We start from the raw sequence: 57,671 nt of genomic DNA on the forward strand, positions 1-57,671 counted from the left end.
GATAAACTTGATGTTATTGAATGCTTTGAATTGCCTGGCCAGAAACTGCGGGTTGGCGAGATTCTTGAGAAGCAGAAGGAAATTTATAAACACTTAGGTATTACCCCTCCGGCCTCGTTATGAGTTTCCGGGAATCCAGGTGATAATATTCTTTTGGAGTTGAAACATCAGGATGAGAATCTATCCAAATGACGCCGAGTTCTTTGCCATATTTACCATGAAGATAATCAAAAGGTGCTTGAGATACTAAGCAATTTCCACCAAAAGTAATGATTTTATCGGGTAATTCTTTTTTTAATACTTCTGCTGCCATACGCACATTTCGTTTAACAATAGATTGAGCAACCACACCATTTTCTTTTTCTAATTCTTCATTATTCGGTTCCTCAATATCCAGCTTTATCTCTTTTTGGTTATCATTTTTTGGAGCCAACCATGACAGTAATTCTGCACCAAAATAATATTCTCGCTTATTTCCCCCTTGCCAATCAGGGGCTATTAATCTTATTGTTTTAGCCATATTATCTACTCCTTTCATGGTTAAATCATAAATCCTATAGTAACTAAAGGGTCAATCATTTTCTTTTACCCTAATTCTAAGTTCTGTTACAAAGTCATCTTCTTCATAAGAAAAGTATCTGTTAGGGAAAGAAACCCCATAAACAGGGTCTTCGGTGAGGATGTTATTTTTAATGATGTACTCATATAACGTTTTGTAGTGCTGAAGTATTGAGATTCAGAAAACTGCACCGGAAGCTAAAAAAACAGTAACCTACACTCCTGCTCCACAAGCGTTTCGGCAACTTGATTTTCAAACAATGGAGGATATTTATTTTCAAAATCAACAAGTATTTTCATTAGACGCTCATCGAGATATCTAAGAGCCTGCTTTCTAATATTAGCTGGAATGCCATAATAGGCCTCGGCAATGCCACCAGCGATGGCTGCAAGGGTGTCGCTGTCTCCGCCAATAGAGATAGCATTGCGAATTGCATCTTCAAAACATGTAGACTCAAGAAACGACATAATGGCTTGAGGCACAGTACCTTGGCAGGTTCCATTAAATTCATAGGAGTCACGAATGCCGTCTAAAGTAAAATTCATTGGATAGTAGTGATCATTGATATAATCACGAATTTCAAGAATGTTTTTTCCTGTTTTGGCAAGAAATATCGCAACCGTAGTTGCTTCTGCTCCTTTTATTCCTTCCGGGTGATTGTGGCTAACTTCAGTAACTTTTTTAGGCAGTCGTTTTGCTTCTTCTATCGTAGATGCAGCAAAACCACAGGCACTAACCCGCATCGCAGCTCCGTTACCAAAGCTGTTATACGGCTGCGGCTGATCGGCATACATCCATCTGATAAACATACCGCCATAGCCACAATCTGGATAAGGTCTACCAACCTCTTGCATACATTTCACGGCAAGGTCACCTAATTTATTGTAATCACCGTCGCTGGCAAGAATAGCCTTTGCAACTGCCAGCGACATGATGCTATCGTCTGTTATGGAACAGCGGCAGGTTAAAAAATCAAATTCTTTTGTCTTGATATTGTTCCGCTCGAAGCGCGAGCCGACGATATCACCTATGATTGCTCCTAACATAAATGCCACCTCATTAACTTGTCATGCAGTTTGTGCTTCGTGCAGCAGGCTCATCTTCAGTTCATAATAATACGGGCTCATATTCAAATCGTGTTTATGCGGGTTTTCAAACCGCTGCTCTTCTTGCCAAATTTCGCTTTCCAATTGTTGCTTTACATAACTGCGAATCTTATCTAGACTGCGCGCTTGATCTACCCGTTGCCCAGCTTTCACCACAAGCTGCTGTAATTCTTTCACGGTGCAGTTGGTGAAATAGCGGTTTTTCCAGGGTTTCTCTGGATCGACATAGCGGTAGGGTTTGTCCAGATCCACGGCTTCGTCCGCCCTCGTAATCAGGTCTGCTACCGCATTTCCTTCCTCGCAGTAGACGCGATAGACCTTTTTAAGCCCCGGATTGGTAATTTTCTCAACGGTTTCCGACATCTTGATCCTTGATACAAAGATGCTATTTTGTTCCACGGCAGCAAGCTTATATAACGCACCGAATACCGGGTCGCTTTTGGCCGTAATCAGACGCTCTCCCACGCCAAAGCCGTCGATGCAGCCGCCTTGGTTGATGATGGAAGTAATTGTATATTCCATCATCATGCTGAGATTCCGCTTATCAAACTGAGTCATCGTCTTTTCCTACGATCACTTCAATCTGACAGGCCTTCATTGCATCCAGTGCATTTTGATGGCTTTCCAAAGTCACACCTGCACAGCAGGATGCATCAACCACCAGGGGAACCTCTGGCATTTTTGCTTTTAAAATCAGTGCATTTGATATCACACAGATATCGGTACAAATCCCGATCAGCTCGATAGACTGTATTTCCTCCATCCCTGCAATCAATTCAGCAAGCTCTAGTGAACCGAAAGAGGGCTTTTCAATCACCGGACATCCGCTCACATACACCCTTGGCGAAATTTCCCAGCCAGGCGTTCCCTTTATGCAATGCTCAACAGGCAGCTTTTGTCCTTCTTGTGTTTTAAGATAGGCCTCGGTATGGGTATCTTGCGTATAAATGACGATGTCACCGGCTGCCAAATAACTGTCAATCTTTGCTTTCACAGAATCAACAATCTTTACAGCTTCCTTCGTGCCAAGGGCTCCATTAATAAAATCATTTTGCATATCAATGACTACCAGAACCTTCATTCTTTAATCCCCCTTGCTGTTAACATTCTTATTTTCTTTAGTTTCACACTTTTATCTGCACCAATTGCTGCAACACCTTACGATACTTCCCTACCTTGTGTTGATTCTCCATCTTCCAATGAATTCATTCCTTGCATATGCGAAACCCGATCTCTTAGTACTTGTGCAATATCTGCATTCATCGTGATTGCTTTATTTTTTATTATCTCAAGAGTTTTCCTCCCCTGCTTTATCCACCTTTCGGGGAAGGATCAGCAGGGCACTAATCAGCGTAAGCAAGAGAAGAGCGATGCCTGAAACATAAAACCACAAAGATACACCCTTGTTTTCGGCAATTGGGCCTGCTATGAGCAATCCCAAAGGCATAGTCGCTGAACTGAGGCTTCCGATAAGGGAAAAAGCACGCCCCATCTTATCCGGGGAGATGGTTTCCTGCATATAGGCCACATAGGGTATATTATACAGGTTGCTGCTGGCTCCAAGCAGCGCGCACAATGCCGCGAACACCCAGAACCAGCCCATCCCCGCAGGAAGCAATCCGCATAATAACGAGGATATTCCCATACCCATAAGCCCCACATGGATGACCGGAAACTTGTTTTTGATGGCACCATGCCTTCCCAGCAATATAGCACAGAGCATCATGCCCCCCGCATAACTGAAGTTGATCATGCTGGCATGCCAAGCGTCGGCGCGAAAATAGTCGCTGGTCATGAGCGGATAGTAGGTGGATAGGGGTGCGTAAAATACCATGCCGAGCAACGTAGCTGCCGTTACGATAAACAGCTTTTTGTCCTGCCAGATAGCCGCCGCGCCTTCCTTCATTTCATAGAAAAAGCGTGGCCTTTGTTGTGTCTGCCGTTTTGGATCGGGTATTTTAACCAGTGCTACAGTGACGCTGGCCACAAGCGCGCCTGCCAAATCGGACAATAATATGATCCAAAGGGGCAGGGCGGCATACATGGCCGCGCCCAGTACAGGCCCTAGCAGAAAAGCACCCGACTGCATAAACTGGCTCCAGCTGTTGGCGCGCACCAACTCCTGTTGTGGCACCAGCATGGGCATCGCAGCTTGAATGGCTGGACTGTGAAACACATTGCCCACTGCCCTAATGCCCAGTACCACACAAACTGACCAATAGGGTGGCTGATCATATAAAAAGAACAGGGCAAAAACAAGGGCTGCCAGGCCAATGAAAAGGTCTGCCGCTATGATGACGGTTTTACGGCTGAGGCGGTCGATCCATACACCTACAAAAGGGCCGAGAATAAGCTGGGGTAAAAAGGCAAACACGCCGGCGATGGACATCATGATCGGTGACGCCGTTTCACTGGCCAGCCACCAGATCAGGGAAAACTGCACAGCGGCGCTGCCTATCAACGACACCGTCTGCCCGCCGGCGATGGTGAAGAAGTCCCGCTGCCAATTATTTTGTTGGTACTGATTCATAAGTATTTGCTCCTTGTTTTCAAGCACTTCTCCCGCTGATGTTGAGAAAGGCGCATCCGTCTGCGCTGCCAGCAAGCATATATGCTGTTTCAAACCCTAATCTATTAATTTTTTCAGCGTAGCAGCATCATTAGCCGAGACCAATTGCTCAAGGTTGTCAAATATCTTTTTCTCATCCCAGTTCCACCATTGCAACTGCAAAAGCAATTGAATCACTTCATCATTAAACCGCATTCTGATAAGCTTAGCAGGATTACCACCAACAATCGCATAGGACTCAACATTTTGTGTTACTGTTGAATTGGCGGCAATCATAGCACCATCACCAATCTTAACTCCCGGCATAATCGTAACATTCTGCCCGAGCCATACATCATTGCCAATTACAGTATCACCCTTAAAAGGCAACTGTTCGATTGTAGGCGTTACCTTTTCCCAGCCCCCACCGAAAATATTAAATGGATATGTTGTAAAGCCAGTCATACGGTGGTTCGCCCCATTCATCATAAAGGTTACTCCCTCGGCAATAGCACAAAATTTCCCGATAATCAGTTTGTCCCCTAAGAATTCATAATGATGCTGGATATGGTCATAGAAATTCTCCGGGTTGTTATGATGATCACTGTAATAAGTATATTCCCCAATCTCAACATTGGGTCTTTGGGGTAAATTGCTTATATAGCAAACCGTCGTTATACTTTCATTTGGATAAAGTTTTTTCTTATCTGGTCCAGCCATAATGACCCTTCTCCCTTTTTGTTAATAAATAAATTATAGCCCGGCTTGGAATGATTATATAACAAAAGCCGTCCCTTGGTATTTGTCTTTGTAGTAAGCAATGATCCGGTTTTCCTAAAAACTGAGGTGTAAAAAGAAATAATGATTAATAACTCAGAAATAAAAAGTAAAAGATTACATCTAAACGGTATTTATGTTAATTGCTATACAGCAGGGGAGTCTGGGACACCGGTTATTCTGCTGCATGGGGCAGGTGTTGATTCTGCCGATATATCCTGGGGTGAAATTATTGTGCCGTTATCAAAACAGCATCGTGTGTTTGCCCCTGACCTGCCTGGGTATGGTAAAAGCGACAAACCTGCTGATGTCGAATATTCAATGGCTTTTTATGTAGAGATATTGGAAAGTTTAATTGAATCTCTCAATCTTACTCAAATATGCCTAATCGGCCTTTCCCTTGGTGGTGGGATTTCCATTGCCTATACACTAAAGCATCCAGCACAAGTTGAGAAACTTGTCTTGGTCGGGGCATACGGACTATTTAAGAAGCTTCCTTATCATCTGTTGTCATATTGGTATACAAAAACATCACTGAATGAATTATCTTACCGGCTCACAGCTAAGAGCAGAAAACTTGTCAAACGGACGCTGTTATATGGTTTGTTTGGTAATCCAAAGAATCTTTCAGATGAACTGGTGGAAGAAATATATCAAGCACTAAAAGATCCTGGTGCAGGCAAAGCCTTTGCATCTTTCCAAAGAAGTGATATTTCCAGCCAGGGTTTGCGTTCAAATTTAGCGGCAAGGTTGGCAGAAATTAAAGTGCCTACATTAATTGTCCATGGGACTAAGGATTATAGTGTTCCTGTGCTATATGCACAACAAGCACATCAAATGATCAAAGGCTCCCAACTTTATCTAATGGAAGGGTGTAAACACTGGGCCCAAAAGGAGAGGCCGGAAGAGTTTAGCCAGGTAGTCTCTACTTTCTTATCATCGTAGACCAGCTCTTTTGGTAGTCTTTCTTTATTCCAATACTTCTGTTGTCCCAGTTCTTCATTGATTCTCTAAGAGGGAAAAACATGGTTCGCACTAATAACCAACACCAGAGATACCACTTTGGGCAGTATCTCTGGTGTGGTAACAGTAATATCCCAGTCACACACTAAGCCTTCTGAATAATCTTTTCATCCTTGATTTCATAAACTATATCGGCTGCGTTCTCCAACAAACGGACATCGTGCGATATGAAAATGATTGTACCGGCGTAGTTTTTTATCAAATTTTCTAGTGCTTCCATAGCAGGAAGATCGAGAAAATTGCTGGGTTCATCCATGAGCAAGATGTTATATCGCCCCAGCAGCATTTTAGCAAGCTGTAATTTAATGATTTCGCCACCGCTTAAAACAGCTAACTCTTTGTGTACATCAGGAGGAGAAAACCCCATAGATGCCAGTACAGCGCGAATTTCAGACATCTGGTAATCACAGTTTTCCACCATAAACTCCATAACAGCTTGATTATGGTCAAACTTGTATCCGTTTTGGGCAAAGTAGCCGATTTCTGCCTTAGGCGATATGGAGATGCCATCTGCACGATCTAGTATCATTTTGAAAAGCGTGGTTTTACCTGTTCCATTGGCACCTGTTACCGCAATCTTGGCCCCCAACGGAAATTCGAAAGATGCTTTATCAAAAATGACCTTATCCCTAAACTGTTTGCAGATATCTTTTCCCGTGATTGGGAATGGGTTGTGAAGTTCTAAGGATTTACTCTGCCGGAATTGAACAGAACGAATGGCTTCGGGAGGCTTCACCTCACCAAGGGATTCTATTCGATGCTCCATATTTTTAGCAGCATGATGGAGCTTCTTTTGCTTGCTGCCCATCGTTTTTTGATGACCAAGTCGTCCGCCACTTTCAGAGCTGTTTTTTCTTGAAGCTCCCTTCGCCTTTTGGACAATATTCCGAGCCTGACTCTTTTTTTCGGTGATTGCTTTCTCCAGCCGGTCTCTTTCAGCGGTAAACTGTTTATATTGTACAGCCCGGTTTTGCCGTTCTTCCTCCTTTTGGGCCAAGTATTCGGAATAGCCGCCCCAATACTCGGTAATCTTTCCCTCTTTCAACTCCCAAATCTTATCGACAACGTGATCAAGGAAATAGCGGTCATGACTTATGATGAACAAAGCACCAGAGTAATATTTAAGCTGGTTGATCAAAAAGTCTATACCATCCCGATCCAGGTGACAGGTTGGTTCATCGGCAAAGATACCATGTACCTCGCCTGACAGAGCCTGTGCAATTTTAAGCCGGGTTTCTTCACCACCACTCCTATATTCCCCTTTTAAACTGTCAATGCCCAGCTTGCCCATTAAAGCGTAATCCTGCACCTGTTGGATAGCTACTTCATCCAGTTGTGGGATGTAGGTAAAATTACCCTTCCGAACAATTTTGCCCTGTGCTATAGGGCGTTCACCTAGCAGCACTTTTAGCAAGGTGCTCTTTCCTGCTCCGTTCGCACCTACCAGACCGATCCGATCATAACTATAAAGCGCCAAATCATCAATATCTAAGACAGCGCGGCCCATATATTCCATGTAAATATCTTTTGCTTTTATCAATAATTCCATCATGGTTGCCTCCTTCAAAAATCGCAGTTTTCTCTTCGCAGGCTAGCCTGCGATTTAAGAAGCGAGGACTATATAAAAAAGAAGTACCAATGCATATAGCGCATAGTTTAGCTCCTTTCTTCATTTATTTAGCTAAATCTCGGCAGCTACACAGAGAAGTGCAATTCCTCTGCTGCAAACCCTAATTGTATTTGGCCATAAAAAAATACAGATCAAAAGCCCCTCATGCGGGCTTCGATCTGCATTTATCACGAGGAAGAACACGGCTATAAGGCACAGCAAAAAAAGCTAGCCTAATCGCCATCTATGTCTACATACGTAATAATAAGCAACCCAAAAAAGCCCACAGTTGTGGATAAAAATCAGCTTTTTTATTGCCAGCTTATCGAATACGCATGGCGTGCAACATAGATAACGAGCCTCCTAATAATGAATATATTGAATCATAACATTGACGATCCCACCTGTCAATTCAGTATGACAACCGCTCCCGTATTGAATTTCCATTTTCTGTTCCTTTCTATAACCACAGGATTAGTGATCCGTGAATTAATAGACTAGTCAAGTCGAGAAAGCATTAAATTTATTTTTATTTATCTTTTTTTCCTGCTTTGTTCCTGAATAAATTTCCTGGCGTTTTTCATACCACCCATGCCGGAAAACATCCTGTTGATTTTCTCTGTTTCAATCTGCTTGGAGGTTAAACCCTCATATCCTGCTTCTTTTTTTAGTTTAAGATAGCTGTCCAACCGTTCCCTGGTGATTGTACCCTGTTGGATAGCCCTTTGGATTGCACAGCCTGGTTCGCTTCGATGGGAGCAGTCACGAAATTTACACTGTTCAGCCAGCCGATCAATGTCTGAAAAGGCTCTGGCTAAATCAGCATTTTCCAACCCCAGCTCTCTCATGCCAGGTGTATCAATAACGATTCCCCCATCTTGCAGAACAAGTAATTCTCGCCGAGTGGTGGTATGCCTGCCCTTATCATCTTTGCGGATATCATTGGTTTGCAGCAATTCCTCCCCTGCCAGACGATTGATCAGGGTAGACTTACCTACCCCTGATGAGCCAATCAAGGCAACGGTTTTCCCCGGCTGCACATAGGAGCGAATACTACCGTAGCCGTCCCCAGACATTGCTGAGGTAACCAATACATCCACACCAATGGCCACAGATGAAACCTCTGCCATTTTTTCCTCCAGGTTAGGGCAAAGGTCTGCTTTGGTTAGCACCACCACGGGAAGGGCTCTGCTGTCCCAGGCAATCGATAGGTAACGCTCTAACCGTCGCAGATTATAGTCCTGATTCAGGGCCATGCAGAGAAAGACGGTGTCAATATTGGCAGCAACAACTTGCGTCTCTTGCTCCATGCCTACTGCTTTACGTTCAAAGGAGCTTTTTCTTGTCAGCACCTGGTGAATGATGGCATTGCCACCTTCATCCATACTACGGTCCAGCATAACAAAATCGCCTACCGCTGGATAATCAGACAAGCGGCTAGCCCCATAGCGAAACCGACCGGATACTTCAGCAAAGACCTCACCATGGGGTGTCACTGCTTTATATAAATCCTTATATTGGGAACAAATACGCCCCAGCACTAAATCTGGATACAGAGTTGCCTCTTGCAAAAAACGTTCGCTAATGCCGTAACTTTTTAAATTGTCTTTATGAAACACGTTATACCCTCCTCAAAATGATGAAATCACCCTTTGGGAGGTTTAGGCAGCTATTTTATCTTCCACAAACCTCCCCATTAACCACAATTGTCACAATATCCATCATTTTGTTCAAAATAACATCTCCTTTCATAAGAGCTACCTCTAGTATATTGGTTTTTCTATTATTACGCCAGTGAGGAAATAACATGACCACCGTCATTAAAAGGGGGATTGATAATGGGTGGCACCGGATATGGTGGTGGAATGAACTTCTCCTTTATTATATTGTTAATTCTTATCCTGCTGTTCTTGGGGCAGGGTTTTGGCACAAATTGTGCTAAAGCTTACTTCAGCTTTTTTAAGATTAACCAATAAAGCCGATATAACCCCGGCACAACGGAACAACGTTTAACTAACTTTTTTACAATGTTATACTTACCCGCTTGATTAATCTGTTTATACCACAACACCCAGTCATTACCCGTTGTTAAACATCCTTTGGGTTGAGTCTTTTGAATCCACTGTTGCAACGCTTTACTCCCTTCTCTAATCCAAAACCCCTGACTGGTAAGAACCATAAGGCTAAAGATTTCTTCCAAGGGTTTTCCCATGACTTCCCAGGTCGGTCCATGAAACACAGACATACCGTTACCTAACTTAATTTCTCCCCTTGTGTCCATAATATCCAGGGCATGCAGTAATTCGCTGGCAGGAGCCATGCCGTTTAATTCAATTATTATCCGGTCTACGCCTGGCATATGGATAAGTTTCCTGACTTCTAACAGGTTAAAGCCCTTTTCCCAGTCCCGTATTGCTACCCTGTTTCCATAATCACCCAGTTCAGCCTCTCCCCATTCGGTCTGGATAACAAGAATTCGTTCCTGAGTAAAAACTTCTTGTATTAAGTTATTTATTAATGTCGTTTTACCCGAGCCTAAAAAACCTTGTACAACATCAACAACCCTCATAAAACTATTCCTCAAATGATAGGCGCAGCTGTTCTACCTTCAGGTTGACGCCGATAACCACAGCTCGTCCGGTTAGCTGAGGCGTGCCACCTGCTATATCCCAGTCACCGCTTACATACTCAAAGTGAAGCCATTCGCCATTCCCCGGAACAATTCCCTTTGCCCTCAGAACCTGTCCGTATTTTTTGTTTTCTTGAAAGCTTGATAAAATTCTTTGCAATGAAGACGCATTGAACTCCTTTGGGCTTTCCCAGGACCAACTGTGAAACACTTCTGCAGCGTTATGTCCGTGCTGCTCGGAATGATCACAGCTACAAGAATGGCTATGCTGCTGGCAGCCGCAGCCCGGAACGTGGTGATGGTGCATTTCCTCATGACAATTACAGACACGCTTAATACCCGGTAGTTTAATCAAAGGCGATAGGCCCTTGGTCAAAAAAGTTTCTATCGGTATGTTAGCCCTTAGAATTTGACTGCCCGCTAACTCTTCCCAGGGAGTTGTTACCCACCGGGCGTTTGGATTTAAGGGTTTCAGCACCTGCACAAGCTCCTGAATTTTTTGCCAGTCCAGGCCCTTTGTCTTACTAAGGATTAGGGTCTGAGCATGCCTTAACTGGTCCTTAAAGAATTCACCAAAATTCTTTAAATAGATAAGACCCTTCCGGGCGTCCACCACTGTGAGGATATGATCAACTATTAATTTGTCTTTGAAGACCTTCTGCTCCAGAATACTGAGAATCTCAGAGAGTTTCCCAACGCCTGTAGGCTCAATGATGATGCGCTGGGGCTTCACTTGATCTAAGGACTCCAGCAATACCCGGGTAAAATCACCCTTTAACGAGCAGCAGATGCAGCCGGAATAGATCTCTTTCATTTCTACGTCCTGTTTGGCCAAAAGCGCCCCGTCGATCCCCACCTGACCGTATTCGTTCTCCAGCAGGAAAATCTTTTGGTTTTGATACGAATCGCTCAAGAGTTTTCGGATTAGAGTTGTTTTCCCTGCACCTAAGAAACCAGAGATAATGTCTACAGGTATCTGAGTCATTCGTGCCCCCCTCCTTAAGCAACTTTTAATAATCCTGATAAATATACGGCTCAGACAGTGCTTGTATTTTTTTAATAGCCTTCATTTTTAACTCACCGAATAGACGGTACATTCCTTCCTGGGCGTAAATATTCACGTCCGTGCTTGGTTCGTTTAGTAGCAATCGCTCTGGGTCAGATGCCTGAGATGAGCAATCTCTAAACGGACCTGCTTGTTCATTTATACAGCTCCCAGGGCAATTTTTAAATTTTTAAGATTTTCCCGCATGATAGAAAGATAATCTTTACCTGCGGCGATATCCTGATCGGATAAACTTTCAATTGGGTCCAGCACCAGGGTTTGGCCCTGCAGTTCAGAAGCAATCGTCTCGGATACTTTGGAACTTACCAGTGTCTCAAAGAAAATATATTTGATATTTTTTTCTCGGGCCAGTTTTATTACAGCAGCCATATCCGCAGGGCTGGGTTCACTTTCAGCAGTAAGTCCCCTTACCGGAACCTGGATTAGATTGTATCTTTTGGCCAGATAACCAAAGGCGGCGTGGGATGTAACAAATTCTTTTAACTTAGCAGTGGCCAGGCCAGTTTGGTATTCTTCATGGAGCAGATCAAGTTCTTTTTTGTAAGTCTCCGCATTAGCCTCGTAAGTGCCTTTGTTCTGCTCATCTACCTTTACTAAACCAGCCAAGATGTTATCTACCATTACCTTAGCATGAATAGGGTCAAGCCAAATGTGTGGGTCCTTGCCGCTATGATCATGGTCATGCTCCTCGTGCTTATCGGTTTCCTCTTGCTGGCGATCCTCTTTGTTAGCTTCTTGATCATGAGCATGTTCTTCTCGGGGTGTGTCATGATCGTGTGGGATTCCTGCAATTAATTCAATGTTTTGACCGGCAAGAATAACGGTAACCTTATTCTTGTCAATAACGTCCAGCACCTTGTCAGCCCAAGGTTCAACGCCTGAACTACTAAGTATTAAGACATCCGCCTTCGTCATTTCTGCCATGTCCTGGGGACTGGGCTCCCAGTCGTGTGGTTCGGCCCCGGCAGGTATAATATTTTTTACTATTATTTTTTCACCGCCAACATGCTTGGCAAAGTCAAAAAGCGGGTAGATACTGGTATATACTTTTAGCTGCTCCTTAGAACCGGAACTTTACTCAATGGAATTAGTACCGCAACCTCCGATTAAGATAGCGCTAAAGAATAAAAAAACAACCAATAGAACGGATTTCTTCAAAATTTGTCTCCTCCTTTAATCCATAATTTTTTCGCACTTGTCCCGTAACGGATTAATTAAACAACCCGTCGTTCAAAACACCACCCCTCAATAAGAATAATTCCTATTTAGTATTTATTATTATTAACATCAACACCAATATATGTCAAGTTCTTAACGGTAATTTAAGGAAATTTTAAAAAAGATCCATGGAATAAAACAACCACCCTGTTTAAGTGGTGGCTGTACAACTATTCGGTCGTTATATTTACAAGAGAAGAACCCTTTTGAAAACGGTAGTTCCCTCTCTAAGTAATGATTAGCTGCTGTTTGATAACTACTGGGCCTGGGTATAGACGGTTAGCTAATGATCTCATCAAAATTATATTTCATCATGCTTCTCCCCCAATCAATCAACATTGGCTTCCAAAATCACTCAGCCTTGAAGTTGTAATCACATTTTTGACATTGCGAAAGGATATGCTGGCTATCCTCTTTGTGGTATGCGCCCGACCATCTGCAAATGCTTTGCAGGATGGGTACAACGGATTTTCCCTTATCCGACAGGCAATATTCCACTCTTGGCGGGATTTCATTAAATTGTTGTCTTTGAACGATTCCGTCTGCCATCAACTCTTTCAAAGTCGATGCCAAAACAGCGTCTGTGATATTTGTCATTTCCTTGCGCAGAGAGCTATAACGTAAAACCTCTTTCTCTGCCAGAACACAGATAATCCGCGACTTCCATTTCCCGCCGAAAACTTCCAAGCCATATTCCAGTGGGCAACGAATATCTTTTGCTAACTTAGGCTTATACATTTTGTACAACCTCCTGTAGCGTAATTATAAAAGGCATGCTGTACTAGCAGCAAGTAACTATGAAATTTATGAGTTACTCATGAATTTGCTAATATATTCTTCTTCCGAAGTCCTTTGACTATAATCAAAGTAAGCTCGGCCACAGGAGCCTTACAAAATCCATTTAGGAGGTTATAATGAAAGTCAATGCATATCTGGAAATCACGATGAAAATCGAAGCCGTTAATCGTCCCGCAGCAGCAAAGGTCTACGCCGATTACCGCGAGCCTTTCCTCAAGACGATTGAAGGTGCTCTAACGAAGGACTTGTTGATCCGTGACGAGGATGTTCAGGTGTTACACGGTTTTGACAGCGTGGCACAGGCACAGGCATACTTGACCAGCGAGATGTTCCAAAATGATGTGTTTGTTGGCCTCAAGCCGCTATGGAGTGCCGATCCCGATGTGAAAATATACGGCGTGGCCTAACCTCTGCTCTCACAAAGTTGTGTCCGATAAAACACGTAAGAAAAGGAGTCTGTTTCGATAAACGATGACAGCTCCTTTTCTTTTATTGCTTTGGGTTGTAAAAAATATGTCTTTTTCAGTGGCCTTGGTCCGTTCCTGATGTACTATATAGATAATCGTTATAGAAATAAATACTTTTATTAAGGGGTGATTTATTTTGGGTCAAGGGGTGCAATTTTTTCCGATTGGGTTATTTGCCAGCGTGATGGGGCTATGCGGATTGTCTATTGCCTATCAGCGGTTTGAGCAGGTCTTTGGGCTGCATTTAGGAATTGGTCTGCTGCTGCTGGTGATAGCCTATGTCGTGTTCGCGGTGGTCAGCGCTGCCTATTTAGCAAAACTGGTTAAACACACGAAGGAAGTGGTGAATGAATTTAATCACCCGGTCAAAGCCAGTTTTTTCCCGGCTCTATCTATCAGCCTGCTATTATTGAGTATCGGCACGCTGGAGGTATCCCGTGAAGTGGCTAGGTACTTATGGATCGTTGGCGCGGGCCTGCATTTTGTCTTTACTATTATCATTATGTCCCGCTGGATTAACCGCAGCTATGAGATTGCTCACGCTAACCCAGCCTGGTTTATTCCCGTGGTCGGTAATATTCTGGTGCCGATCGCCGGCGTAGAATTTGCCCATAAAGAATTGATGTGGTTCTTTTTTAGTGTGGGTCTGTTTTTCTGGCTGGTGTTGTTTACGGTAATATTTTACCGTATCATCTTCCATAGCCCCCTGCCACCCAAGTTAATGCCTACGCTGTTTATTTTGGCTGCCCCCCCGGCGGTGGGATTTGTTGCCTATACAAAAATGACAGGTGAGATGGACGGTTTTGCCCGCGGTCTCTTATATGTGGCGATTTTCTTTGTCTTTTTGCTATTCTCAATGGTGCGGAATTTCATGGGACTGAATTTCTTTGTATCCTGGTGGGCTTACACTTTCCCCATGTGCGCTGCGACCATTGCCACTACTCAGGCCTTTAAATTTACCGGCCTAGCCCTGCTCGGGTGGCTGGCAGCTATTTTTATAGCCGTAACCACTCTAATTACCGCGATCGTAGCGGTTCAAACGATAAACGCTTTTCGTCAAAACACTGTCTGTGTTCCGGATTAATCAAGGGCTTACCTAGAAACAAAAAGCAAAGAGTCCCAGCAAAAATTGCCGAACCCTTGTCATTAAAGTCTTTTGAGAGAATGGTGAAAAAAAGATTTTTTGCGGTTAGGCAGAAAGTATGATCCTCTGCTTTTCAAATTGAAATTTATACGTTAATAAAATATTATCCTAAATTACAATCAAGTATCATCTGACTATGAGGGATTCCATCTTCCAGGAATTCTTCTGAAACTTGTCTAAAGCCTTGCTTTTCATAAAGCTCTTTTGCATATGTCTGTGCTTCTATTTTTATAGCAGCTGCCCCCAACCTATTCTTTGCAACCTTTATCCCTTCTGAGAGGATTCTGCTGCCTATCCCACATCGTCTTTTTACGGCAATCACTCTGCCGATTGATACTTCGTCAAAGGAGCAGCCTAAATTCCTATTTATCGTATGCTGTAATAAACTTTGAATCCATCATAGCACGCTTTACGACACGAAAAAAGATATAGCCCTCCTTGGCGGAAAGGCTATGTCTTTTGTGTTTTGTTCGATATATCTATATCATCTATCCAATTAGGAGGGATTCGAACTGGCACAAGCCATTTTTTGAATTTAGTGTATTATTTTATATGATATAATATTCTAAATGTTTATGAATTGGGTGACGTTGCCATGTTCATTCGAACCAAGGTCTTTAAAAATAAAGACGGTTCCATCAGAACATATCGCCAACTGGCAGGGTCTTATCGTGACGGTAAGAAAAATCGTCAACGGATTCTTCTGAATCGAGGTCGCCTAGAGGAATTGCAGGAAGGTCAAATTGACCGTCTTATTGAGCAGTTGGCACGTTTTTCTCAAGAACAGTGGAATAAGGTTACTATGACTGAAAATGCGGATGTCCGTTGGATGAAACAATGGGGTTCGGAAATTATCTTTCGCCATCGATGGCAGCAACTTGGCCTTGGTAATATGTTAGATGATGGAACTATAAACAGTAAGGGTACCATTTTATCCCGGAAGGGATGTAGTGGTATGTTTTGCTGTTTTCTTTAATTTCAAGGGTTCGCACCTATCTCATTTCAAACGTGAGTTTTAGCCCCTTTCGGCAGAAGGATACTCGATGAAAGGGTTTCCAGAAGTCTTATTAATGAATTTGAAAATGCATACAGGCTGATGATAAGATTGTTAAAATCATATCAGGTTGCACCTGCGGCTGGTAACAATTGTTCCATTTAAAATACACAAAAAATGTCGATGAGGAAAGCAGAGGAGCAAACAAGCTGTCCGCGTGTCTTTGGTTCGCCAGCAGCTAACAAAAAGACCAAATCATGAAAGATGGAGAGATGTTTTATGAATCAAGTACCTTTGCTTTTTTCGTTGCTATTCTTCTCTGCATTTGCTATTTATTTACTCTTTGGCTTATATATCATCTATATGAATCCGAGGAGAAGTCTTAATCGAATGTTCTCGGCAGTATGCATTTCCTTATGTTTTTGGTCCATCGGTTTTTCCGTTGCAAATTCTGCACCGGATTTGGAAACATGCTTATTGTGGAGACGGATCTCCGCCCTCGGCTGGGGAACCGCCTATAGTTTAATGCTGCACTTTTTGTTATTACTTACCGGCGCAGAATGTTCCCGCAAACGTTGGAGACTTTGTGCGCTTCTGCATCTGCCCGCGGTTGTCTGCATCTATGCCTTTGCTGCTTCGGGAAAGATTACGGCAGTTCAGTATAATTTGGTAAAGCTGGATAGCGGCTGGATTAATATAGCGATCCAGAATGGATGGACCACATTTTTTCAGATTTATTATGTTGGCTATGTCCTGGCCTGTTTGGGGGTCATTTGGCGATGGAGGCAAAAAGCCTCTAACCAAACTATCCGCAAACAGGCAAATATTCTCTTACTCTCAATGGCCGCGGCTCTATTGCTGGGAAGCCTAACGGATGTGATTTTAAGTGCTGCCTTAAAGGGTTCGCTGCCACAGATGGCCCCAGTGTTTACCCTGCTGCCAATTGCGTCAATATACTATTGCATGAAACGTTATGGTTTAATGGGGGATGTTTCCCAAAATGAGGACGATTTGATACTAAGCGGCGAGACCCGTTCGAAACTGCATTTTTACTTATCTTTTGCGTTTTTGGCAGGAGGCTTTACCGGCGCCTTAGCTTATTTTTTACCCCACATGGTGCAAGGAGAAAAAAGCCTGAGGACAATGCTTAATGCCAGCGTATGGCTATTTTTCTTAGGTGCAATTACCCTATTGTGCCAACTAATTAAAAATAAGAAAGTAAAAGAAACCATTGTCTTAATCGCAATGCTTTGCAGCATTCCGATCATAACTTTGCAATTTATTGATTTTGCCGGGATAACGGTCTGGGCTTTCCCCTTGGTTTTAATGATCATTTCCTTGGTCTTCGGTACAAGAATTCCTTTAATTGCGCTTATGGCTGTATCCGTTGCAACTCAACTTTTGGTTTGGATTAACAGCCCCGAAGGGGTTATCCAATTGGATAGATTTGATCACATTGTAAGAATCAGCATCTTTCTGATTGCCTTTTGGGTTGGTTCTTTTGTAAACAAGACGTACATTAAAAGAATAAAAGAAAACATCTATCAGATTGAGTTTCAAAAACTTATCTCCGATATCTCTTTTAACTTTATTAGTGTTAATCAGATAAACATTGATGAGAAAGTTAATGATATGCTGTACAAGATAGGCCATTTCTTCCAGGTTGATCGTGCCTATATTTTTTTGATTAATCGGAAAAGCACCACAATGACCTATGCCTATGGATGGTGCAGCGAGGGGATCAGCCCCGAAACCGAAGCCATTCAAAATGTGCCGACAGATGTATTCCTCAGGTGGCTGGAGCAGTTAAGCACGGAGAAACTGGTCTACATAGAAGATGTAAGGAAGCTTCCCGATGAGGCTTCTGCCGAAAGGGAACTGCTTATTGCGCAGGGGGTCAAATCTGTAGTGGTTATACCGATTGAGGAAAATGGGGAGCTTCTGGGGTTTATGGGCCTTGATTCCGTGCGGTTATTTAAAAGCTGGTCACGTTATCATATCGAATTGCTAAGGATTTTATCCAATTTATTGGCGGATGGACTTATCAAGATTAACTCAGAAAAAGAGATAGAATATATGGCATATTATGACCAGTTGACGGGGCTCCCTAACCGCACGCTGTTTTCTGACCACCTTGCTCGGGCCATTCAGCTTGCTAAGCGAAATGAGAAGTTTATCGGCGTTATATTCATGGATCTGGATAGCTTTAAAATGGTGAACGACACCATGGGGCACAATGCTGGGGATACTTTGCTCAGAGCAGTGGCACAGGGGTTGGCGCAGCGCCTGCGAAAAACCGATACCGTTGCCCGTTTTGGCGGAGATGAATTTCTAATTTTAGTCAATCACTTTGCGGATAATGAAGATGTTATTAAGGTTGCCGATACTATCATGAAAATGTTTGAGCATCCCTTTGAAGTGCAAGGGCAGGAATTTTTCATTACCGGGAGTGCGGGGGTGGCAGTATATCCCTTTGATGGTGATGATGCCGAAACCTTGATAAAAAATGCCGACATCGCCATGTATATAGCAAAATCTAAAGGAAAAAATCAGTATGAACTGTGCACGGCGGAAATGAAAGACGAGGTAAAGCAAAATATCAAGATATCTAACAGTCTGTACAGGGTACAGGAGCGAGGCGAGCTAACCGTTTATTATCAGCCCCAGGTCAAGCTGCAAACGGGGCAGATTACCGGCCTGGAAGCTCTGTTACGCTGGAATCACCCGGAGATGGGTATGATACCGCCTAATGTTTTTATCCCGCTTGCGGAAATGAACGGCACCATTAACAGTATTGGTGATTGGGTGTTAAAAACGGCCATAAGCCAAAATAAGCGATGGCAGGAAAAAGGATTCCCCCATCTGCGCCTGGCTATAAACCTGTCCATTATTCAGTTCAGAAATCCTTATTTTGCCGAAAATTTAGATAAGCTTATAAAAGAAATCGGATTGAATCCCAAATGTATTGAGCTGGAGATTACAGAGAGTGTCGCCACGAAAGAAGCTGGACACATCGTAGATACATTAACTAAACTCAAGCAGCTGGGGGTATCCATTTCTATCGATGATTTCGGGACGGAGTATTCTTCCCTCAACCGGTTAAAGGTGCTCCCCATCGACCGAATCAAGATTGACATGCAGTTTGTTCAAGGTATTGAAAACAGCGAAAAAGACCGTGCTATCACTAAAGTTGTTATCAATCTGGCCAAGAGCTTGGGATTGGAGGTGCTGGCAGAAGGCGTAGAAACAGCACGGCAACTCGACTTCCTCAATCAAAAATTATGTGATGAAGTACAAGGATATTATTATTACAAACCCATGCCCGCCGAAGAGATTGAAAAGCTTTTTCTGCAGCTTTAAAAGACTTTTTTATGATGAAGGGCCTCCAATATGGCTGCCCTTCATCATACTTATTCGTTTTTCGTATCTCCACCATCGATAGTTATCGGTGTTTCTTCGCTGGATTTTTCTATTGGGTTGTCTTCCTTTTTTTGTTTCCGTGACTGACGCCATAGGGACCAGCGATCCCTAAATCGTGGGTACCAAATCATCGTTACACTCCCCAGACCCATAATGCCAAGAACCAGTAATACCAGCCAACCCAGCAGAGGAATCCACACCAGGTGAGCTACCAGCAGGATACCCAACAGCATTTCCTTTACTTGGGAGAATTGTTTTAGATCAAAGGCGGAGCTAACCTTACGTCCAATCTTAAGGCAGACACCAGACATGCCTACCAGGGATGCCAGGACGAGGGTAATCCCCAGTGCAATGGATATTGGAATACCAATGATCGTGATAAACAGAAGAAATACCAAAGGGATACCCAAAGCAGTTGAGACAAATCCAAACCATAAGGTCTTCAGGGGTCTTAATGTGATATTCTCCATGCTGGCTGCCGCATCATTCGTAAAGAAACCATAGGTTATGAACAAGGCGGCCAGGATGCCCAGTAAGATCGGCAGCCAAAGCAGGAATAGGAATGCTTTATTCTCGTCTTGAACCACAACCCTTTCCATTCCATCGTAACGGTTGGCAGAATTGTAATGGGAAAGATTAGCTCCTGGGGTTTCGGCCTTAACAATCCTGATGGCTTTATTTTCCGTGTTCATAATCTTGCCTAGTACATTGGCACCTGGTTCCATGACCACCGATTCAGTGCTTGTTAGCACATCGCCATGAATGATGGCCGTGGAGCGTAGAATAATTTGCTTACCAGTGACCTTACCTTGTATGCTCCCAGCCAAGTCCAAGCGGCTTTCCTCTGAACCGGCATTACCCATAATCGTTGTCCCAACAAAGGTTTGAATATCCTCGCCGGTAACATTGCCATATACAATTCCTTGGTTTCTGTTTTCTATTTGCGGATCGAAACTATAGTTTGGGTTTCTTTCGTGTTCAGCACGCATGTCGGGTGCCAGAATTACTTGGGAGCCTTGCACATCTTGGGTAACTGTGCCACCATAGATGGCCACCATTTCTTTGGCCACAATGGAGCCAACCCGTGCATCCTGGTAGATGCGAACTTCCTTCGCTTCAAGGGTACCCATCACCTGACCATTTCTTAATTTAACCCGTTTAGAAGGTTCTTTTAGTTCATGGATAATTTCATTTGGGTTGCCGAGGTATTCCCATTGATTTACGCTTTCTTGTATGTCCGGTGGGGCGGCTGTTTCCTCTTGCCACATTTCTTTACTGGGTAGATTTAGGCTAAAGGATATTTCCTTGGCCAGTTCGCCTTTCTCTAAAAAACTAAAGGCTACAGCCAGGGAGATCATAGCCAGGAGCAACGTAAACCATTTGAAAAATAACTTCAAATATCTTTTAATCACTAAGTCCTCTCCTCTCCGTGGTCGAAAAATATTCTTGAGCTTATAAAAGCAGTTATCATAGCAATAATTGTCCAGGCAATCACTGCCAGTATCGTAAATTCAATTACTTTTTGGTATGTTGTGGCCTTCGTCAAGAATAAAAGTAATTTGCTAAGAAATTGGCCGGTGGATTGATCCGGTAGGGTAAATACGGAACCCCAGGTTGAATAAAAAGTTTGACTGCACTTATTGCCAGCCAGATTGATCGTTGCGTAGAAACCATGCCACATCTTTGCCACACTCTGCCACACTAACAAGGGGGTTTCCTGCCAGGTATATTTTTGACCCAGGTAAATGACCCAGGTGATGACGCCAAGTATAGAAAAGGAAACCAGAAGAGGAATTCCCTTAAGCATAAAATCCCACCAGGAAAGTTCATGGTTTGTTTCTTCTATCGAAACTTTCTGGGAGTTTGCCAGGGGTTGGATTGCCGCCATGATATTTTTTGTTAAATCTTCCGGAACGGGTTCTCTGGGTAGTTGAACCAACAGACGATCTAGTTCATCGTACCCTTCCCATAACGGTTGGCACTGGCTGCATGTTTCTAAATGCTGTTTAAAGAGTTTTTCTTTTGGTTCGGATAACGGATGATCTAAATATTTCGTTGCATCACGGTGCGTCCATTTACAGTTTTTCAACGCTAATTCCTCCCCTCCTTGGACAAATTTAACTTTTTGTGTAGTACAGCTTTGCCACGATGCAGCAAGGTACCGACAGTCTGTACCGGGAGTTGCATAATTTCTGCAATTTCCTGATAGCTAAAGCCTTCCATATGCCTCAACACAATCACAGTCCGATACTTTACGGGTAATTCATCAATGGCTTTTTGCAGCCCTAAAAGCTTTTGTTTAGCCTGGTAGATTTGTTCCGGGTTGCTCTGTCCATTAGTGGAAAGGGGTGACAGATGTTCTGTGTATTCAGGTACTGTGTTCTCGCGTATTCTTTTATTACGCCGATAGCGATCCAGACAAACATTGATGGCAATTCGATAGAACCAACTGGTAAAGCGAGCTTCCCCGCGATAGCTTGGCAGTGCTTGATATAACTTAATAAAGGCTTCCTGGGTGGCATCCTGGGCCTCTTCCCGGTTGTTAAGGATGCGGAAGGCCAAATTATAGATGCCACTCTGTGTGAGTTTGACAATGGTTTCATAGGATGCTGCATTTCCTTGGATTGCCTGGTCAATCAGGCCTTGGGCTATATCTGGTGTTGCAATGGCCTTCCGCCCCCCTTTCCTTCTTTTTGCTGATCCGTATAATTTGACGGAAGCATCGTTTAGATTATTTCACCTAAAAAGAAAAATTCAAGAAAAATGGGGTGGCAAATTAATCCAGGGAAAATCTTAATCCATTCTATTGTTGAAGAAGGAATCTGGATTGCAAAATTGAATACAGAATCACATCGGAATATTCGTAAAATTATAGGGGGGTAAAAATATGACCATGATAGAGGAAGGTTATAAGAAAAGATATAAAGCAGGTAATACTCCTTGGGATCTTGGCCGACCTGATTTTAACCTTATTCAGACTGTAACCGCTAGGGCCATAAAGCCATGCCAAGTACTGGACATTGGCTGCGGAACAGGAAGTAACTCCATCTGGCTTGCCCAAAATAACTTTGCTGTAATAGGTATTGATACCTCAGAGATTGCCATCCAGAAGGCTGTTGAGGAGGCTTCGAACAATAATGTCACTTGTACCTTTCTGGTGAATGACATCCTTTTAAACAAAATTGAGGGGTCTCCATTTGGCCTTGCCTTTGACAGGGGCTGTTTTCATTCATATAATTCGGATGAAGAACGGAGGATTTTTGCAGAAAAAGTGGCTGCTCATTTAGAAAAGGATGGTCTGTGGCTTAGTCTGGTTGGCAACGCGGACGAACGGCGTGATGTCCCAGGGCCACCGCAGCGTTCTGCCCGGGATATTGTTAACTCAGTGGAACCCTACTTCGAGATCCTTTCCCTGGTTTCGAGCCATTTCGAATCAAACCATCCAAGTCCCCCTAGGGCCTGGGTTTGTCTAATGCGTAAAAGACCTATTGCATAAATGTTTGGCTATTATCATTGGCAGCTAGCTAACCTAATCCCCTTACTATACTAAAACTAAGGGAGTGGGTACGAATGGAGGAAACGTTAAAACAGATTTTCGAACAATTAGCCCAGATAAATGGTAAAGTGGAAAGCTTAGAAAATAACATCAATAGTAAAATGGAAAGCTTGGAAAACCGTATAGATGATAAAATGGAATGCCTAGAAAACCGTATAAACGGGAGAATGGATAACTTAGAAAGTCGTATAAACGATCGAATGGACGGTTTAGAAGACCGTATGGATGAGAGAATGAACGGTTTAGAAAACCGTATGGATGGGAAAATGGAATGCCTGGAAAATCGTATAAATGTAAGAATGGACAGTGTAGAAAACCATATTGAAAAGGGATTTGTGCAGGTAGACCAAAGGTTCCAAAAAGTGGAAGTGCGCCTCGACCGGATAGACGAATCAATAAAGCAGGTGCAAACAGCTTCCTTGGAACTTCTATCTGACGTTAAGGAAATCAAAGAGTATAACGCCAATTTGGTAATGGTTCCAGCCTCAAGGATAAAAACGGTATAAAATATTTAAAGGGGACTGACTAAAAGGTCAATCCCCTTTTTGCACGATCGGAGGTTTCTAAATTGTACCGATAGCGTACTTAATAATAATCCAGGGTTATCGACTACCCCTTATAATTTTTTAACGTTTAATGCCCTGAAGGAATTTAATACTGCGATGATCGTAACGCCCACATCTGCAAATATTGCTGCCCACAGGGTCGTTATTCCTAAAGCACTCAAAACGAGAATCCCTACTTTTATACCTATAGCAATCACGATATTTTGCCGGGCAATTCCTAGTGTCTTTTTTGAAATTCTTATGGCTGTGGCAATTTTAGAAGGTTCATCGGTCATGATTACAAGATCTGCAGCCTCAATGGCAGCATCGGAACCCAAACCACCCATTGCAATACCAATGTCTGCACGGGCTAAAACAGGGGCATCGTTAATACCGTCACCCACAAAGGCAAGTTTACCCTTTTCTGATTTCTGTAACAATAATTCTTCTACCTTTTCCACTTTATCCCCTGGTAACAATTCGGAATATACTTTATCTATACCAAGTTCCTTAGCAACCTTTGCAGCAACCGCTTGTGTGTCACCTGTTAGCATCACAGTTTTCTTAATGTTAGCGTGCTTAAGTTCCTTAATGGCCTGTGCTGAGTCGGCCTTTACTTCATCGGCAATAACGATATAACCAGCATAAATATGGTCTATTGCAACGTGCACAACAGTACCGATAAACTCACCTTCATAGTAAGGCATATTCATCTTTTTCATGAGCTTACTATTTCCTACCAGGACCTTTTTTCCGTCGATCGTTGCAATAACACCATGACCTGAAATCTCTTCTACATTTGCAATGCGTCCACTGTCAATTTCTTTAGCATAGGCCTGTTTGATAGAATTGGAAATTGGGTGGTTAGAGTAGCTTTCTGCATAGGCAGTGAGCTCCAGTAGTTCCTCCTGAGATACTCCCTTTGCATGAATCTCCTGTACAAGAAATACACCCTTGGTAAGGGTTCCGGTTTTATCAAATACAATAATCTCAGTTTCTGCTAATGCTTCTAAATAGTTACTTCCTTTTACTAATACTCCTTTTCTTGATGCCCCACCAATTCCGCCAAAGAAACTTAAGGGGATGGATAAAACCAGGGCGCAGGGGCAAGAAACCACAAGAAATGACAATGCCCTATATATCCAATCCCCAAAGGTGGCACCCTCTAGAACCAGTGGTGGAATAATGGCAAGGAAAACGGCTATTATAACAACGATCGGAGTATAATACCTGGCAAACTTCGTAATAAATTGCTCCGAATGTGATTTTTTATTGCTTGCATTTTCAACTAAATCCAGGATCTTACTTACGGTAGATTCCTCATACTCCTTTGTAACCTTAGCTGTAATAACTCCATTCAGGTTAATGCAGCCACTTAAAATATCACTTCCCACTTCTACTTCACGGGGAACAGACTCGCCGGTAAGGGCGGATGTATCAATCATTGACTTTCCCTTAAGTACGATACCGTCAAGGGGGACTTTTTCTCCTGCCTTTATAACAATAATGTCGTCAGTTTGTACCTCATCCGGGTCAACTTTTACCAGTTCCTCTCCTCTTTTTACATTGGCGTAATCCGGTCGAATATCCATCAGGCTGGCAATGGATTTTCTTGACTTATCAACCGCATAGCTTTGAAAGAGCTCACCTACTTGGTAAAATAGCATCACAGCAACACCTTCTGGATACTCCGCAATGAGCATTGCACCAATGGTGGCCACAGTCATTAAAAAGTTTTCATCAAAGGCCCGACCCTTAATAATGTTTTTACAGGCTTTTATTACAACATCCAAACCTACCACGATATAACTGAGTCCATACAAAGCAATCTTAAACCATTGGTCACTTGGATTCATTACCGCTGCTGCAATAAATAACACGGCCCCAAAAAGAATTCGCCAAAGACGTTTTTTCATTACGACACGACCTTTATGCACAAATTTTCCCTGTATTGGACGGAGATCTTTAAATAATTACATGAATAATTGAGCATTCATTCATATATAAGGCTAAAAAAGATTACCTATCTTTCGTTGAACACCTTTATTATGCCTTTTTCAGTATGGTATCTGGTTCAAGGTCTTTAATGATTTTTTCCGCCGCCTGTATAATGGCGACCATCTTTTCAGCTTCACCCTCAATCACAAGTTTGCGGGTCATAAAGTTAACAGTAGCTTCTTTAACACCATCCAGTTGACAAATGGATTTCTCCATTTTGGCTGCACAATTTGCACAATCTAAACCTTCCAGAATAAATTTCTTTTTCATAATATTTATCAGCCTCCTATGTTTTTGCATCGTTTGAATACTTGCTTATATGTTCATGTTTAAACCTAAAAAATATTACCTCCTGTTAGCCTATCGGTATGAAACACGGGATCAGAAGGGAGATTCGTGCACTAATTGGTTATTCAACGAAAGATGTCAGACATAAAAAGCCGATGCTCCTTGGAGGGGGATATGTTAGATTCATTTTACGGTTAATCGTCCTCATTGATGTGAACTAAACCTTGATTAAATATATGTTTGACGTGCTCATCATCCAATGAATAATATACCACTTTACCCTCCTTTCTGTTCTTTACCAAACTAGCTTGCTTTAGGACTCTAAGTTGATGTGAAATCGCTGATTGTGTCATGTTCAGTAAGGCAGCAATGTCACAAACACACATTTCCGCTTCATCTAAGGCCCATAGTATCTTGATTCGTGTTGAATCTCCAAATACCTTAAAGAGTTCTGCCAAGTCATAGAGGGTTTCTTCTGGAGGCATTTTACCCTTCACTTGCTTTATGACTTCCTCATGGATTACATCGCAAGAGCATTTTTCAATTGGGTTCGGCTTTTTTGCCATATTCAGACCTCCCCGATAACAACTTGCACATACATATGAGCGACTGCTCATGTGTTATAACTCTATTATATTCCGATTTTACGATGTGTCAATAGTTATATGAACAGATACTCAAGTGTTTGGTCCTACTTACGAATCATCTATTTATTAAAGTACCTTAACCGATACCCATTGATAGCGGTCTCTCCCAGGGTATCTAGCAACCGATAATTTCCATAGGCCCCTACCACAGCCCCAATGCCGGGCAGCAATTGTAGTAACTTCACCAAATCAATATAATCTCGATATTCTTGCTGTAGTTGTCGCCAATCGATGCTCTGCAGGGGTAGGTCCGGGGGGAATTTTTGTACGGTGCTCTGCCAGTGGTAGATTTTCTGGTAGATTTCCCGGCGCCCCTTGTCACTGGCAAAGGCCAATTGAAAAAGATGCAGGATATACAACCGCTCCCGGTAATCCCGTACATTATAGCCATAAAGAGCGGACACCTCAAAGAGAAATTTCATCTTCAAAGAAAGCAATAACGGAAAATCGGCCAAACCCAACAGAAGCCCACCGGCCCCAGTGCCAGCCCCCTCCCAGGCAGCGGCCTTGCGATAGAATATCAACCGACTCTGTACCTGTTTTTCTCTTTCCTCCAAGGTTAAGTTTAAGGAAACGGGCTTTTGGGTTGTATACTCCGAACCGATTAAAGTGGCTCGGAGCAGATTTTTAATGGCCGTGGTCATGGCCTGATGAACCCGTTCAGGGATCAATTGATTCACTCTGTTTTGCATCCCCTTGGTCAAGTTATTGAAAAGCGAGGGTCGTTTTATCATTTTAGCCTGCCAATTACTTAACTCTAGGCGAGCTCTCTTTTCATAGTTTTCCATGGCGAATATTCTTCACCCTTCTACGCATAACAATACCGTCTTGATGCTCTAAACTAAGGGGTTGAAAAAAGTTTGGAATAATTGCTGCTTCCCTAAAGCCATTCCTTTGATAAATCCTTTGTGCCGTCAACCAATTCCTAGAAACCATTAATACAATGCTTTTAATCTGGGGATATGTCTTTAATAATCGATTGATGAGGGACTCAAACATCAACTTCCCTACCCCTTCACCCCTAAATTCCGGCAATAGACCCATCGATGAAATATATAATTCCTCGCCTGCGGGATCATGGATACCCTTAATCCTATGGCCTAGTTTTAGATTTACTGTATCTATATTTTCTTGATACTTCCATAACTCCGAACATATATAGCCAATTACTCTGTCCTCATGTTCCAGCAGCAGAAAACCGGTGGGGAATGTAAATATTCGTTCAAGAAAGACATCCTTTTCTTCTTTAATACCCTGATGAAAGGAATTATCCTCAATAAACATAATGTTATTAATATCTTCCTGTGTGGCTTCCCTAAATTTAAGATCCGCTCGATTCATATAAACTCCACCTAAAACGTATTTTCTCTTTATTTTTATACATAGTTATCAACGGGTCAACACCTTTGACCATTTATGTGGACTAACACGGAAGTTGGCAACAGAAAACAGGCCAATATCTAACTGATCTGTTTACTTGGCATTTTGGCGTCCTTCCAAAAGAAGACCACCATAGGGATAATAACGATAAAGGCACAGATAAGATACATATAAGATAGCCCAAGTGTATTTGAAACAAACCCTAGTAAGATAGAGCCAATGCCAATTCCTAAATCAAGGGCAGTAAAGATTGTGCCGTTGACAGCCCCCCTGCGAAATGGCTCAACTCGATTGATAGCCATTGCCTGAAGGGTTGGTTGTATAATGCCAAAGCCAATGCCCAGTATTATTGCTGATATGACAAACATCAGATAGCCCTTTGCCATAAATAGAACAAAAAACGAAGTGGACAAAGCCACGAAACCGATGGACATTATCTGATTCGGACCGCGTTTATCAAAGATTTTTCCTGCATAGGGTCTCACAAACAATAAGGACACACCGTAAACCATGAAAAAGATACCTGCATTCGCAACGTTTAATTCCATTGCGTAAAGAGTTATAAAAGAAACAATTCCTCCATAGGTCAAGTTAACAAAGAATATTACAACTGAAAGGGAATAGACCCTTGGTTCTAAAAAGCTGTTAAGGCCAATCTTTGTTTTCGGCTTGTCCATATTACTTTCAAAGCTCTTTATACCAAGTACACATAAAAGGGCTAGGGCTGAAATGAATGCACCAGTGGTAAATAGGGTATTAAAATCATACCTATCAAGAATATAAAGACTTAATACGGGTCCCACTGCCATAGCGAAGGTACCGGCTAAGCCGTAGTAACCCATTCCTTCCCCTCTTCTTGCAGCAGGCACAATATCACTGGCTATGGTTCCTGCACCTGTTGAGGTAAAACCCCAGGCAAACCCGTGAACAGCCCTTAACAGAAAAAGTATAAGCATACTTGTTGCTAAGTTATAGGCAAAGGTTACTGCCACAAAAGCAACTAACGCTAACACCACAACACCTTTTCTACCCATCGTATCCAACATGTAACCAGAGATTGGACGAACTAAAACTGCTGTTATGGTCAGAATCCCCACAATATATCCAACATTACGTTCACTACCTTTTAAGACCCCGGTAACATACATCGGTAAAGTAGAAATCAAGAAATAAAAGCTTGTAAACATAAACAAACTGGTTAGACAGATAAGGATGAAATCCTTGGTCCACAGAGATTGTCTTTCGTTCATAATCGTTTCTCCTTCTATTATTTTGTAGTCTGGCTGTTAGTGTGTTTAGGAGTAAGAAAATACCTGGAACGAACTTCCAATATTTATCTCACTTTATATTTGAATAGGATTACTGAACAATCTGACTGGCTTCTAAACCTTGATTTATTGCACCAAAAATAAGTTGAAATATGCAGCCCCAGTTCAACGACTTAAGCGTTTCTTTTGACAAATGTTTGTTTGCTGCCAATTGGGTAGTACCTGTAACCGTCTACAAACTTCTTAAGTTATATCCACTTCTTCGAAGACATTCAGGGTCAAAAAAGGCAGCTAGATGGGCATCATAAGAGAATTTAAAAAAGAGAATTTAAAAACCAAAGCTTTTCCCATAGTACCCCCCTTACTGCTTAATATATTCTCCTTGAAAAGAGGTAAGCCATGCAACCAATTAGTAAGAACAATATAATTGCGAATTCAGTTTTAAGCATTTTTTACCTCCTGGAAAATGCTAGTTAAATCATTATTCGTATGAAAATATTAGTTGTCAAAACAAGTATTAATATACAAAAACCTTATCCACCTAAATTTTCGAAGATTTTATTAAGAATTACTTTAACCTGCTCTATTTGCTTTCGATCGATACCTTTTAGGGATTTATCGAGAGCCTGAAATGCTATCGGAAATAATTTATCCTTTAATGCACGCCCTTCGCTAGTAAGAAAAATTTGATAAGCCCTACCATCTTCTGGGTTAACTTTTCTTGTAATATAACCCTTCTTTTCAAGCTTTGCTAGCATTCTTACCGTTGTGGGTTGATCTTTGGAAGTCAATTCTGCCAGTTCTGTAGAAGAAATTCCTTCCCTCTCCCATAAACGATTTAAAACTGCCCATTGTTCGGGCGTTACATCATAATCTTTAAAATGATGCAACAAGTTATTTTTCATGCGTGTATTTGTACGATTCAAAATAAACCCCAGACTATTATCAAGTTTAAAAGTCACTGGTCTCTGTATCTCCTCCATAACGAATGAACCTTGTCTAGACAAATTATATCCTTTTAAAAGCTGAATTTCAATAAATGGTCCTTATTGTTTTTTAGTCAATGACATATGGTTTCTACAGCAATAAAAAATAAAGCTCCTTGGACTATAGAGTCGAAAGAGCTTTATTTTTATGATTGTTTATCTCCTTTTGTTAAAAGTATAATTCAAGCCGTTTTGAATCGAAGCATCCAAGCCCACCTAGAGCCTGGGTTTGTCTAATGCGAAAAAGGCGTGGGATATTAGAAAAATAATGATTTGCTCATTACAAGTACGTTATGTTGATGATGCTTTAATATTGTGCTTTTTATTGATTTTCCCCCTTTTACCCCAAGGCTTAAAGACAGATAGAAAGGCTGCTACAATTAGAGTAAAGGCCTGGAAAGATCCAAAGTAAAGGTTCAGTTTGGCATACTGTAAATAGGTACTATTTTGCAGTGCGGCAAGACGCTCTACTTTTGAGATAGCCTCCATACCATTCACCCAGGTGCCAAGGTAGAAGGTTCCAAACAAAATAGCACCAACGGTGATAACATACTTGACAATAATCCAGGGGAATTTAAAGAACCCCCAGTTTGTTAACCATGAAAAAAGAATACCGGTTATTAAACAACCCATTGCTGAAGGTATAATGATAAAGTCATCGATCATTTTTATAGAGGCATTCACTGCCCAAAGTTCATCTCCATTAGCAAGTTGGCCTCTAAAAAAGGAAAGAAGAATCATGGATAGCGCCGCTCCAATCCATAAACAGGCAAAGAAGATATGGAAACCCTTTAACCATGCCTTTCCCGTCAACCCAATTTGTTTCATCTAGCTACCGTCCTTTCAAAATGATTTTGAGATGGCAATATTTTTCCCGCACCCCCCTCATGATTGCCACAATTTGATAAATTAAATGACACCTTTAATATGTACTACTTCACCTTTTTAAAGGGTATTACCAGACAATTAAACTGGTTGCGGGATTTCCTGTGGCCAGACCAATAATAGGTTGAAACATGCTGACCCACTTCTATGACCTGCGGATTTCTTATCACATAGGTGTGTTTGCTGCCTATAGGGTAGTATCGATAGCCATCGATATACTTTTTTAGCTTGTAGCCACTTTTTTGAAGACATCCTAAGTCAAAACAGGCAGCTAGATGGGCATCATAGGAAAACCGAAACACTACGTCCTTTCCCATAGAAAATTCCCCCTTACTGCTAACTTAAAAATGGGAAATCATGACTACCCATAAAGTAGTTGTCAGAAGAAGTAATCTGCTAGAAATGTTACCGATCTAAGTTTTCAAATATTTTATTTAAGACCACTTTTACCTGTTCAATTTGCTCCTGATTGATACCTTTTATTGCCTTATGAAGGGCTTCAAAGGCAAGAGGAAAAAGTTTATCTTGCAAAGCTTGCCCCTCATTGGTTAAATAAATCAGATAAGCCCTACCATCCTCAGGATTTCCCTTTCTTTTAACAAAGCCCTTTTTTTCAAGCTTTGAGATAATCCTTACGGTTGTGGGTTGATCTTTGGAAGTGAGTTCTGACAACTCCTTTGGTGAGATTCCTTCCCTTTCCCACAAGCGGTTTAAAACAGCCCATTGTTCAGGTGTAACATCATAATCCTTAAAGTGGTGTAACAGAGTATTTTTCATGCGTAGATTCGTACGATTTAAGATAAAGCCCAGACTATCATCAAGTTGAAAGGTCACTGTAATCCCTCTATCCTTACATTATTGTCAAGACAATTATATACTGGCCTCAAAAATCAAACAAAACGTGTAATTGGTCTTTAAAGAGCTTTTCCAGATTTATTCTGTTTTTTCCTTTTTATTGCTGTATAAGTCATAGGTTTTGCAAATAATAACGGCATACCTTCTTCATAATTTAAAGGGGTAATGCCAGCTAAGCCAGCATTACCCCCCATAGGAACAGTATTAAAACCACATGTTTACAAATTGGCGAGCAGTTCCTTAGCGCAGGCGAAATAGTAGTGACGGCCATTCGCACTTGTATCCAGACGGCCGAGTATGAGAAGACCTTGGGCTTTGTATTGTTTTGCCTGTCTATGGGAACAATCCGCAGCGATAAGGATATCTGCAAGCTCAATAGCCCATTGCGCTTCTTTGTTGTCCAGGGCTTGGCCGATAGCGGAAAGCACGGACTCCGCGCCACCCATGAGAGCGATGGTTTTTTCTGCACGGATTCGACTTGGCAAGGGATTAAGATGGGTTGGGTTGCCGTCAAACCAACCTACATAGCCGGCATATATGCCACGAACAGACCAGGCAACCGTACCATAAAATTCGCCAAGGTAAGGAAGCTTGGCCCACTTTTCAGGTAACTTTACTGCTTCTGCCACCTCCTCCATCGTCATGCCCTGATTCATGCCTTTAAGGGTTTCTGAAAGTATGTAATCAATAGCATTACGGAAATTAGTCAGTGTTTCTACAATAGCAGTTTCTCCCAGGATGGGGTGGGTATGGCCGGGGAGGAGACATTCAGCGCGATAAGCGATCAGCTTATCTAAGGTCTCAATCCAGGTGCTGATATCACGATATTGACTGCCCCGGATAGCATACAGATTGGGCCAGCAACCGTAATAATTATCACCACAAAAAAGCACCTTATGAGCTGGCAACCAGACCAGCAGCTGATCATCCGTTTCACCTGGAGCGGCAGCAAGTTCTAGGTGAATGCCATCGATCGTGCGGTTGATTTTTTCCTCATTATAAATCGTAGTAGGCGGTACAAAAGCCCTTTTGCCTTCACTTTGAACCATACCTTCACGGATTCCTATGCCTTGACAAAGGGCTTCTTCGTCGCTGATTTCGTAGCCATGTTGTCTGATACCGCGCTGATTGAGAACATCATTGAGGGCATTCATCCGCCCAAGGACCGGCTTGCGGGGGGCAAAGGCAATAATTTCTGGATTAGTTTCCATGAAAACCCCGGCACCACCACGGTGATCGGGGTGGCCGTGGGTATAGATAATGGTCTTAACTGGTTTGTTAGCATACCTAGCGATAATGCCTTTAAGGTCTTCTGCACGCTTGTCGGTATCAAGGGTATCAATTAAGATCACGGAAGTTTCTCCAATGATAAAGCTGGCATTGCTATGGCCATAACCCATAACGTGATAAATGACACCTGGAATGATTTCTGTGATTTGGCGTGGGTATGCCTTGGCTGAAAAGTCCTTTAATAATTGTTCTCCATCTGGTCTTAACATGGATTCACCTCTTTATAAAATTTGTTTGCATAAAGGTTTGATATCAAACCTTTTAATGAAAAATAAATGAATCCATCGTAGATTCATATTGTTATATCAAACTTAGAGTTAACCCGATTTAATAAGCTTTCCAGGCTAACTGATTCTTCATCTGTTAAGTCTCCGTAAAGAATACCATTAAGTTTTCCGGAAATATCATCAAAAATCGGCTTCAATTCAAATCCTTTCTTTGTTAATTTTATATAGGTTACCCGATTGTCCGTCTGGCTTTTTTCCCTCTCCACAAAACCGTATTGTATTAGCTTTTCGACTAATACCGTGACGGTCGGTTTTGTTCGATGGATTTTTTCAGCTAACTCCCTCATCGTGAATTTTTCACCATAAAAAAGAACAACTAAAATATCTCCATGCGAAGGAACGATCCCTTTAACTCCTTGAACTTCCAGTTCCCTAACGATAAATTTTGTTGCCTTTTCTCTTATTCTACTTATAAGTGATAGTGCATTTCCCTGTTTCATAATGACATTATAATTAGATATCAAACCATTGTCAACCGGGATAAAAAATTATCACGCAATCCATTCATGAGGCTCCCCTTCCGTTGAGTATTATTTTGGTGTAAAATGGAGATAAATTTGGTTTACAGGGGTAGAAAAAGTTAGTCAAAGAAAAATACACATAAGGATAAGAGGGTTCTAATGATGAGAGAAAAGGCAATGTCCGTGTTAAAACAGTACAATAAAAGTGAAGCATTGGTTCGGCATGGTATCGCAGTGGAAGCAGTAATGCGTTATTTTGCTGCGGAGGCTGGAGAAGATGTAGACTATTGGGGTGCAGTTGGTCTTCTGCACGATGTAGATTATGAAATGTATCCGGATGAACACTGCAAAAAAGCGCCTGAATTATTAAAAGAGGCAGGCTATGATGATGCATTCATACATGCAGTTATTAGTCATGGACATGGTATAGTAGTGGATGCAGAACCAACACGGTACATGGAAAAGGTACTTTTTGCGGTAGATGAGTTGACGGGGTTAATAGGGGCCGCCGCTTTAATGCGTCCGTCAAAGTCAGTAATGGATATAGAAGTCAAAAGCGTAAAAAAGAAATTCAAGGACAAAAGTTTTGCAGCTGGTGTAAATCGTGACGTAATTCTAGATGGCTGTAAAAACCTTGGTATGGAACTGGACGATGTTATTAACAAATGCATACTTGGTATGCGTACACAGGCAGCTGAAATAGGATTATAAATACAAATTTCTCAATTCAGGAACTCGGCGCAACTGCGCCGGGTTTTTGTTTTTGTACAGTTATACGTTGCAGTGTATTTGCGGAGTAAAGTTATCTTTTTAGGGATAAGATAGTTATGTTATAAGGGGGAGTTGGACGCATGGTTCTTATCAATCTTTTTCTAGTAGCGATGCTCATAGCCGCCACTGCTTATTTTGTGGCCACAGAGTTTGCTATTGTCAAGGTGAGAGAATCCCGTATTGAGCAAATTATACAAGAAGGCAATCAAAAGGCAGTGGCAGTAAAAAAAGTGTTACATAATCTGGATGGTTACTTGTCAGCTTGCCAGTTGGGTATTACCTTAACCGCCCTGGGTTTGGGTTGGTTAGGAGAACCTGCCGTGGCAAAACTAATCGAACCAGTTTTTCACTACTTTGGCTTACCCCAGGCCCTGATTGAAGGCTTGGCCTTTCTAATTGGCTTTTCGACCATCTCTTTTCTACACGTAGTAGTGGGTGAACTGGCCCCCAAGACCTTGGCCATTCAACGGGCTGAAGCAGTCACGCTAGCCCTTGCTCCTTCTCTCATCTGGTTTTATAAAATTATGTACCCAGCCATTTGGGTTTTAAATGGTTCGGCCAGAAACTTGGTTCGGCTGTTTGGCTTGCACGCCGTTTCCGAACATCAGCAAATTCATTCAGAAGAAGAAATTAGCATGATTTTACTACAGAGCCATCAAGGGGGAGAAATCAATCAAACAGAACTTCAGTTAGCCCGCAATTCCCTGCATTTTGCCGATCGGGTTGCCGGAGAAATTATGGTCCCCCGCACGGACATGGTCTGTTTATACACGAATCTAAGCTGGGAAGAAAATTTACGTTTTATTACCGAGGAAAAGTTTGCCCGTTATCCAGTATGCGAGGAGAACAAAGATCGCATTGTGGGTTATATCAATACCAAAGATCTCTGCTTTAATAGTTCTCTGACATTGAACGCCATTAACATGGAGGACTTTCTTAAGCAAGCCCTGCGACCAATTATAGTGGTAACAGAACATACCGGCATTGATGAAATATTAAAGCAGATGCAGAAGAGTCATAAACAATTGGCGTTGGTGGTGGATGAATTTGGAGGAACTGCTGGGCTCCTGACGATAGAGGATATACTTGAGGAAATTGTCGGGGAGATTCAGGATGAACATGATGAAGAACGAAGTTCTGTAGAACCTCTGGGAGATAATAGATACTCGTTAGATGCTCGTTATGCTGTTGTAGATCTCAAACTGGATTTTGGCCTTGATTTGGAGGCCAAAGGAGTTTTTACCCTAGCTGGTTGGTTTTTGGAAGAGACCCAGCATCGCCCCGCTGAGGGGCAAGTTGTTTGCTACAAAAATGTACAGTTTAAACTGACGGAACTCGAAAAAAACACCATCCGACGGATCGAGATGGAATTTTTACCTGCTTCAAAAGAATAATAAAAAGGAGAGTCTTTATAAGCCTATATAGCATTGTAGTAAACTTCTTGAAACTCAGTATCCGCCGCAAGGGTAATTGTAAATTATCTTAAAGGAGTAGAAGATCAAACCTTAAATATTTTTCTTTTTAAGCATTCCTGCATAATTAATCCTGCTAAAAAGCCAATCCCCATGTTCCAAATGGAGAACCCAGCGGTAATAAGCAGCGTATAGTAGTCATTCTTTTCTTTGCCCACATCCCTGGCAGAAACAGCAAGCTCCAGACCAGCAAAAAACAGGATTACTCCCAAAACACTGGTAGGAAAAATCTTGAAAATCAATAGAATTGAACTGCTGAAGCAAAGAGCAATTACTAACAAGATACCCCCCAAAATAACTGTTGAACCACCGGTACGGGCACCAAAGCGGACATGACCTGCCATGCCACCTGCACCGTGACACATAGGAATCCCACCAAAGATAGGGGAAATTAAGTTCATAATACCTTGAGACATGGCCATTTTCTTTTCTGTAACAGGATGTTCCGGAAACAGGCGGTTATTCTCAGCAGTAACTGCCATAACTGCATTACCAAAGGTTAAAGGAATCTGGGGTATAGCTAGAATAAGTGACCCTTTGACAAAGTCAGACCAGGTAAATCCCCCTAAAGCAAATTGGGGCAGACGGAAATCAAACTTAATACCGGCAAGTTCATGAACCAAACCCGGGTTTTTGACCAGAGCAGCAATGACCCCAAAGACAATTAAGGCAAACATAGCTGGCATTCGTTTACTGGTTAGTAAAATAAAAGTGATAAATATGGCAATAACAGCCACCGCAAAATCTGTCTTCATCAGCCTGGTTCCTTCCATAATAAAGGAAAGACCCAGACCAAGTACAATCCCCCGAAGAACTGGTTTTGTCGTAACCTTAGAAATAAAATTCAGGGCACCGGTTGCACCGATGATCAGCCAAAAAAGTCCTGTGAAAATACCAGAACCCCACACCATACCAGGGGTTATTACTGCTGCCTGCGTAATCGCTGCACCACCAATTGCCTTCATTGGTTGGATAGGAATGGGTGTTTTGTAATAAGATCCTGCCAGGATAAGCAGCATACCAAACATAAATAGTACACCCAATGGATCCATTTTCATTACAGTAATATAACCTACAATAAAGGGGATTAGGGTTCCAAGGTCCCCGAAGGCCCCCGCCCATTCCGTTTTGTCATAGCGATTTTTTCGAGACATAAAATCACTCCATAGGTTTTTTTAGCAAGGAATCATACCGCATTCCTCTAATATGGCATGACCCTCATGACCGGTGAGAAGGTCTACAAATTGCTTTGCCAGGTCATCGTGCTGGGTAGTTTTGCTAATCCCTACAGCAAATTCTATCGGTTTACCGTGGATAATAATATTTTTACCGGGTATTTTGCTTTCAACAGATACCGCTGCCTGATCATAATAATCTGCATAGGCTGGATTAGAGAGATTAATCTTGGAAGGTAGAGTAATGTAGGGAAGTCCCAATTGCTTTGCTTCTGAGGAATATAAAAAAGCATAGTCGACCTTGCCTGCAAGCAAAGCCCCGGCTAGATCCAATGATTTGGGGTAAGTAGAGTAGTGGAGGCAGGCACTGTCTAATTCATGAGTAAGTCCGGGCCTATTGTAAAGCTTTTCTGCAAGTTGCCATACCATCAATGTTCTATAACCGCAGGGATCAAGGTTATGATCGGAACGGGCAAAGATCACCTCTGGTTGAAGTAATATATCAGCCCAGTTTTCTGAATTAATTTCTTTGCTTCCCCTGGAGAAGTGATCATAGGCAATGACAATTTGATCCGTGGCAAAAACAAAATAATCTTCCACCAGATCAGGTACTAACAACTCTGCAAATAGTGCCTGGTCTGCAAGGGCAATGATGTCGCATTTCTCCCCAGAAAGCAACCGCTTTGCACCTTCTCTTGAACCAACCCCTTTCATTTCTAGTGTTACTTCAAGATTTTTTTGCATAAAAACCTCTATGCAATTACCTATTATCCTGTGTAAAGCCCCGGCATTCATTATCTTAAGATAATAGTTATTATTAGCCATGCTAATACCCCCATTAACTACGAGTTATGGTATTGTTCATAAGTTTTAAGGAAGTTAGCGAGTTTTTCCTTTTGCTGTTTAATATTGATGGTCCATTGACTGAGCAATTCCTCTCCACTTTTTGTAACTGTATAAAGACGTCTTCCTGGTCCCGACGGACCTGTCTCCCAATGAGATTTTACGAGTTCTTCCTTATCCATACGTCGTAAATGGCGGTAGATCGTAGCTGGGTCCACTTCCTCGATGGTAAAATCCGCATCATTTAGCCTTTGAATAAGTTCATATCCATGTGAGGATTTTATCTGTAAAAGCAAAAGCAACTGAGCTTCGATAAGTCGGTCACTGGAAAAAGTAATTTTTTGTAGGTGACTCATATCCTTACACCTCAACTATTTTCACATTGCAAATAGGTTTTGGAATCACTATAGCACAGCAATTTAACATTATCAATAATATCTGTAATTTTTTATATCGACAGCATTTGCTTAAAGATGTATTGTAAAATCGGGTATTCGCTAGGGTGATTTACTCTCTGTTTTCCGTTTTTTACCTTATTATAGAACTACCCCCTCTTTTTAGAGGGGGTAGAGAAGGCATACCCTTAACAAATGAATAATTACCTTGAAAAAACCTTTTAGTGTATTACTCAATCAGTACCTTAGTGCCCACAGGCACCATGCTGTATAATTCTAGGATGTCATTATTATTTAACCGAATGCACCCACCCGAAGCCTGGGTACCGATGGAGTCAGGCTCATTCGTACCGTGGATGCCATACTTATGACCAAGGGGAGCCCGTTCATCATCATTTGCCCTTTTGTCCTTGGCATCGGATACAGCTAGGCCCAGCCAACGGGGACCATAAATATCATCCGGATGCTCCCCTTCCTTTATATGTATTTTGTTTACTATTTTAAAGGAACCTTTCGGTGTATAATACTCTTTTTTCCCTGTGGCAACAGGATACTTCTTTACCAGGGATCCTTGCTCATAATAATAGAGTATATTTATTTGTTTGTTAATGATAATTAATTTTTCTTTAGTATGGGGATTTGGATAAGAAGCTAATAATTTTATTTCCGGTGTTAGACTTACTAAATAGCTGTTATTCTGACCCTTTATCAGTAAGCCATCTTTGATATAGGTTCCTTTTAGTGGAAGGTTTTCTTTTTGTTTGTTTTTAATCCTAGAAGCTCCCGAAAAAGAGTTGTCTTTCGACGCAAAGACTTTTCTGGATAAACCACCGGTTACGATTAATTGATGACCCTCTACAATAACCAGATATTGACCATGGCGATAAATGACTTGATTTTCTTGTAAAGGTTTTTTAAAGGGGGCATTTTGGCATCCTGAAATTAAATATAGAAAAATTAGCAAAACCAGCAATATGACTTTTTTCATTCCCTTTCCTCCTCGATAATTCTATTGTTTACCGCAAAGGAAGGAAATATCGTAGTGGCATGAAGGAATGTGCAATAGTTCTTCACATTCGCTTAATTATGTGTAAAAATGGGAGTGTTGAGTTTTTTCAAAGGAGATAAGTTTAAAAATGCATAAGGAAGAATTGAAACAAGGAATCCATGATTCAATCCCCATTGTTTTAGGTTATTTACCCCTGGGGGTTGCCTTCGGGGTGTTGGCAAATCAGGTTGGTATGTCAATCATACAGGCTACGATGATGTCGGTCCTGTGTTTTACAGGGGCCGGGCAATATATCGCCCTTGGGGTCATGCAAGTGGGAGGGGCGGTGTTCACCATCATCGTAGCCAATGCTTTAGTAAATTTAAGGTATTTATTATTTGCTACATCTCTGGTGCCCTATTTTAAGGGACAAGTTCCTACTGCCATTGGGACCCTGCTCTCCTATGGCTTGACGGATGAAACCTATGCAGTAGCAATGAACCGCTATCAGGATCACCCGCCCACTGCCTCCTATATGGCTGGTCTCAATATAACCTCACATCTTGGTTGGATCAGCAGTACCTTATTGGGAGCCATACTGGGGAGTTTTATTGGAGATACAGATCGTTTAGGTCTAAATTTTACCTTGCCGGCGATGTATATTTGTTTATTGGTTTTTATTATCAACCGTAAATCCGACACCATTGTGGCCCTGGCTTCGGCATTATTATGTTTGCTAATTGGCTACCTGCTTCCGGCTACGATGGGGAATATGTTTAATATCATTATTGCGACGGTTATTGCAGCCAGTTTGGGGGTGTTTATTAGTGAGCGAGAGTAGCATTTGGATGATGATTATCGGTGTTTCGTTGGTATCCATTTTGCCGCGTATTTTGCCGATCGCTCTGTTTTCCCGCTATGAATTTCCCAAACCACTAAAACTCTGGTTATCCTATGTTGCCCCGGCTGTTTTAGGCGGCTTAACGGCTATAAGTATATTGGCACCAGAGGGAGACATTGATATCCGTATTAATAACTTGTATATTTGGGCCTTTATACCTACACTCGTAATTGCTATGAAAACTAAAAGCCTCTTCTATAGTTTGCTGGTTGGCATAGTAGCCATGGCTTTGTTATATAACTTTACTTCCTAATATTTTAAACTTGACAAGGAATGTTGTTCCATCTTGCCCTGTTTGAATTTCAATTTCCGCGTTGTGTCTAGCCGCAATGCTATAACATATGCCCAAGCCCAACCCTGTGCCATTTGCCTTGGTAGAAAAGAATGGGGTGCCTATTATCTTTAGTAGTTCTGGCTTAATGCCAGTTCCTTGATCCTTTACCGCAACTACTACATAGTTATCTTCCTTGTAGGTACTTATTGTTAAATATTTACCACCAGGCATTGCTTCTAGTCCGTTACGACAAAGGTTTAAAACTAACTGACGAATCTCTTTGCTATCTAACAGTAAATTTGGAACATCATTAAGTTGTGTTTCTACATATTTATATTGACCAACCGCATCTGCTTGAATTAAGGGTATCATGGCATTGATTATTTGGTTTATACTTTCTACCCTTAATTCTTCCGGCTTAATCTTAGTGATAGACAGAAATTCTGTAAGCATAGAGTTTGTACGATCCAACTCTTCAATCATCAGCTTAAAGAAGTCCTGATATCTGGAGCATTCCTCTTTACTCTGTAGCATTTGCAGAAATCCTCGAACAGTGGTCATTGGATTCCTTACCTCATGGCTTATGCCAGCTGCCATTTGACCAATAAGATTAAGGCGATCTAGCCTTTTTAATTCTAATTCAGTTTTTATTTTTTCCTCTTCATTCTTTTTTTGTTGAATAAATGACCAATATCCATTAACTAAAAGAGATAATTGGTTGGCATCTGTTAGGTTATAATCATCCTTTTTATTTGCAACGATTGCATTCATTACTATACGATTTCCCGAGAAAATAGGTGCGTTTAATACACGGGTTAAGGGTATATGACCAACAGGCAGACCCTTCTTACCTGGTAACTCAGCGTCATAGTCATTGATAATTGTAACTTTCCGTTGACGAATGGCTTCTGCCCAAATACCACCATCCTTTATTGAAAAAAAGATAGGGCTTTGTTCTTTTATTTTGCAGGCAGACATGACATTCTCTGATCTAAAAGAAACCTCCGTCATGGTTTCATCTTCATTAACTAAAGCAAAATACCCTATTTCACTGCCTGTTAATTTTATCATTTGATTCAATACAAATTTGCCAACTTCATTAATTGAAGCATCCTTCATTTGGTTCATTTCCAGAAGTGCTTCAAGTCTCATTTGGTTAAGTTTTATATTGTTTTCCATTGCTTTTCTCTCTGAAATGTCCTTCATAAACACAGATATCCCATCATCATAAGGATAGGCCTGCACTTCGTAATAAATATTGTTGTAAATAGATTTTGTTTCAAAATTTACTGGTATCCGTTCGGACATTGCTCGATGTAATTCTTTATAAAATGTTGAATGAATAACCTCATGTAAAATGTCCCATATATTCTTACCTAATAACTCTGCACGGTTTTTGTTTAATGGATAGTCTTGGTATTTATTTACATAGGTAAAATTCCACTCTTTGTCCAATGCAAAAAAGCCATCAGAAATACTTTCTAGAATTTCGTTTAGCTTTTTATTTGCTTTTTCTATTTCCCCTGTTCGCTCTTTTACGATTATTTTAAGTTGTTTTAGCAGCATGTTAAATAAATGACTTAATTTTTTATTCTCATCTTGTATCTTAATTAGTTCGGCAATTAATTGTTCCTTGGTCTTATCTTGATACCTCATAAGAGTACCTCCGAAACTTTGACATTTTCTACTATTTTCGGAATGCATTTAGATATTCCTTCTCCTGCATCATGTTATTAGTTTAATTATTTAATATAGTAAAATAAAAAATCCCCCATTAATAGGGGGATTTTTTTGAATAGATGTTTTGCACTACTTCTTATCTGTATCCGACACTCCGGTGGTCCAGTATGCTACGTCCTCTTTCACTGTCAGTTGGGGTTTTAGACTGGAATATCCCAATAACCGATAAAGTGGACTGAACCCTGTGGCCGCTACCACTAAAACACCGATTCCTAATATAAGAAAAATTATTGACCACAGGGCACCAAAGGTACCGAGGGAGCCAAGGGCAAGAAATAAAACGCCAAAGGTTGCTCTTAAAATACGATCGGCTGTACCTACATTCTTTTCTATCAAAAAAACCCCCTTTCTTAACTGAAATATTCGATCTAAGTTCCACAAAAAGTTCGGTAAGGACGAACGGATGGCTTAGGCGGTGCGGCGTAGTCAGCTTGTTCAGGTGAGTATGAGTAAGGGTTTGAAAGAACATCAAGAAGCCGCTTCATCACACTGTAGTCCCCGTGATCCACCGCTGCTGATAGTGCTTCTTCTACCCTGTGATTGCGAGGTATTAGTGCAGGATTACTACGCTTCATCAACGGATGCGAAGAGGTTTTTGCTTCCTGCTGCCTACCTAGTCTAGCCTGCCACTGTTCATGCCACTGAGCAAATTCCGTTGTGCCATACAAGACCATCTCTTCTGGCTTATCAAGAGTTAAGGCGCGGAAAGTATTGGTATAGTCCGCACGATACTTTTGCATCATACGGAGGAGGTCTTGAATAAGAAATTTATCCTCGGCCTCCTCGTCAATTATGCCCAGTTTAGCTCTCATTCCCGCGAGCCAATGACTGTGATACAAATTATCAAAGTTCGATAGTTCCTCCTGAGCCAGTTTGATAGCCTGATCCTGGTTTTCATGCAGCAGAGGCAATAGAGTATCTGCAAATCTTGCAAGATTCCACGCTGCAATATCCGGCTGCTTACCATAGGCATAGCGGCCATGGGTATCAATGGAACTGAAAACCGTGGCTGGGTCATAGGTATCCATAAAGGCGCAAGGTCCATAATCAATGGTTTCTCCACTGATGGCCATGTTGTCGGTGTTCATTACACCATGAATAAAACCAACCAACTGCCATTTGGCAATTAGCATGGCCTGACGCTTACAGACCTCCTGAAGCAGAAAAAGATAACGGTTCTGGTCGTCAACGTCTGGAAAATGCCTTTGTAATGTATAATCAGCCAGGGTACGGAGATCCTCAACAGAGCCCCATCTTGAAACATATTGAAAGGTACCGACGCGTAAATGACTGGCGGCCACACGGGTCAGAATTGCACCGGGTTTCGCGTTTTCACGGAATACGAACTCACCCGTTGTCACTACCGCTAGGCTGCGGGTGGTAGGAATACCAAGTGCGTGCATGGCTTCGCTGATAATGTATTCACGCAGCATCGGTCCCAGTGCCGCTCGTCCATCGCCCCCGCGGGAATAGGGAGTTTTACCTGAACCCTTGAGTTGAATATCAAACCGTTTGCCTGAAGGTGTGACCTGCTCACCAATCAGTAAAGCCCGGCCATCCCCTAAGATGGTAAAATGCCCAAATTGATGCCCTGCATAAGCCTGTGCAAGGGGCAAAGCACCCTCGGGAATTTCATTGCCGGCAAGTACGGCTACTCCTTCGCTGCTTTGTAGTGCCTGCACGTTCAGCCCTAGGGATTTTGCCAAAGGGTGATTGAGGATCATAAGATTTGGTGAGCTTACTGGGGTTGGGTTGAGTCTGGTAAAAAAGGATTTCGGCAGACCCGCATAACTATTATCTAAGTTCCACCCTGTTTTTTCTAATAGCGCACGATCATTTTTCATCTTGTCTCCTTCAATTATTTTTCCTCTAGTTTTTTCTTTTCTGTAATAACAAAACCATGGCAAAATACCCCATGTTAAATCTTTATAAACCTAACTATATTTGACAACCCTAGCAATAAAATTATGTTAACCCCAAAGGAGTAATTCTTTATTTTCAGTGAATTTTCTAACCGTCACTCTTTCTAAAGCTTAAAAGCTTTGCAGTTAAATTTTGACAAACCTCATTACGCTGATTTAAAGTTTCAGACTCAACTAGTAGAATGGCTTGATTGGGTTTTGATTTAGAAGGGTTGATCTCTTTAATTGTGCTCTTTACATATATAACATCATTGGGGCGAGTTGGCTGTGGCCATTTAATCTCTCCGCCAGTTCCAATAATCCCATGAGCAAAAGGCAGACTATCTGTCAATAATTTCATAGTAACCGCTGCAGTATGCCAACCACTGGCAGCTAATCCTTTAAAAAAAGTAGCTTTCGCTAGATTCTCATCGCAATGGAAAACCTGTGGATCAAACTCATGGGCAAATCTTTTTATTTTATCTGCATTTAAAGGATACTTTTCACTGATAAAAGTATCACCCACTTTTAAATCATCAAGATAAAGTGCCTGCTTAACCATCCTTATCCCCTCACTTTCGAAATGTTGGAGGTACCCGATATTATATGGGTGTTAAATTTTATTTTTTTCCCTGGCGATTCTCGAAAACTTTTCCGTTGCATTAGCAGGTGGAACATGTAAGCTCGAATTGCGGGACATGGTTAATGAACCGCTGGGGCAAGCAGATGCACATACACCACAGCCTAGACAAATATCTTTGTTCACATCAGGTACTTCCAAGCCGTCCCTATTGGATTTCAGGTTAATGGCCTTAATATGACAACTTTCCGCGCAGGTTCCGCAGCCAGTGCATGTTTCTGTGTTTAATTCAGGCGTAAAGTTGCTGGGGTGAGTAGCATATTGCCCTGTTTCATTGATGCCAGTTAAAATTACGCAGCAGCAACCACAACAGTGGCATATGTAAGCAGGTTTATTTAGTACGTTATCACAATTATGGACCAAACCAAGTTTTTCTGCTTGGTCAAGTACCTCCAGTAATTCGTCTACCGTAGCGCGTTTGCCCAAACCTCTGCGTATTATCCATTCCGCAGCACTGCCAAGGGAGGTGCAAACCTCTAGGGGTGCTCCACAGGACTTGCCCAAGTGACTTGCTTTATGACGGCAGGGGCAGATGGAAATTGCGCCTCCACCGGATTGCCGGATAATTTCACTCGCTCTTTCGTAGGTTAAAACCTCCGTTTCCACGGCCACGGGTATCAGGCTTTCATATACCAGGGTACGCATCATTCTGGTTCCATCGCCTGAGAATTCAGCTCTAACTTCCTGATTGCTGAAGTAACTTTGAAAAAGCTCTGCTAAATCCTTTAATTTTACATTATCCTGTACCCGCATGAATGTATATTCAAAAAATCCCACTACCATCGGGGCTAGCATATAATAAACAGTTTTCTTGCGGGGGATATCCAGCACCAATCCTTTGTCAGCCATGCCATCGAGAATTATTTTTAATTGTTGCTCCTTAATACCTGTAATATTGACAATTTGCTCCAAGGCCATCGGCACCAAAGGAAATTTGCTGCCAACAATGGCCTCGGACTCCGTATAAAGACGATGAAGAATGGCCATCAGGGTATCATTGATTGGTGCCCCCACGGGACTCTTGTTTAAACGTTCGGCCAATAGCCGATAAACTTCATCTTTGTTATTAACCAAATGTCCCATATAAAAATTCCCCCTTTTAATAATTGAATAAAAAACAAACGCATAAATAAGTGTATATGCACATTGTGTTGCAAAAAAATTATTGAGGTTTGGATCCCTTTGCTAAATCCCGTAGGTCGCTGATCAGTTCATTCAATCGTGTATCACCCATTTTGTCAGCCAATTGCCTTTGGATCATATCCCATAGGGGTATGGCCTCTAACAGCAATGAGCTTCCCTTTTCAGTAAGGTATACTAGCTGTTCCCGACGATCTTCCCCCTCTCCTAGTTCGATTAGCCCTTTTTTCTCTAAAATCCTAGCATTACGACTTAAGGTAGTTCGATCCATTCCCAAGGGACGGGCCAGCTTTCCAATGGTTATCCCACTATTTCCAGCCACCGCCATCATTAAAGAAAACTGCGTTACCTTTAGTCCGGTTGGCTTTAACCCCTGGTCATAGACCTGGCTCAAAAGCCTAGAAGCCTTGCGTAAATTGAAACAGACACAAGTCTTGCCCGTTGTCCTGGACATTTCTTTTAATTTTTCCCTTACGGATTCATTACTCATTTAAGGACCCTTTCTTTGGTTTAAAGATTAATATGAGTATATACACGTTTTGGGTGTTCGTCAAGGGTGCCAATTGTTGAATTTATGCTTTGTTGAATAAGAACAAAACGGGTTCAGGCTGGCCTTATGCAAAACGCTTATGCAATAAGGCCAGCCTGAATCCTAAGTGCCATTTATGTTAACCTTATAAAGCAGTTTTTAGTTTATCCCCTATACCAGGACAAAACACTTTCGTAGGATGTAAATCCATAAAAACCGAAGTGATCCTCCTGACCAGAGACTACTGGAGCAAATATCTTTTCTGGTTGTCCACCGTCAGCCTTCATCTGCCAAAGAACATTGTCTTTCACATATAAAATATGACTGCCATCCTTTGACCAGATAGGCTGTATGATCCCCTTCCCCGCCTCTGGTATGGCACGCGCATTGGAGCCATCGGCATTGGCAATATAAAGTGTCCGTGAGGCAATCCAGGCTGACAAGTCCCCGGACTTTTTAAAGCCCCAAACATCGCTGCCAAGATTCTTGGCAGCAACATAGGCTATTCTTTTGCCGTCCGGTGAGAATTGTGGGTCAAGTGCCACGCTGCCGCTGGGGTTGGGTAGGTTTTGTACCTTCCCTGTTTTGATATCGACAGTTGCCAGACTTTTGTCTGACCAGACAATACGTCCCCCACCTGCCACGGTTAGAAGTTTCCCCTGGGGTGAAATTGACTGCCACCCTTTGTAGGTTAAACCAGATGTCAGTGATTTAGGCTCAGCTTCAGACAACAGAAGACTCCACAGGCCAACACCGTCTGCCGCGAGGGAGCCACTATGGACAGGTATCAGCCAATAGAGCAGACCCTTGCCGTCATTGTGCCAACCAGCCAACATGATGCCGGCATCCGGGGTGTGCAGGTGTTTAACGGGTTTACCACCGTCAACCGCCACAGTAAAAAGCAGGTCATCCATATTCCAGGGTTCCTCAGCTTGGAGGGTAACATTATAGGCTAAAGATTTGCCATCCGGTGACCAACTGAAGCTGGGATATTCACCGGGTGTCCGAACGAGTTGCTTAGGAGTCTGAACGAATTGCCGTGGTTCACCCTCTGTGGGCACCAACCAAAGACCATCTTTGGTACTTACAGACAGCCTATTCGCAGTGGGTGACCAGGAAAACTTTCCGGACCTAACGGTTCCGGGCAAGCCTTGAACTTGATGGGCCTGGGAACCGTCCTGGCGTACCAGCCAAAGGGGTCCGGTCATCATATTCTGGTCTGTTATCTGAAGAAAAGCCAACCATTCGCCATCATATGACCAGGTTGGTTCAGCAGCCATGCCAGTGTCCGTCAGTTGTTTTAACTCTCCGGTGCTGCCATCAAGATGATAGAGTAATCCCTTCCAGATGAAGGCCAGCTTGCCCTGTCCCTTAAAGGCAGCGGCATTTACATCCGGGAGATCTTGAGGGGAGGATTTTTGCTGCCTGTCCTTGGATTCAACCTGGGCCACGGCATCTAACGGTTTGAAGTGCGGCAGGTCTAAGGGCTGGTTTAACCAGACGAATGCAGCAATCACGCCGCCAATTGCCAATCCCGTAATAATCGGCCGGGTAAATTGTTTATTCTTCATGCTCTCAACCTCCTTACCCCGGTTAGAACACATTAATTTTGCAATCCGGTTACCAGATATTAAGAAATGGTTACAGGTTGCGGATGTGGGGCAATTTTGGGGATGATCAGTCTAATAGTAAGGCCTTGTCCCGGGGGAACTAATATTTTATCCCCTATACCAGGACAAAACACTTTCGTAGGATGCAAATCCATAAAAACCGAAGTGATCTTCCGGCCCAGAGACGGGAGCAAATATTTTTTCTGGCTGGCCACCTTCAGCCTTCATCTGCCAAAGAACATTGTCCTTCACATATAAAATATGACTGCCATCCTTTGACCAGATAGGCTGTATGATCCCCTTCCCCGCCTCTGGTATGGCACGTGCATTGGAGCCATCGGCATTGGCGATATAAAGTGTCCGTGAGGCAACCCAGTCTGATAGCTCCTCTGGCTTTTCAAAGCCCCAAACATCGCTGCCAAGATTCTTGGCAGCAACATAAGCTATTCTTTTGCCGTCCGGCGAGAATTGTGGGTCAAGTGTCACGCTGCCGCTGGGGTTGGGTAGGTTTTGTACCTTCCCTGTTTTGATATCCACAAGGGCAATATTTTTGTCCGCCCAGGCAATACGTCCCCCGCCTGCCACAGTTAGAAGTTTCCCCTGGGGCGAAAGGGATTGCCACTCTTGGTAGGTTAATCCGGTTGTAAGCGGCCTAGGCACAGTTTCACCCAGTGGCAGGGTGTATAGCTCAACACCGTCCGCTGCAGTGGAGAGACCATGGCCAGGTATAAGCCAAAATAGTAAACCTTTGCCGTCGTAGTGCCAACCAGCCAGTCTTATGCCTGCATTCGTATGCAGGTGTTCAACCGGTTTCCCACCATCAACCGTCACAGTAAAAAGGAGGTCATCCATATTCCCTGGTTCCTTTGCCGGGAGGGTAACATTATAGGCTAATGATTTTCCGTCCGGTGACCAACTGAAGCTGGGAAATTCACTAGGAGTCTGAACAAACTTCTGTGGCTCACCCTCTGTGGTTACCAACCAAATACCATCTTTGGTACTTACAGATAGCCTATTCGCAGTAGGTGACCAGGAAAATTTCTGGGACATAACGGTTCCGGGCAAGCCTTGAACTTGATGAGCCTGGGAGCCGTCCTTACGTATCAGCCAAAGGGATCCAGTCATCATATTTTGGTCTGTTATCTGAAGAAAAGCCAACCATTCGCCATCATATGACCAGGCCGGTTCAGCAGCCATGCCAGTGTCCGTCAGTTGTTTTACCTCTCCGGTGCTGCCATCAAGATGATAGAGTAATCCCTTCCAGATGAAGGCCAGCTTACCCTGACCCCTAAAGGCGGTGGGATTCACATCTGGAGACTCCTGGGAGGATAAATATTGTTGCCTATCGTTGGACTCTGCCTGGGCCACGGTATCTAATGGTCTGAAGTACGGCAGGTCTAAGGGCTGGTTTAACCAGATTAATGCAGTAATGATTCCCCCAATTGCCAATCCCGTAATAATCGGTCGGATAAATCGTTTATTCTTCATGTTCTCAACCTCCTTACCCCAGTTATAACACATTAATTTTGCAATCCTGTTACCAGATGTTAAGAAATTGTTACAGGTTGCGGATGTGGGGCAATTTCAGGAACAATCAATTTAACCATGAGGCCTTTTCCCGGGGGAGATGCAAATTCCAGCCTACCCTGATGCAGCCGCAGCACTTCCTTTACAATGGACAGGCCTAGGCCTGCTCCTCCGCTGTTCCGTTCCCTGGCAGCGGCTGGCCGATAAAACCTGGTTCCCAACTGGGCTAAAACATCCAGCGAAACACCTGTCCCCGTATCTTCAATGACAATATGAACATAGCCTTGTTTAGTCTCCATTCCCAGGCGCACTTGACTGCCGATGGGAGTGTAGTAAACGGCATTACTTAGTACATTAACGAAAGCTTGATGCAGCCAATCCGGGTCGCCTTCAATCCATAACTCTTTATCTGCTTCTATCTCAAGCTTTAGTTGACGTGCCACAGCCAAAGGTTTAACAACCCAAAGGGCCTCCTCAATAAGGTTTGGCACCCTTATGGGGAAGCGATTTAATTGTAATTCTGGATTATCCAGTCTGGCCAACTGTAGCAAACTGTCCACTAAACGGCCCAGGCGTTCAGTCTGGCGTACAAAGGCATCCATTTCTTCCGGTTTGGGTACTGATTCCTGCGGCATTCCCTCTGCTAAGGCTTGCAGTGATGCCAGGGGAGTGCGGAGTTCATGGGCAGCGTTAGCCACAAAGGTTCGCCGCTGTTCATCCAATTTTGCTACCCTGGCAGTCATTTGATTAAAGGCCTCCGTTAAAGATACGATTTCCTTGCTGCCGGACACGGGAACCGATTGCTGCAATTCACCGTACCGGATTTTCTGTATGGCATGGGTTAGTGCTTCCAGTGGCCTTGACATGGTTCCGGCAAGAAAGATTCCGATACCGGCAACAATTAAAGATAATACCCCGCCGAGGAGCCATAGACGCTGTTTTAGTAGTGCATACTCCTGCCGCAGGGCAGCTAAATCTTGTATTAACAGTAATCTGCCGGAGGTTTTGCCGGCAATTTGGAGGGGTGCAGAGGTATAAGCGACCCAACTCTGCCCGGTATCGTAAATTTCAGCAGCTTTAACATCTGGATCCTTTAGTTTGGGTGGGACCTGAAAGGGTCGGCCACTTAGGCGAGCATCACCATAACCATCCACCCTCACCCGATCGTCCGGTCCCAGCCAAATAACCCGGCCATTGGCAGCCAACCCTAACTGTTGGGCGGTCTGGGCAGGATCAAGCGAAGAGCCTAGGGAATCAGCAAAGGCAGTGGCTACCCCAGTAATGGAAGAAAGGGCCTGTTCCTTTTGGGCCGACATGGAAATCGTCATGGCAGTTTGCACCGCCAGGCCAGTCAAAAGTGCGGTAACTACGATGGCCATGACAGAGTAGCTAACACCTAAACGCCAACGAAGGCTGGTAAAATTATCAATGATTTGCTTATACTTTTGCCAAAACATAGCCAACACCAAACCTCGTTAAAATTATTCTTGGATTAGCTGGGTCCGCCTCTATTTTCTGGCGCAGACGTCTCACATGCACATCTACTGTTCTCAGATCCCCGGGAAAATCGTAGCCCCAGACTGTTTCTAATAAGTTAATTCGCGAGAATACTTGCCCCGGGTGCCTGGCTAACTGTATCAGCAGGGCAAATTCCGTGGGAGTCAAAGAAATTTGCTCATCATCCACCGTAACCCTTTGCTCATTGATATGAATCTGTACCCGACCATTACCAACGGCAACGGTCGATCCTTGATACTGCCTATTCGTCCGACGCAGTATGGATCGAATACGAGCAACCAACTCCCGGCTGTTAAAGGGTTTTGTTACATAGTCATCGGCACCAAATTCAAGACCTAGTATTTTGTCAATACTGTCATCCCGGGCTGTTAGCATGAGGATGGGCACATCCGAAACCTTACGAATCTCTTGGCATACCTCCAAGCCGTCTTTAACAGGAAGCATTAAATCCAGCACAACTAAGTCCGGCATAGCATCCCGAAAAATTGTCAAAGCCTCGCCGCCATCCCCGGCGGCAACCACCCGAAAGCCAACTCCAGTTAGGGTATTGCTTAGCCCCCTAACTAGATCTTGCTCATCATCCACAAGGAGCACGAGGGGACTCGTCCTTTCCCGTTTACTATGCTTGTTCAGATCAAATATTTTTCTCTACTCCTTTATATTTACCTATGTTTAAAACTATTTCATAATAATATTCTATCTTACCGAAAGCATTCGTCCAACCCCCTGATTAAAGGGGGGTGGCTCCATTGTATTTTTGCACTACAATTCGTGGTATAATGGCCAATGTATAATGTTAACTTATGGGAGGTCCTATCAGTGGTTAATGAGAGGTTGTCACAACAAATCAAGTTTATCGTAGAGATTGATAAGCTCAAACAAATCCTAAGACAAAGTGTAATTATTGGTAGTAAGAAAAACGAAAACGATGCGGAGCATTCCTGGCACCTGGCGGTGATGGCAATTTTGTTGTCTGAATATGCTGCCCAGGAGATCGATGTCTTAAAGGTGATTAAAATGGTTCTGATCCATGATCTGGTGGAAATAGATGCAGGTGACACATTTTGCTATGATGAGAAGGGTAATTTAGATAAGGAAGAAAGGGAACAAAGGGCTGCTGAGCGAATTTTTAATCTTCTGCCAAAGGACCAAGCCCAGGAAATTTATGATCTTTGGCAAGAGTTTGAAAACATGAACACCCCGGCTGCTTGCTTCGCAGCCTGCCTGGATCGTATGCAACCCTTCATTCTTAATTACCACACCAACGGTCACACCTGGCAAAAACCAGGCGTAAACAGCACGAAGGTCTACCAACGTGCGGCAGTTGTTAAAGAAAACGCACCGATCCTCTGGGAATTTGTTCAAGAATTAATCGAAGACGCCATAACAAAGGGCTACCTCATTCGCTAAATAAAATGGGGTCAGGCCTTGAATAATTCGCTTAGCAGTAAATAAGGGAATTATTCAAGGCCTGACCCCGTTCCTAGTTCATTTCCTCCCAATAGCCTGTTATCAAAAAGACTACCTCCTCACCAATATTGGTAGCGTAGTCTGCGATACGTTCCAGATAGCGGCAAACAAGCAATAGGCTGGTTGCCTGTTCAATGCTGGTGGGATCCTTCTTCATAAACTCAATTAATTCTTCAAAGACTTCCCGAAAATAATAGTCCACATCATCGTCGTAGCTGCACATTTTTCTTGCCTTGGCTTCATCAAGATTTACATAGGCATCCAGGCCATCCTTAACCATCCGTTGGGCCAAATGTGCCATTTCATGTATTTTTACCAGGGGTTTAATTAATCTTTGACCGGAAAGCCGTAAGGTTACCTTGGCAATATCAACGGCAAAGTCCCCCATTCGTTCCAGACTCATAATAATTTTAAGCCCTGAAACGGCGAGTCTTAAATCCTTGGCGATGGGCTGCTGGGTGGCGATGATTTTAATAATGGTATATTCAATATCATTATATAGTTCGTCAATGCTGTCATCATTTTCGATAACCCCCCTGGCTAAATCGGTATTTTGTTTAGCTAGGGATTCCACCGAGTCGTAAATCGCTTTTTCCACGAAACTTGCCATTCTCAGAATATGTTGCTGCAAATCCATGAGCTGACGATCAAAGGATTGACGTGTTGACATGGGCATGCTTTTCCTCCTTTTAACCGAAACGGCCAGTGATGTAATCTTCCGTACGTTTATCCCGCGGCATGGTAAAAATACCCTCTGTATGTCCTGATTCAACCAATTCACCGTTAAGGAAGAAGGCGGTTGTATCGGACACCCGGGCTGCTTGTTGCATGTTATGGGTTACGATGACGATGGTATATTGATTTTTTAGCTGCGTGATTAATTCCTCGACCTTAATGGTTGAAATAGGATCGAGGGCGGAGGTTGGTTCATCCATCAGCAATACTTCTGGTTCCACAGCCAAAAGCCTGGCCACACATAATCGCTGCTGTTGTCCTCCTGAGAGACTCAGTGCACTACGGTGCAGGCGGTCTTTAATTTCCTCCCAGAGTGCTGCTGCCTTAAGACTTTGCTCCACGATTTGGTCAAGTTTCCTTTTATCCTTTAAGCCGTGAATACGTGGTCCGTAGGCAATATTATCATAAACCGACATGGGAAAAGGATTAGGCCGTTGAAATACCATACCAACTCTCTTACGTAAATTCACTACATCTTCATCGGGCTGGTAAATATCTTGACCATCCAGCAGAATACTGCCCTCCAGCCGTACGCCTGCAATTAAATCATTCATACGGTTTAAGGTGCGCAGAAAAGTAGATTTGCCGCAACCAGAGGGACCGATTAAGGCCGTAATATGCTGTGGCTTGATATCAAAATGAATATCTTTAAGTGCCTGCATATTTCCGTAATATAAGTTTAGGTTTTGTATATCAAATTTTGCTAAAGCCATGCCATTCCTCTTTTCTTTTTATTGACCAGTTAGTTTATTGTGAATTCTACGGCCCAGCCATCTGGCTGAAATGTTAAAGAATAAAACCACTAAAATTAAAATTGCTGCGGACCCATCGGCCACCCTTCGAACATCGGGAATTAAGCTTTCCGAATTCACCTTCCAAATGTGCACCGCCAGTGTTTCAGCAGGCCGAAAGGGGTTCCAGGGCGAAGCGGGACTGGTAATGTCCAAGTTGGTAAAGTTAAGGGGCGGGCTGCTCATGCCGGCGGTAAAAAGCAGTGCCGCTGCCTCCCCAAATACTCGACCGGATGTAATGATGATGCCTGTCATAATACTTAAAAAGGCTGAGGGCAGTACCACCTTACAAATTGTTTGCCATTGGGTGGCACCTAGGGCCAGGCTGCCTTCCCTAAGCTCCATGGGTACATTACGAATCGCTTCTTCCGATATGCGAACCATCATTGGCAGATTAATAACCGTCAGGGCCAGTGCCCCGGACATCAGGGTATAACCCCAGCCTGTATAATTGACAAAGATTAAAAGTCCAAACAAGCCTACCACAATGGATGGCAAGGAGGTAAGGGTTTCGATGCTTAGTCGAATCGCTTCTGTGACTTTTCCTGGTTTGGCAAATTCAGCTAGATAAATACCGGCCAATAGACCGATTGGAATCGTAATGAACATGGTTAAAAAAAGTAAATAAAACGAGTTAAAGATTTGCGGTCCAATGCCACCACCCGCAGCCAGCCCCCCAGGAGGACTGGTAATAAAGGCCCAATCAATTGAGCTTGCCCCATGATAAAGAATGTAGCCAATTAATCCGGCAAGAATTAGCACCACAACCCCTGCGCCGGCATAAAAGAAACCCGTGGCGATACGGTCAGCAGTCTGTGCCCTCAACAATTAGCCCCCCTTTTGGCAATGATTCGGATCAGAAGAATAAAGAAAAACGACATAAGCAATAAAATGGTGGCCATCGACCAAAGAGTATTGTTCCAGAGAGAGCCAACCACGGTATAACCCATATCCATGGTAATGCCACTGGTTAACGTGGTCAGCTGATCCAATAACGACTGGGGAATTTGTTTGGTGTTTCCGATCACCATTTGTACCGCCAACGCTTCACCAAAGGCCCTGGCCAAGCCCAGAATGACCCCAGTAAACAAGCCAGTTTTGGCGGCAGGAATAAGAATCAGCCGAATTGTTTGCCAGCGAGTGGAACCAAGGGCATAGGCTGCTTCCTTTAGGTGGGACGGCAGTGACCGAAGGCTATCTACACTAACACTGACGATGGTGGGAATGATCATCACCGATAGCACCATGACCCCCGCCAACAAACTAAAACCAAGCCCCCCAAGATATTCCCGAATAAAAGGCACCAGCACACTTAAGCCAATATAACCATACACCACCGAGGGAATGCCTGATAAGAGTTCTATGCATGGCTGCAAAAGGCGTTGCCCCCAGCCAGGGGCAATTTCCACCATAAAGATGGCGGTAATAAAACTTAAGGGTGCACTTATTAAAACCGCCAGCATAGAAACGGCCACCGAACCAAAGATAAAGGTCAAGGCACCAACCCTCGGGCCACCTTCTTCCAGTGTTCGATCAGGGAACCATTCTGTGCTAAAAAGAAATTCTTTCAGGCTAACGTTGTTTATCAGAAAGGTCGAGAGCCCTTTAGAAGTTATAAAAACCACGATGGATAGGGTTAAAACAATTACCAGTAGAGCACACAGGAAAGATATCCTGCGACCCAATTGGTATCGCTGTTTTTTTGGTTTGATGCCCTTGGTTAATACCACTACCGTTTCAACCGTTTTCCCCATATTGTTGCCCCTCCGTAAATGCCAAAGATCTTAAAGTGAATCACTTCGTTCGCGTCCTTGGTGACCTTCATCTCTTTAATCGGAATATAACCAAGTGTACAAGTTAATCATAACGATTGTTTGTTAAGATTTAATTAACCCCTTGTAAAGAATGTGGTAAAAGATTGTTAAGTTTAGATTAAAAAGGGGTCAGGCCTTGAATCATTCACTTAGCAGTAAAAAAGTGAATGATTCAAGGCCTGACCCCGGGTTTATGAAAAGTCGAAGGAAATTTTGCCATTTTTCAGTACGAGGGCTGCGTCGAATTGTTTTCCTGTCTTTGAGGAGATGAATCCTTTTACTTGTACCTTGCCGCTCGTTAATAAAGATTTGGCTTGTTCGGTGGTAATATTTTGCTTGAGAATCAATTTACCAAAGGAAAAGCTACAGCCTTCGCGGAAGCCTGAGCAGCCGTAGCTTTTGGGGTATTCTAAAACATCACTGCCGCACAAGGGGCATTTGCCAATGATCTCTCTGGTTTGCTGCTGATTAGTACCCTTGGTCTTTTGTTCTTTGGCCAGTTCAACGATCTTTTTAGTTAAGCCAACAATCCGAGTCATAAAATCACCGGGATTGACTTGTCCTGCTTCGATGTCTGCCAGGGCCTTTTCCCATTCGCCGGTCATTTGTGGACTGGAGACTATTTCTGGCACCAAATCGATGAGGGTTTCGCCCTTGGGGGTTGGTATTAAAACCTTCCCTTTCCTCTCTAGATAACCTACCTTTATTAACCGCTCAATGATGGCTGCCCTGGTGGCACTTGTTCCCAGGCCATGTCCCTTCATGGCATCCTTTAAGACCTTGTCCTCTACAAACCTTCCAGCCCCTTCCATCACTGCCAATAGTGTTCCCTCCGTATATCTTTTGGGAGGCTCTGTTTTCTTTTGTTGCAATTCAGCTTTATCTACCGTAACCTGCTCACCTTTGATTATCGGAGGAAGCAGTACCTCTTCATCCGTTTTGGACAGTTCTTCCCCCTTTGACGGAGTTAAAACTTCCTTCCAGCCGGGGCTCAGTTCAATCTTACCGGAGGTTTGGAAGGTTTCAGTGCATACGCTAGTGGTAATCTTTGTCTGTTTGTATTGGGCAGCCGGGTAAAACATGGCCAAAAATCTGCGTGCCACCAGATTATAAATTTTGGCCTCATTGGCGGTTAGCTTGCTGCTTGGCTTTACACTGGTTGGGATTAAGGCATGGTGGTCGCCAACCTTTGCGTCATCGATAAATCTTTTGCCCGGCTTGGGGGCGGATTTAGCAAAGGCCACATAACTTGCATAGCCGGACACAGACTCCAGGGCAGCTAGCCTGGCTGGTATTGTCTTAGCCAATTCTTTGGTTAGATGCTTAAACTCCGTTCTTGGATAGGTCAGTAATTTGTGCTTTTCATATAATGCCTGGGCTATTTCTAGGGTTTGGCTGGCGGTAAAACCAAACTTTTTGTTAGCTTCCTTTTGTAAATCATTTAGATTAAAGAGTAAAGGCGGTGGTTCTGACACATTTTTTTCCTCTGTTTTGGTAATGGTACCAACTTGGCCGGTAATCTTCTCTTTAATGGCGAGACCATCGGATTCTTGCTCAAATCTGTTTAGGTTTTTATTTTTATACCATTTACCCCGATAGATCTGACCACTTGCTGTAACGAAATCGGCATATA

General features: G+C 42.8%; 59 protein-coding genes (1 of these 59 running past the window's edge). 12 read left to right on the forward strand and 47 right to left on the reverse strand.

Features of this window, described 5'->3' with window-relative positions; genetic code table 11:
• Window positions 1-100: 100 nt before the first annotated feature.
• The 6 genes from AC1U9Z_RS01055 to AC1U9Z_RS01080 all read right to left on the reverse strand — a co-directional run bounded on the left by AC1U9Z_RS01055 (window position 101) and on the right by AC1U9Z_RS01080 (window position 4,933).
• Entirely contained in the window at window positions 101-520 is a 420-nt protein-coding gene (locus tag AC1U9Z_RS01055; protein ID WP_479955345.1) for an arginase family protein, read from the reverse strand.
• A 236-nt stretch (window positions 521-756) separates the two neighbouring features.
• Window positions 757-1,605, reverse strand: a complete 849-nt coding sequence (locus tag AC1U9Z_RS01060; protein ID WP_479955347.1) for an ADP-ribosylglycohydrolase family protein — start codon at window positions 1,603-1,605, stop codon at window positions 757-759.
• A 21-nt stretch (window positions 1,606-1,626) separates the two neighbouring features.
• On the reverse strand, window positions 1,627-2,223 hold the full coding sequence (locus tag AC1U9Z_RS01065) for a hypothetical protein (protein ID WP_479955349.1): 597 nt from the start codon (window positions 2,221-2,223) through the stop codon (window positions 1,627-1,629).
• Window positions 2,210-2,746, reverse strand: a complete 537-nt coding sequence (locus AC1U9Z_RS01070; protein ID WP_479955351.1) for a cysteine hydrolase family protein — start codon at window positions 2,744-2,746, stop codon at window positions 2,210-2,212. The genes AC1U9Z_RS01065 and AC1U9Z_RS01070 overlap by 14 nt, the downstream gene beginning before the upstream one ends.
• A 207-nt stretch (window positions 2,747-2,953) precedes the next feature.
• Window positions 2,954-4,195 (reverse strand): MFS transporter, encoded by a 1,242-nt coding sequence (locus AC1U9Z_RS01075; protein WP_333530663.1) that lies wholly within the window; start codon window positions 4,193-4,195, stop codon window positions 2,954-2,956.
• A gap of 96 nt (window positions 4,196-4,291) precedes the next feature.
• Entirely contained in the window at window positions 4,292-4,933 is a 642-nt protein-coding gene (locus AC1U9Z_RS01080) for a Vat family streptogramin A O-acetyltransferase (protein ID WP_479955353.1), read from the reverse strand.
• A 141-nt stretch (window positions 4,934-5,074) separates the two neighbouring features.
• On the opposite strand from AC1U9Z_RS01080, the gene AC1U9Z_RS01085 reads away from it, so the two are divergent.
• Complete coding sequence (locus AC1U9Z_RS01085; protein WP_479955355.1) at window positions 5,075-5,935, forward strand: alpha/beta fold hydrolase; 861 nt, start codon at window positions 5,075-5,077, stop codon at window positions 5,933-5,935.
• A gap of 163 nt (window positions 5,936-6,098) precedes the next feature.
• Here AC1U9Z_RS01085 and AC1U9Z_RS01090 read toward each other — a convergent pair whose 3' ends face one another.
• From AC1U9Z_RS01090 to AC1U9Z_RS01115, 6 genes are all read right to left on the reverse strand, one after another.
• A complete protein-coding gene (locus AC1U9Z_RS01090) occupies window positions 6,099-7,562 on the reverse strand; it encodes an Msr family ABC-F type ribosomal protection protein (protein ID WP_479955357.1) in 1,464 nt (487 codons plus the stop codon).
• Window positions 7,563-8,155: 593 nt separating this feature from the next.
• On the reverse strand, window positions 8,156-9,241 hold the full coding sequence (gene rsgA / locus AC1U9Z_RS01095) for a ribosome small subunit-dependent GTPase A (RefSeq protein WP_479955359.1): 1,086 nt from the start codon (window positions 9,239-9,241) through the stop codon (window positions 8,156-8,158).
• Window positions 9,242-9,567: 326 nt separating this feature from the next.
• Entirely contained in the window at window positions 9,568-10,191 is a 624-nt protein-coding gene (locus AC1U9Z_RS01100) for a GTP-binding protein (protein ID WP_479955361.1), read from the reverse strand.
• Between the two features lie 4 nt (window positions 10,192-10,195).
• Complete coding sequence (locus tag AC1U9Z_RS01105; RefSeq protein ID WP_479955363.1) at window positions 10,196-11,236, reverse strand: CobW family GTP-binding protein; 1,041 nt, start codon at window positions 11,234-11,236, stop codon at window positions 10,196-10,198.
• Between the two features lie 219 nt (window positions 11,237-11,455).
• Window positions 11,456-12,352: a metal ABC transporter solute-binding protein, Zn/Mn family gene (locus tag AC1U9Z_RS01110; RefSeq protein ID WP_479955517.1), complete on the reverse strand. Its 897-nt coding sequence runs from the start codon at window positions 12,350-12,352 to the stop codon at window positions 11,456-11,458.
• Window positions 12,353-12,886: 534 nt separating this feature from the next.
• On the reverse strand, window positions 12,887-13,273 hold the full coding sequence (locus tag AC1U9Z_RS01115) for a winged helix-turn-helix transcriptional regulator (RefSeq protein WP_333530671.1): 387 nt from the start codon (window positions 13,271-13,273) through the stop codon (window positions 12,887-12,889).
• A gap of 176 nt (window positions 13,274-13,449) precedes the next feature.
• Between AC1U9Z_RS01115 and AC1U9Z_RS01120 the strand changes: the two genes are divergently transcribed.
• Window positions 13,450-13,740, forward strand: coding sequence for a hypothetical protein (locus AC1U9Z_RS01120; protein ID WP_479955365.1), 291 nt, complete (start codon window positions 13,450-13,452; stop codon window positions 13,738-13,740).
• A 196-nt stretch (window positions 13,741-13,936) separates the two neighbouring features.
• Window positions 13,937-14,884 (forward strand): SLAC1 anion channel family protein, encoded by a 948-nt coding sequence (locus tag AC1U9Z_RS01125; RefSeq protein WP_479955367.1) that lies wholly within the window; start codon window positions 13,937-13,939, stop codon window positions 14,882-14,884.
• A 163-nt stretch (window positions 14,885-15,047) separates the two neighbouring features.
• Here AC1U9Z_RS01125 and AC1U9Z_RS01130 read toward each other — a convergent pair whose 3' ends face one another.
• Window positions 15,048-15,266, reverse strand: a complete 219-nt coding sequence (locus AC1U9Z_RS01130; RefSeq protein WP_479955369.1) for a GNAT family N-acetyltransferase — start codon at window positions 15,264-15,266, stop codon at window positions 15,048-15,050.
• A 273-nt stretch (window positions 15,267-15,539) separates the two neighbouring features.
• Here AC1U9Z_RS01130 and AC1U9Z_RS01135 point away from each other — a divergent pair, with 273 nt between their 5' ends.
• Both AC1U9Z_RS01135 and AC1U9Z_RS01140 read left to right on the forward strand, forming a co-directional pair.
• Window positions 15,540-15,920: a hypothetical protein gene (locus tag AC1U9Z_RS01135; protein ID WP_333530674.1), complete on the forward strand. Its 381-nt coding sequence runs from the start codon at window positions 15,540-15,542 to the stop codon at window positions 15,918-15,920.
• Between the two features lie 297 nt (window positions 15,921-16,217).
• A complete protein-coding gene (locus AC1U9Z_RS01140) occupies window positions 16,218-19,298 on the forward strand; it encodes an EAL domain-containing protein (protein WP_479955371.1) in 3,081 nt (1,026 codons plus the stop codon).
• 50 nt (window positions 19,299-19,348) lie between these two features.
• Here the strand turns inward: AC1U9Z_RS01140 and AC1U9Z_RS01145 are convergent, their stop codons facing one another.
• From AC1U9Z_RS01145 to AC1U9Z_RS01155, 3 genes are read right to left on the reverse strand one after another with little or no spacing between them, the layout of a single operon-like run.
• Window positions 19,349-20,770 (reverse strand): polymer-forming cytoskeletal protein, encoded by a 1,422-nt coding sequence (locus AC1U9Z_RS01145; protein ID WP_479955373.1) that lies wholly within the window; start codon window positions 20,768-20,770, stop codon window positions 19,349-19,351.
• A complete protein-coding gene (locus tag AC1U9Z_RS01150) occupies window positions 20,770-21,447 on the reverse strand; it encodes an anti-sigma factor family protein (protein WP_479955375.1) in 678 nt (225 codons plus the stop codon). The genes AC1U9Z_RS01145 and AC1U9Z_RS01150 overlap by 1 nt, the downstream gene beginning before the upstream one ends.
• A 2-nt stretch (window positions 21,448-21,449) precedes the next feature.
• Window positions 21,450-22,025, reverse strand: coding sequence for an RNA polymerase sigma factor (locus AC1U9Z_RS01155; RefSeq protein ID WP_442886061.1), 576 nt, complete (start codon window positions 22,023-22,025; stop codon window positions 21,450-21,452).
• A 226-nt stretch (window positions 22,026-22,251) separates the two neighbouring features.
• Here AC1U9Z_RS01155 and AC1U9Z_RS01160 point away from each other — a divergent pair, with 226 nt between their 5' ends.
• Window positions 22,252-22,854, forward strand: a complete 603-nt coding sequence (locus AC1U9Z_RS01160) for a class I SAM-dependent methyltransferase (RefSeq protein WP_333530916.1) — start codon at window positions 22,252-22,254, stop codon at window positions 22,852-22,854.
• A 74-nt stretch (window positions 22,855-22,928) separates the two neighbouring features.
• A complete protein-coding gene (locus AC1U9Z_RS01165; protein WP_479955377.1) occupies window positions 22,929-23,420 on the forward strand; it encodes a hypothetical protein in 492 nt (163 codons plus the stop codon).
• Window positions 23,421-23,530: 110 nt separating this feature from the next.
• Here the strand turns inward: AC1U9Z_RS01165 and AC1U9Z_RS01170 are convergent, their stop codons facing one another.
• From AC1U9Z_RS01170 to AC1U9Z_RS01225, 12 genes are all read right to left on the reverse strand, one after another.
• Window positions 23,531-25,375, reverse strand: coding sequence for a heavy metal translocating P-type ATPase (locus AC1U9Z_RS01170; RefSeq protein ID WP_479955379.1), 1,845 nt, complete (start codon window positions 25,373-25,375; stop codon window positions 23,531-23,533).
• A 130-nt stretch (window positions 25,376-25,505) separates the two neighbouring features.
• Entirely contained in the window at window positions 25,506-25,727 is a 222-nt protein-coding gene (locus AC1U9Z_RS01175; RefSeq protein WP_479955381.1) for a cation transporter, read from the reverse strand.
• 212 nt (window positions 25,728-25,939) lie between these two features.
• Complete coding sequence (locus tag AC1U9Z_RS01180; RefSeq protein ID WP_333530681.1) at window positions 25,940-26,311, reverse strand: ArsR/SmtB family transcription factor; 372 nt, start codon at window positions 26,309-26,311, stop codon at window positions 25,940-25,942.
• Window positions 26,312-26,451: 140 nt separating this feature from the next.
• Window positions 26,452-27,180, reverse strand: coding sequence for an EcsC family protein (locus AC1U9Z_RS01185; RefSeq protein ID WP_479955383.1), 729 nt, complete (start codon window positions 27,178-27,180; stop codon window positions 26,452-26,454).
• On the reverse strand, window positions 27,167-27,733 hold the full coding sequence (locus AC1U9Z_RS01190; protein WP_479955385.1) for a GNAT family N-acetyltransferase: 567 nt from the start codon (window positions 27,731-27,733) through the stop codon (window positions 27,167-27,169). The genes AC1U9Z_RS01185 and AC1U9Z_RS01190 overlap by 14 nt, the downstream gene beginning before the upstream one ends.
• Window positions 27,734-27,852: 119 nt before the next feature.
• Window positions 27,853-29,022 carry an MFS transporter gene (locus tag AC1U9Z_RS01195; RefSeq protein ID WP_479955387.1) on the reverse strand — a complete coding sequence of 390 codons (1,170 nt, stop codon included), beginning with the start codon at window positions 29,020-29,022 and terminating at the stop codon, window positions 27,853-27,855.
• Window positions 29,023-29,573: 551 nt separating this feature from the next.
• Window positions 29,574-30,002, reverse strand: a complete 429-nt coding sequence (locus AC1U9Z_RS01200) for a MarR family winged helix-turn-helix transcriptional regulator (RefSeq protein WP_333530685.1) — start codon at window positions 30,000-30,002, stop codon at window positions 29,574-29,576.
• A 315-nt stretch (window positions 30,003-30,317) separates the two neighbouring features.
• Window positions 30,318-30,854, reverse strand: coding sequence for a DUF2269 family protein (locus AC1U9Z_RS01205; protein WP_333530686.1), 537 nt, complete (start codon window positions 30,852-30,854; stop codon window positions 30,318-30,320).
• Window positions 30,855-30,958: 104 nt separating this feature from the next.
• Window positions 30,959-31,228, reverse strand: a complete 270-nt coding sequence (locus AC1U9Z_RS01210) for a hypothetical protein (RefSeq protein ID WP_479955389.1) — start codon at window positions 31,226-31,228, stop codon at window positions 30,959-30,961.
• An 88-nt stretch (window positions 31,229-31,316) separates the two neighbouring features.
• On the reverse strand, window positions 31,317-31,745 hold the full coding sequence (locus tag AC1U9Z_RS01215; protein WP_479955391.1) for a MarR family winged helix-turn-helix transcriptional regulator: 429 nt from the start codon (window positions 31,743-31,745) through the stop codon (window positions 31,317-31,319).
• Window positions 31,746-31,984: 239 nt separating this feature from the next.
• Complete coding sequence (locus tag AC1U9Z_RS01220) at window positions 31,985-33,265, reverse strand: alkyl sulfatase dimerization domain-containing protein (protein ID WP_479955393.1); 1,281 nt, start codon at window positions 33,263-33,265, stop codon at window positions 31,985-31,987.
• A gap of 83 nt (window positions 33,266-33,348) precedes the next feature.
• Complete coding sequence (locus tag AC1U9Z_RS01225; protein WP_333530690.1) at window positions 33,349-33,807, reverse strand: MarR family winged helix-turn-helix transcriptional regulator; 459 nt, start codon at window positions 33,805-33,807, stop codon at window positions 33,349-33,351.
• A 156-nt stretch (window positions 33,808-33,963) separates the two neighbouring features.
• Here AC1U9Z_RS01225 and AC1U9Z_RS01230 point away from each other — a divergent pair, with 156 nt between their 5' ends.
• Window positions 33,964-34,515: an HDIG domain-containing metalloprotein gene (locus AC1U9Z_RS01230; protein ID WP_333530691.1), complete on the forward strand. Its 552-nt coding sequence runs from the start codon at window positions 33,964-33,966 to the stop codon at window positions 34,513-34,515.
• A gap of 140 nt (window positions 34,516-34,655) precedes the next feature.
• A complete protein-coding gene (locus AC1U9Z_RS01235; protein ID WP_333530692.1) occupies window positions 34,656-35,969 on the forward strand; it encodes a hemolysin family protein in 1,314 nt (437 codons plus the stop codon).
• Window positions 35,970-36,073: 104 nt separating this feature from the next.
• Here the strand turns inward: AC1U9Z_RS01235 and AC1U9Z_RS01240 are convergent, their stop codons facing one another.
• The 4 genes from AC1U9Z_RS01240 to AC1U9Z_RS01255 all read right to left on the reverse strand — a co-directional run bounded on the left by AC1U9Z_RS01240 (window position 36,074) and on the right by AC1U9Z_RS01255 (window position 39,448).
• Window positions 36,074-37,201 (reverse strand): putative sulfate/molybdate transporter, encoded by a 1,128-nt coding sequence (locus AC1U9Z_RS01240; RefSeq protein ID WP_479955395.1) that lies wholly within the window; start codon window positions 37,199-37,201, stop codon window positions 36,074-36,076.
• Window positions 37,202-37,222: 21 nt separating this feature from the next.
• Window positions 37,223-38,047 (reverse strand): extracellular solute-binding protein, encoded by an 825-nt coding sequence (locus AC1U9Z_RS01245; protein WP_333530694.1) that lies wholly within the window; start codon window positions 38,045-38,047, stop codon window positions 37,223-37,225.
• Window positions 38,048-38,064: 17 nt separating this feature from the next.
• Window positions 38,065-38,421 carry a PadR family transcriptional regulator gene (locus AC1U9Z_RS01250; protein WP_333530695.1) on the reverse strand — a complete coding sequence of 119 codons (357 nt, stop codon included), beginning with the start codon at window positions 38,419-38,421 and terminating at the stop codon, window positions 38,065-38,067.
• Window positions 38,422-38,689: 268 nt separating this feature from the next.
• The gene (locus AC1U9Z_RS01255; RefSeq protein ID WP_333530696.1) at window positions 38,690-39,448 is read right to left on the reverse strand and encodes a L,D-transpeptidase; all 759 of its coding nucleotides are present in this window, start codon (window positions 39,446-39,448) and stop codon (window positions 38,690-38,692) included.
• A 148-nt stretch (window positions 39,449-39,596) separates the two neighbouring features.
• On the opposite strand from AC1U9Z_RS01255, the gene AC1U9Z_RS01260 reads away from it, so the two are divergent.
• On the forward strand, window positions 39,597-40,289 hold the full coding sequence (locus AC1U9Z_RS01260; protein ID WP_333530697.1) for an AzlC family ABC transporter permease: 693 nt from the start codon (window positions 39,597-39,599) through the stop codon (window positions 40,287-40,289).
• A complete protein-coding gene (locus AC1U9Z_RS01265; protein ID WP_479955397.1) occupies window positions 40,276-40,602 on the forward strand; it encodes an AzlD domain-containing protein in 327 nt (108 codons plus the stop codon). The genes AC1U9Z_RS01260 and AC1U9Z_RS01265 overlap by 14 nt, the downstream gene beginning before the upstream one ends.
• Here AC1U9Z_RS01265 and AC1U9Z_RS01270 read toward each other — a convergent pair.
• The 10 genes from AC1U9Z_RS01270 to AC1U9Z_RS01315 form a co-directional block, all read right to left on the reverse strand.
• The gene (locus tag AC1U9Z_RS01270) at window positions 40,582-42,279 is read right to left on the reverse strand and encodes a GAF domain-containing protein (RefSeq protein ID WP_479955399.1); all 1,698 of its coding nucleotides are present in this window, start codon (window positions 42,277-42,279) and stop codon (window positions 40,582-40,584) included. The genes AC1U9Z_RS01265 and AC1U9Z_RS01270 overlap by 21 nt on opposite strands.
• 153 nt (window positions 42,280-42,432) lie before the next feature.
• On the reverse strand, window positions 42,433-42,699 hold the full coding sequence (locus AC1U9Z_RS01275) for a YgaP family membrane protein (RefSeq protein WP_479955401.1): 267 nt from the start codon (window positions 42,697-42,699) through the stop codon (window positions 42,433-42,435).
• A 32-nt stretch (window positions 42,700-42,731) separates the two neighbouring features.
• The gene (locus AC1U9Z_RS01280) at window positions 42,732-44,207 is read right to left on the reverse strand and encodes a protein adenylyltransferase SelO (protein ID WP_479955403.1); all 1,476 of its coding nucleotides are present in this window, start codon (window positions 44,205-44,207) and stop codon (window positions 42,732-42,734) included.
• 166 nt (window positions 44,208-44,373) lie between these two features.
• Complete coding sequence (locus tag AC1U9Z_RS01285) at window positions 44,374-44,826, reverse strand: MaoC family dehydratase (RefSeq protein ID WP_479955405.1); 453 nt, start codon at window positions 44,824-44,826, stop codon at window positions 44,374-44,376.
• 51 nt (window positions 44,827-44,877) lie between these two features.
• Complete coding sequence (locus AC1U9Z_RS01290) at window positions 44,878-45,987, reverse strand: 4Fe-4S dicluster domain-containing protein (RefSeq protein WP_333530703.1); 1,110 nt, start codon at window positions 45,985-45,987, stop codon at window positions 44,878-44,880.
• 79 nt (window positions 45,988-46,066) lie between these two features.
• Window positions 46,067-46,534 (reverse strand): MarR family winged helix-turn-helix transcriptional regulator, encoded by a 468-nt coding sequence (locus AC1U9Z_RS01295; RefSeq protein ID WP_333530704.1) that lies wholly within the window; start codon window positions 46,532-46,534, stop codon window positions 46,067-46,069.
• 203 nt (window positions 46,535-46,737) lie between these two features.
• The gene (locus AC1U9Z_RS01300; RefSeq protein ID WP_479955407.1) at window positions 46,738-48,144 is read right to left on the reverse strand and encodes a biopolymer transporter Tol; all 1,407 of its coding nucleotides are present in this window, start codon (window positions 48,142-48,144) and stop codon (window positions 46,738-46,740) included.
• A gap of 147 nt (window positions 48,145-48,291) precedes the next feature.
• Complete coding sequence (locus tag AC1U9Z_RS01305) at window positions 48,292-49,671, reverse strand: biopolymer transporter Tol (protein ID WP_479955409.1); 1,380 nt, start codon at window positions 49,669-49,671, stop codon at window positions 48,292-48,294.
• Window positions 49,672-49,730: 59 nt separating this feature from the next.
• On the reverse strand, window positions 49,731-51,167 hold the full coding sequence (locus AC1U9Z_RS01310; protein WP_333530918.1) for a sensor histidine kinase: 1,437 nt from the start codon (window positions 51,165-51,167) through the stop codon (window positions 49,731-49,733).
• On the reverse strand, window positions 51,148-51,822 hold the full coding sequence (locus AC1U9Z_RS01315; protein ID WP_333530707.1) for a winged helix-turn-helix domain-containing protein: 675 nt from the start codon (window positions 51,820-51,822) through the stop codon (window positions 51,148-51,150). Before AC1U9Z_RS01315 ends, AC1U9Z_RS01310 begins: the two co-directional genes overlap by 20 nt.
• 225 nt (window positions 51,823-52,047) lie before the next feature.
• Between AC1U9Z_RS01315 and AC1U9Z_RS01320 the strand changes: the two genes are divergently transcribed.
• Window positions 52,048-52,638 (forward strand): HD domain-containing protein, encoded by a 591-nt coding sequence (locus AC1U9Z_RS01320; RefSeq protein WP_333530708.1) that lies wholly within the window; start codon window positions 52,048-52,050, stop codon window positions 52,636-52,638.
• Window positions 52,639-52,711: 73 nt separating this feature from the next.
• Here the strand turns inward: AC1U9Z_RS01320 and phoU are convergent, their stop codons facing one another.
• From phoU to AC1U9Z_RS01345, 5 genes are all read right to left on the reverse strand, one after another.
• Entirely contained in the window at window positions 52,712-53,368 is a 657-nt protein-coding gene (phoU, locus tag AC1U9Z_RS01325; protein ID WP_333530919.1) for a phosphate signaling complex protein PhoU, read from the reverse strand.
• A 19-nt stretch (window positions 53,369-53,387) separates the two neighbouring features.
• Window positions 53,388-54,146 carry a phosphate ABC transporter ATP-binding protein PstB gene (pstB, locus tag AC1U9Z_RS01330; protein ID WP_479955412.1) on the reverse strand — a complete coding sequence of 253 codons (759 nt, stop codon included), beginning with the start codon at window positions 54,144-54,146 and terminating at the stop codon, window positions 53,388-53,390.
• Between the two features lie 18 nt (window positions 54,147-54,164).
• A complete protein-coding gene (gene pstA, locus AC1U9Z_RS01335) occupies window positions 54,165-55,049 on the reverse strand; it encodes a phosphate ABC transporter permease PstA (protein ID WP_333530710.1) in 885 nt (294 codons plus the stop codon).
• A complete protein-coding gene (pstC, locus tag AC1U9Z_RS01340) occupies window positions 55,046-55,978 on the reverse strand; it encodes a phosphate ABC transporter permease subunit PstC (protein ID WP_333530711.1) in 933 nt (310 codons plus the stop codon). Before pstC ends, pstA begins: the two co-directional genes overlap by 4 nt.
• A gap of 251 nt (window positions 55,979-56,229) precedes the next feature.
• Window positions 56,230-57,671, reverse strand: partial view of a DNA topoisomerase III gene (locus tag AC1U9Z_RS01345; protein ID WP_333530712.1) — the 3' portion only. The gene runs 646 nt beyond the window's last position; only the last 1,442 of its 2,088 coding nucleotides appear in the window; the start codon falls outside the window, past its right edge; the stop codon is at window positions 56,230-56,232.

Source organism: Desulfotomaculum sp., assembly GCF_982386235.1.

Excerpts from the sequence above, each read along its gene's own strand:
- AC1U9Z_RS01055 (WP_479955345.1), bottom strand. The coding sequence starts at position 520 with ATGGCTAAAACAATAAGATTAATAGCCCCTGATTGGCAAGGGGGAAAT.
- AC1U9Z_RS01060 (WP_479955347.1), bottom strand. The coding sequence starts at position 1,605 with ATGTTAGGAGCAATCATAGGTGATATCGTCGGCTCGCGCTTCGAGCGG.
- AC1U9Z_RS01065 (WP_479955349.1), bottom strand. The coding sequence starts at position 2,223 with ATGACTCAGTTTGATAAGCGGAATCTCAGCATGATGATGGAATATACA.
- AC1U9Z_RS01070 (WP_479955351.1), bottom strand. The coding sequence starts at position 2,746 with ATGAAGGTTCTGGTAGTCATTGATATGCAAAATGATTTTATTAATGGA.
- AC1U9Z_RS01075 (WP_333530663.1), bottom strand. The coding sequence starts at position 4,195 with ATGAATCAGTACCAACAAAATAATTGGCAGCGGGACTTCTTCACCATC.
- AC1U9Z_RS01080 (WP_479955353.1), bottom strand. The coding sequence starts at position 4,933 with ATGGCTGGACCAGATAAGAAAAAACTTTATCCAAATGAAAGTATAACG.
- AC1U9Z_RS01085 (WP_479955355.1), top strand. The coding sequence starts at position 5,075 with ATGATTAATAACTCAGAAATAAAAAGTAAAAGATTACATCTAAACGGT.
- AC1U9Z_RS01090 (WP_479955357.1), bottom strand. The coding sequence starts at position 7,562 with ATGGAATTATTGATAAAAGCAAAAGATATTTACATGGAATATATGGGC.
- AC1U9Z_RS01100 (WP_479955361.1), bottom strand. The coding sequence starts at position 10,191 with ATGAGGGTTGTTGATGTTGTACAAGGTTTTTTAGGCTCGGGTAAAACG.
- AC1U9Z_RS01105 (WP_479955363.1), bottom strand. The coding sequence starts at position 11,236 with ATGACTCAGATACCTGTAGACATTATCTCTGGTTTCTTAGGTGCAGGG.
- AC1U9Z_RS01115 (WP_333530671.1), bottom strand. The coding sequence starts at position 13,273 with ATGTATAAGCCTAAGTTAGCAAAAGATATTCGTTGCCCACTGGAATAT.
- AC1U9Z_RS01120 (WP_479955365.1), top strand. The coding sequence starts at position 13,450 with ATGAAAGTCAATGCATATCTGGAAATCACGATGAAAATCGAAGCCGTT.
- AC1U9Z_RS01135 (WP_333530674.1), top strand. The coding sequence starts at position 15,540 with ATGTTCATTCGAACCAAGGTCTTTAAAAATAAAGACGGTTCCATCAGA.
- AC1U9Z_RS01140 (WP_479955371.1), top strand. The coding sequence starts at position 16,218 with ATGAATCAAGTACCTTTGCTTTTTTCGTTGCTATTCTTCTCTGCATTT.
- AC1U9Z_RS01160 (WP_333530916.1), top strand. The coding sequence starts at position 22,252 with ATGATAGAGGAAGGTTATAAGAAAAGATATAAAGCAGGTAATACTCCT.
- AC1U9Z_RS01165 (WP_479955377.1), top strand. The coding sequence starts at position 22,929 with ATGGAGGAAACGTTAAAACAGATTTTCGAACAATTAGCCCAGATAAAT.
- AC1U9Z_RS01170 (WP_479955379.1), bottom strand. The coding sequence starts at position 25,375 with ATGAAAAAACGTCTTTGGCGAATTCTTTTTGGGGCCGTGTTATTTATT.
- AC1U9Z_RS01175 (WP_479955381.1), bottom strand. The coding sequence starts at position 25,727 with ATGAAAAAGAAATTTATTCTGGAAGGTTTAGATTGTGCAAATTGTGCA.
- AC1U9Z_RS01180 (WP_333530681.1), bottom strand. The coding sequence starts at position 26,311 with ATGGCAAAAAAGCCGAACCCAATTGAAAAATGCTCTTGCGATGTAATC.
- AC1U9Z_RS01185 (WP_479955383.1), bottom strand. The coding sequence starts at position 27,180 with ATGGAAAACTATGAAAAGAGAGCTCGCCTAGAGTTAAGTAATTGGCAG.
- AC1U9Z_RS01190 (WP_479955385.1), bottom strand. The coding sequence starts at position 27,733 with ATGAATCGAGCGGATCTTAAATTTAGGGAAGCCACACAGGAAGATATT.
- AC1U9Z_RS01195 (WP_479955387.1), bottom strand. The coding sequence starts at position 29,022 with ATGAACGAAAGACAATCTCTGTGGACCAAGGATTTCATCCTTATCTGT.
- AC1U9Z_RS01205 (WP_333530686.1), bottom strand. The coding sequence starts at position 30,854 with ATGAAACAAATTGGGTTGACGGGAAAGGCATGGTTAAAGGGTTTCCAT.
- AC1U9Z_RS01210 (WP_479955389.1), bottom strand. The coding sequence starts at position 31,228 with ATGGGAAAGGACGTAGTGTTTCGGTTTTCCTATGATGCCCATCTAGCT.
- AC1U9Z_RS01220 (WP_479955393.1), bottom strand. The coding sequence starts at position 33,265 with ATGTTAAGACCAGATGGAGAACAATTATTAAAGGACTTTTCAGCCAAG.
- AC1U9Z_RS01230 (WP_333530691.1), top strand. The coding sequence starts at position 33,964 with ATGATGAGAGAAAAGGCAATGTCCGTGTTAAAACAGTACAATAAAAGT.
- AC1U9Z_RS01235 (WP_333530692.1), top strand. The coding sequence starts at position 34,656 with ATGGTTCTTATCAATCTTTTTCTAGTAGCGATGCTCATAGCCGCCACT.
- AC1U9Z_RS01240 (WP_479955395.1), bottom strand. The coding sequence starts at position 37,201 with ATGTCTCGAAAAAATCGCTATGACAAAACGGAATGGGCGGGGGCCTTC.
- AC1U9Z_RS01245 (WP_333530694.1), bottom strand. The coding sequence starts at position 38,047 with ATGGCTAATAATAACTATTATCTTAAGATAATGAATGCCGGGGCTTTA.
- AC1U9Z_RS01250 (WP_333530695.1), bottom strand. The coding sequence starts at position 38,421 with ATGAGTCACCTACAAAAAATTACTTTTTCCAGTGACCGACTTATCGAA.
- AC1U9Z_RS01255 (WP_333530696.1), bottom strand. The coding sequence starts at position 39,448 with ATGAAAAAAGTCATATTGCTGGTTTTGCTAATTTTTCTATATTTAATT.
- AC1U9Z_RS01260 (WP_333530697.1), top strand. The coding sequence starts at position 39,597 with ATGCATAAGGAAGAATTGAAACAAGGAATCCATGATTCAATCCCCATT.
- AC1U9Z_RS01270 (WP_479955399.1), bottom strand. The coding sequence starts at position 42,279 with ATGAGGTATCAAGATAAGACCAAGGAACAATTAATTGCCGAACTAATT.
- AC1U9Z_RS01280 (WP_479955403.1), bottom strand. The coding sequence starts at position 44,207 with ATGAAAAATGATCGTGCGCTATTAGAAAAAACAGGGTGGAACTTAGAT.
- AC1U9Z_RS01285 (WP_479955405.1), bottom strand. The coding sequence starts at position 44,826 with ATGGTTAAGCAGGCACTTTATCTTGATGATTTAAAAGTGGGTGATACT.
- AC1U9Z_RS01290 (WP_333530703.1), bottom strand. The coding sequence starts at position 45,987 with ATGGGACATTTGGTTAATAACAAAGATGAAGTTTATCGGCTATTGGCC.
- AC1U9Z_RS01295 (WP_333530704.1), bottom strand. The coding sequence starts at position 46,534 with ATGAGTAATGAATCCGTAAGGGAAAAATTAAAAGAAATGTCCAGGACA.
- AC1U9Z_RS01300 (WP_479955407.1), bottom strand. The coding sequence starts at position 48,144 with ATGAAGAATAAACAATTTACCCGGCCGATTATTACGGGATTGGCAATT.
- AC1U9Z_RS01305 (WP_479955409.1), bottom strand. The coding sequence starts at position 49,671 with ATGAAGAATAAACGATTTATCCGACCGATTATTACGGGATTGGCAATT.
- AC1U9Z_RS01310 (WP_333530918.1), bottom strand. The coding sequence starts at position 51,167 with ATGTTTTGGCAAAAGTATAAGCAAATCATTGATAATTTTACCAGCCTT.
- phoU (WP_333530919.1), bottom strand. The coding sequence starts at position 53,368 with ATGTCAACACGTCAATCCTTTGATCGTCAGCTCATGGATTTGCAGCAA.
- pstB (WP_479955412.1), bottom strand. The coding sequence starts at position 54,146 with ATGGCTTTAGCAAAATTTGATATACAAAACCTAAACTTATATTACGGA.
- pstC (WP_333530711.1), bottom strand. The coding sequence starts at position 55,978 with ATGGGGAAAACGGTTGAAACGGTAGTGGTATTAACCAAGGGCATCAAA.